The 56763-nt window shown below is 58.9% G+C and carries 55 protein-coding genes and 2 pseudogenes (2 of these 57 only partly in view); 35 read left to right on the top strand and 22 right to left on the bottom strand.

From position 1 onward, the window contains the following. The 5 genes in view from cobN to RBH71_RS26130 are tightly spaced (each overlapping or abutting the next) and all read left to right on the top strand, a layout consistent with a single transcriptional unit that may run on beyond the window. Positions 1-413, top strand: the 3' portion of a protein-coding gene (cobN, locus tag RBH71_RS26150) for a cobaltochelatase subunit CobN (RefSeq protein WP_003516420.1). 2938 nt of this gene lie to the left of the window's left edge; only the last 413 of its 3351 coding nucleotides appear in the window; the start codon falls outside the window, past its left edge; the stop codon is at positions 411-413. Next, positions 410-1768 (top strand): precorrin-3B synthase, encoded by a 1359-nt coding sequence (gene cobG, locus RBH71_RS26145; RefSeq protein ID WP_035252369.1) that lies wholly within the window; start codon positions 410-412, stop codon positions 1766-1768. Before cobN ends, cobG begins: the two co-directional genes overlap by 4 nt. Beyond that, on the top strand, positions 1765-2397 hold the full coding sequence (locus RBH71_RS26140) for a precorrin-8X methylmutase (RefSeq protein WP_003516424.1): 633 nt from the start codon (positions 1765-1767) through the stop codon (positions 2395-2397). Before cobG ends, RBH71_RS26140 begins: the two co-directional genes overlap by 4 nt. Continuing rightward, positions 2394-3161 carry a precorrin-2 C(20)-methyltransferase gene (locus tag RBH71_RS26135; protein ID WP_003516425.1) on the top strand — a complete coding sequence of 256 codons (768 nt, stop codon included), beginning with the start codon at positions 2394-2396 and terminating at the stop codon, positions 3159-3161. The genes RBH71_RS26140 and RBH71_RS26135 overlap by 4 nt, the downstream gene beginning before the upstream one ends. Further along, entirely contained in the window at positions 3158-3919 is a 762-nt protein-coding gene (locus RBH71_RS26130) for a precorrin-3B C(17)-methyltransferase (protein ID WP_003516427.1), read from the top strand. The genes RBH71_RS26135 and RBH71_RS26130 overlap by 4 nt, the downstream gene beginning before the upstream one ends. Here the strand turns inward: RBH71_RS26130 and RBH71_RS26125 are convergent. Further along, positions 3886-4668 carry a cobalt-precorrin-6A reductase gene (locus RBH71_RS26125; protein WP_003516428.1) on the bottom strand — a complete coding sequence of 261 codons (783 nt, stop codon included), beginning with the start codon at positions 4666-4668 and terminating at the stop codon, positions 3886-3888. The genes RBH71_RS26130 and RBH71_RS26125 overlap by 34 nt on opposite strands. Here RBH71_RS26125 and RBH71_RS26120 point away from each other — a divergent pair. From RBH71_RS26120 to cobM, 3 genes are read left to right on the top strand one after another with little or no spacing between them, the layout of a single operon-like run. Further along, positions 4667-5926, top strand: coding sequence for a bifunctional cobalt-precorrin-7 (C(5))-methyltransferase/cobalt-precorrin-6B (C(15))-methyltransferase (locus tag RBH71_RS26120; RefSeq protein WP_003516431.1), 1260 nt, complete (start codon positions 4667-4669; stop codon positions 5924-5926). The two genes, RBH71_RS26125 and RBH71_RS26120, sit on opposite strands and share 2 nt — an antisense overlap. Next, positions 5920-6333, top strand: a complete 414-nt coding sequence (locus RBH71_RS26115; RefSeq protein WP_003516432.1) for a cobalamin biosynthesis protein — start codon at positions 5920-5922, stop codon at positions 6331-6333. The genes RBH71_RS26120 and RBH71_RS26115 overlap by 7 nt, the downstream gene beginning before the upstream one ends. Then, positions 6330-7103: a precorrin-4 C(11)-methyltransferase gene (gene cobM, locus RBH71_RS26110; RefSeq protein ID WP_003516434.1), complete on the top strand. Its 774-nt coding sequence runs from the start codon at positions 6330-6332 to the stop codon at positions 7101-7103. Before RBH71_RS26115 ends, cobM begins: the two co-directional genes overlap by 4 nt. Here cobM and RBH71_RS26105 read toward each other — a convergent pair. Further along, positions 7058-8188, bottom strand: coding sequence for a cobalt-precorrin-5B (C(1))-methyltransferase (locus tag RBH71_RS26105; RefSeq protein WP_003516436.1), 1131 nt, complete (start codon positions 8186-8188; stop codon positions 7058-7060). The two genes, cobM and RBH71_RS26105, sit on opposite strands and share 46 nt — an antisense overlap. A gap of 59 nt (positions 8189-8247) precedes the next feature. Here RBH71_RS26105 and cobA point away from each other — a divergent pair, with 59 nt between their 5' ends. The 3 genes from cobA to RBH71_RS26090 all read left to right on the top strand — a co-directional run bounded on the left by cobA (position 8248) and on the right by RBH71_RS26090 (position 11723). Beyond that, entirely contained in the window at positions 8248-9036 is a 789-nt protein-coding gene (gene cobA / locus RBH71_RS26100; protein ID WP_003516437.1) for a uroporphyrinogen-III C-methyltransferase, read from the top strand. Next, on the top strand, positions 9033-10349 hold the full coding sequence (locus tag RBH71_RS26095; RefSeq protein WP_003516439.1) for a cobyrinate a,c-diamide synthase: 1317 nt from the start codon (positions 9033-9035) through the stop codon (positions 10347-10349). The genes cobA and RBH71_RS26095 overlap by 4 nt, the downstream gene beginning before the upstream one ends. Positions 10350-10472: 123 nt before the next feature. Beyond that, positions 10473-11723 carry a cytochrome-c peroxidase gene (locus RBH71_RS26090; RefSeq protein ID WP_003516441.1) on the top strand — a complete coding sequence of 417 codons (1251 nt, stop codon included), beginning with the start codon at positions 10473-10475 and terminating at the stop codon, positions 11721-11723. On the opposite strand, the gene leuB is transcribed toward RBH71_RS26090, so the two are convergent. From leuB to RBH71_RS26075, 3 genes are all read right to left on the bottom strand, one after another. Further along, entirely contained in the window at positions 11704-12816 is a 1113-nt protein-coding gene (leuB, locus tag RBH71_RS26085) for a 3-isopropylmalate dehydrogenase (protein WP_003516442.1), read from the bottom strand. The genes RBH71_RS26090 and leuB overlap by 20 nt on opposite strands. A 225-nt stretch (positions 12817-13041) precedes the next feature. Then, positions 13042-13647, bottom strand: coding sequence for a 3-isopropylmalate dehydratase small subunit (leuD, locus tag RBH71_RS26080; RefSeq protein ID WP_003516444.1), 606 nt, complete (start codon positions 13645-13647; stop codon positions 13042-13044). 165 nt (positions 13648-13812) lie between these two features. Next, a complete protein-coding gene (locus RBH71_RS26075) occupies positions 13813-14043 on the bottom strand; it encodes a hypothetical protein (protein ID WP_003516445.1) in 231 nt (76 codons plus the stop codon). Positions 14044-14152: 109 nt separating this feature from the next. Here RBH71_RS26075 and RBH71_RS26070 point away from each other — a divergent pair, with 109 nt between their 5' ends. After that, complete coding sequence (locus tag RBH71_RS26070; protein ID WP_003516447.1) at positions 14153-15064, top strand: HpcH/HpaI aldolase/citrate lyase family protein; 912 nt, start codon at positions 14153-14155, stop codon at positions 15062-15064. Then, the gene (locus tag RBH71_RS26065) at positions 15061-15267 is read left to right on the top strand and encodes a DUF1737 domain-containing protein (protein ID WP_003505258.1); all 207 of its coding nucleotides are present in this window, start codon (positions 15061-15063) and stop codon (positions 15265-15267) included. The genes RBH71_RS26070 and RBH71_RS26065 overlap by 4 nt, the downstream gene beginning before the upstream one ends. A 21-nt stretch (positions 15268-15288) precedes the next feature. Here the strand turns inward: RBH71_RS26065 and RBH71_RS26060 are convergent, their stop codons facing one another. Continuing rightward, the gene (locus tag RBH71_RS26060; protein WP_003516449.1) at positions 15289-15729 is read right to left on the bottom strand and encodes a metallopeptidase family protein; all 441 of its coding nucleotides are present in this window, start codon (positions 15727-15729) and stop codon (positions 15289-15291) included. A gap of 328 nt (positions 15730-16057) precedes the next feature. Between RBH71_RS26060 and rplU the strand changes: the two genes are divergently transcribed. The 14 genes and pseudogenes from rplU (at position 16058) to RBH71_RS25990 (ending at position 28237) form a co-directional block, all read left to right on the top strand. Beyond that, the gene (rplU, locus tag RBH71_RS26055) at positions 16058-16372 is read left to right on the top strand and encodes a 50S ribosomal protein L21 (RefSeq protein ID WP_003516451.1); all 315 of its coding nucleotides are present in this window, start codon (positions 16058-16060) and stop codon (positions 16370-16372) included. Between the two features lie 40 nt (positions 16373-16412). Continuing rightward, positions 16413-16682 carry a 50S ribosomal protein L27 gene (gene rpmA / locus RBH71_RS26050; protein WP_003492686.1) on the top strand — a complete coding sequence of 90 codons (270 nt, stop codon included), beginning with the start codon at positions 16413-16415 and terminating at the stop codon, positions 16680-16682. 131 nt (positions 16683-16813) lie between these two features. Next, positions 16814-17446, top strand: coding sequence for a GNAT family N-acetyltransferase (locus RBH71_RS26045; protein WP_003516453.1), 633 nt, complete (start codon positions 16814-16816; stop codon positions 17444-17446). Then, positions 17443-18034 (top strand): annotated as a pseudogene (locus RBH71_RS26040) (GNAT family N-acetyltransferase). The gene RBH71_RS26045 and the pseudogene RBH71_RS26040 overlap by 4 nt, the downstream one beginning before the upstream one ends. A 168-nt stretch (positions 18035-18202) precedes the next feature. Then, complete coding sequence (obgE, locus tag RBH71_RS26035; RefSeq protein ID WP_003516456.1) at positions 18203-19270, top strand: GTPase ObgE; 1068 nt, start codon at positions 18203-18205, stop codon at positions 19268-19270. Next, the gene (gene proB, locus RBH71_RS26030) at positions 19267-20436 is read left to right on the top strand and encodes a glutamate 5-kinase (protein ID WP_003516458.1); all 1170 of its coding nucleotides are present in this window, start codon (positions 19267-19269) and stop codon (positions 20434-20436) included. The genes obgE and proB overlap by 4 nt, the downstream gene beginning before the upstream one ends. Further along, entirely contained in the window at positions 20429-21715 is a 1287-nt protein-coding gene (locus RBH71_RS26025) for a glutamate-5-semialdehyde dehydrogenase (protein WP_003516460.1), read from the top strand. Before proB ends, RBH71_RS26025 begins: the two co-directional genes overlap by 8 nt. A 42-nt stretch (positions 21716-21757) precedes the next feature. After that, positions 21758-22342, top strand: coding sequence for a nicotinate-nucleotide adenylyltransferase (locus RBH71_RS26020; RefSeq protein ID WP_075807713.1), 585 nt, complete (start codon positions 21758-21760; stop codon positions 22340-22342). Between the two features lie 94 nt (positions 22343-22436). Further along, positions 22437-22881: pseudogene (gene rsfS / locus RBH71_RS26015) on the top strand (ribosome silencing factor). Between the two features lie 158 nt (positions 22882-23039). Continuing rightward, the gene (rlmH, locus tag RBH71_RS26010; RefSeq protein ID WP_003516464.1) at positions 23040-23522 is read left to right on the top strand and encodes a 23S rRNA (pseudouridine(1915)-N(3))-methyltransferase RlmH; all 483 of its coding nucleotides are present in this window, start codon (positions 23040-23042) and stop codon (positions 23520-23522) included. Between the two features lie 159 nt (positions 23523-23681). Next, the gene (locus RBH71_RS26005; RefSeq protein WP_323687549.1) at positions 23682-25088 is read left to right on the top strand and encodes a murein hydrolase activator EnvC; all 1407 of its coding nucleotides are present in this window, start codon (positions 23682-23684) and stop codon (positions 25086-25088) included. Further along, positions 25078-26403 carry a S41 family peptidase gene (locus tag RBH71_RS26000; RefSeq protein WP_003516467.1) on the top strand — a complete coding sequence of 442 codons (1326 nt, stop codon included), beginning with the start codon at positions 25078-25080 and terminating at the stop codon, positions 26401-26403. The genes RBH71_RS26005 and RBH71_RS26000 overlap by 11 nt, the downstream gene beginning before the upstream one ends. A gap of 63 nt (positions 26404-26466) precedes the next feature. Next, positions 26467-27666, top strand: coding sequence for a divergent polysaccharide deacetylase family protein (locus RBH71_RS25995; protein ID WP_003516469.1), 1200 nt, complete (start codon positions 26467-26469; stop codon positions 27664-27666). Positions 27667-27724: 58 nt separating this feature from the next. Beyond that, complete coding sequence (locus tag RBH71_RS25990) at positions 27725-28237, top strand: RNA pyrophosphohydrolase (protein WP_029658814.1); 513 nt, start codon at positions 27725-27727, stop codon at positions 28235-28237. 48 nt (positions 28238-28285) lie between these two features. On the opposite strand, the gene bfr is transcribed toward RBH71_RS25990, so the two are convergent. From bfr to RBH71_RS25970, 4 genes are all read right to left on the bottom strand, one after another. Further along, on the bottom strand, positions 28286-28771 hold the full coding sequence (gene bfr, locus RBH71_RS25985) for a bacterioferritin (protein ID WP_003516472.1): 486 nt from the start codon (positions 28769-28771) through the stop codon (positions 28286-28288). After that, positions 28737-29048, bottom strand: coding sequence for a (2Fe-2S)-binding protein (locus RBH71_RS25980; RefSeq protein ID WP_013636971.1), 312 nt, complete (start codon positions 29046-29048; stop codon positions 28737-28739). Before RBH71_RS25980 ends, bfr begins: the two co-directional genes overlap by 35 nt. Before the next feature lie 262 nt (positions 29049-29310). Continuing rightward, entirely contained in the window at positions 29311-30036 is a 726-nt protein-coding gene (phbB, locus tag RBH71_RS25975) for an acetoacetyl-CoA reductase (RefSeq protein WP_003516474.1), read from the bottom strand. A 127-nt stretch (positions 30037-30163) separates the two neighbouring features. Beyond that, positions 30164-31342, bottom strand: a complete 1179-nt coding sequence (locus RBH71_RS25970; RefSeq protein ID WP_003516475.1) for an acetyl-CoA C-acetyltransferase — start codon at positions 31340-31342, stop codon at positions 30164-30166. A 241-nt stretch (positions 31343-31583) separates the two neighbouring features. Here RBH71_RS25970 and phaR point away from each other — a divergent pair, with 241 nt between their 5' ends. Next, entirely contained in the window at positions 31584-32159 is a 576-nt protein-coding gene (gene phaR, locus RBH71_RS25965) for a polyhydroxyalkanoate synthesis repressor PhaR (RefSeq protein ID WP_003516476.1), read from the top strand. A 51-nt stretch (positions 32160-32210) separates the two neighbouring features. On the opposite strand, the gene RBH71_RS25960 is transcribed toward phaR, so the two are convergent. Together RBH71_RS25960 and RBH71_RS25955 are read right to left on the bottom strand one after the other, a co-directional pair. Further along, positions 32211-33587, bottom strand: a complete 1377-nt coding sequence (locus RBH71_RS25960; protein ID WP_035252374.1) for an MFS transporter — start codon at positions 33585-33587, stop codon at positions 32211-32213. Positions 33588-33696: 109 nt separating this feature from the next. After that, a complete protein-coding gene (locus RBH71_RS25955) occupies positions 33697-38457 on the bottom strand; it encodes an NAD-glutamate dehydrogenase (RefSeq protein ID WP_111800713.1) in 4761 nt (1586 codons plus the stop codon). Positions 38458-38998: 541 nt separating this feature from the next. Between RBH71_RS25955 and RBH71_RS25950 the strand changes: the two genes are divergently transcribed. Next, positions 38999-39568 (top strand): CarD family transcriptional regulator, encoded by a 570-nt coding sequence (locus RBH71_RS25950; RefSeq protein WP_003492641.1) that lies wholly within the window; start codon positions 38999-39001, stop codon positions 39566-39568. Positions 39569-39629: 61 nt separating this feature from the next. Here the strand turns inward: RBH71_RS25950 and RBH71_RS25945 are convergent, their stop codons facing one another. Next, positions 39630-40133, bottom strand: coding sequence for a L,D-transpeptidase family protein (locus RBH71_RS25945; RefSeq protein ID WP_003516484.1), 504 nt, complete (start codon positions 40131-40133; stop codon positions 39630-39632). Positions 40134-40419: 286 nt separating this feature from the next. Here RBH71_RS25945 and RBH71_RS25940 point away from each other — a divergent pair, with 286 nt between their 5' ends. Continuing rightward, on the top strand, positions 40420-41103 hold the full coding sequence (locus RBH71_RS25940) for a response regulator transcription factor (RefSeq protein WP_003492637.1): 684 nt from the start codon (positions 40420-40422) through the stop codon (positions 41101-41103). A gap of 117 nt (positions 41104-41220) precedes the next feature. Further along, positions 41221-41676, top strand: a complete 456-nt coding sequence (locus RBH71_RS25935) for a cyclic nucleotide-binding domain-containing protein (protein ID WP_003516486.1) — start codon at positions 41221-41223, stop codon at positions 41674-41676. Positions 41677-41693: 17 nt separating this feature from the next. Here the strand turns inward: RBH71_RS25935 and RBH71_RS25930 are convergent, their stop codons facing one another. The 6 genes from RBH71_RS25930 to tesB form a co-directional block, all read right to left on the bottom strand. Next, positions 41694-42497, bottom strand: a complete 804-nt coding sequence (locus tag RBH71_RS25930) for an exodeoxyribonuclease III (RefSeq protein WP_003516488.1) — start codon at positions 42495-42497, stop codon at positions 41694-41696. Between the two features lie 164 nt (positions 42498-42661). Then, a complete protein-coding gene (locus tag RBH71_RS25925) occupies positions 42662-43336 on the bottom strand; it encodes an outer membrane lipoprotein carrier protein LolA (protein ID WP_013636963.1) in 675 nt (224 codons plus the stop codon). Between the two features lie 155 nt (positions 43337-43491). Next, entirely contained in the window at positions 43492-46167 is a 2676-nt protein-coding gene (locus RBH71_RS25920) for a DNA translocase FtsK (RefSeq protein ID WP_003516492.1), read from the bottom strand. Positions 46168-46384: 217 nt separating this feature from the next. Beyond that, positions 46385-47734, bottom strand: a complete 1350-nt coding sequence (locus RBH71_RS25915; protein ID WP_003516494.1) for an ammonium transporter — start codon at positions 47732-47734, stop codon at positions 46385-46387. Positions 47735-47762: 28 nt separating this feature from the next. Beyond that, on the bottom strand, positions 47763-48113 hold the full coding sequence (locus RBH71_RS25910) for a P-II family nitrogen regulator (RefSeq protein WP_019565993.1): 351 nt from the start codon (positions 48111-48113) through the stop codon (positions 47763-47765). Positions 48114-48324: 211 nt separating this feature from the next. Then, complete coding sequence (tesB, locus tag RBH71_RS25905) at positions 48325-49209, bottom strand: acyl-CoA thioesterase II (protein WP_003516499.1); 885 nt, start codon at positions 49207-49209, stop codon at positions 48325-48327. Between tesB and RBH71_RS25900 the strand changes: the two genes are divergently transcribed. From RBH71_RS25900 to fdxA, 4 genes are all read left to right on the top strand, one after another. After that, positions 49158-50510: a ubiquinone biosynthesis hydroxylase gene (locus RBH71_RS25900; protein ID WP_371179238.1), complete on the top strand. Its 1353-nt coding sequence runs from the start codon at positions 49158-49160 to the stop codon at positions 50508-50510. The genes tesB and RBH71_RS25900 overlap by 52 nt on opposite strands. 461 nt (positions 50511-50971) lie before the next feature. Next, positions 50972-54058 carry a helicase-related protein gene (locus RBH71_RS25895; protein WP_003516503.1) on the top strand — a complete coding sequence of 1029 codons (3087 nt, stop codon included), beginning with the start codon at positions 50972-50974 and terminating at the stop codon, positions 54056-54058. A gap of 3 nt (positions 54059-54061) precedes the next feature. After that, a complete protein-coding gene (locus RBH71_RS25890; RefSeq protein ID WP_003516506.1) occupies positions 54062-54478 on the top strand; it encodes an RNA-binding S4 domain-containing protein in 417 nt (138 codons plus the stop codon). 158 nt (positions 54479-54636) lie between these two features. Next, positions 54637-54975 (top strand): ferredoxin FdxA, encoded by a 339-nt coding sequence (gene fdxA / locus RBH71_RS25885; protein ID WP_003516508.1) that lies wholly within the window; start codon positions 54637-54639, stop codon positions 54973-54975. Positions 54976-55061: 86 nt separating this feature from the next. Here fdxA and holA read toward each other — a convergent pair whose 3' ends face one another. The 3 genes in view from holA to leuS are tightly spaced (at most 46 nt apart) and all read right to left on the bottom strand, a layout consistent with a single transcriptional unit that may run on beyond the window. Beyond that, positions 55062-56099 carry a DNA polymerase III subunit delta gene (gene holA / locus RBH71_RS25880; protein WP_003516510.1) on the bottom strand — a complete coding sequence of 346 codons (1038 nt, stop codon included), beginning with the start codon at positions 56097-56099 and terminating at the stop codon, positions 55062-55064. A gap of 11 nt (positions 56100-56110) precedes the next feature. Next, positions 56111-56602, bottom strand: coding sequence for an LPS assembly lipoprotein LptE (lptE, locus tag RBH71_RS25875; protein WP_003516512.1), 492 nt, complete (start codon positions 56600-56602; stop codon positions 56111-56113). Between the two features lie 46 nt (positions 56603-56648). Next, positions 56649-56763, bottom strand: the final stretch of a protein-coding gene (leuS, locus tag RBH71_RS25870; RefSeq protein ID WP_003516514.1) for a leucine--tRNA ligase. The gene runs 2516 nt beyond the window's last position; 115 of the gene's 2631 nt are visible here — the last part of the coding sequence; its start codon lies beyond the right edge, outside the window; its stop codon occupies positions 56649-56651.

Genomic DNA, 56763 nt, shown 5'->3' with positions numbered 1-56763 from the left:
ATATTGTGGCGCTGGATACGACCGATCCCGCGCGTCCGCGCGCGCGATCCATTTCGCAGGCGCTGACGCGCGTTGTTCGGGCCCGCGCCGTCAATCCGCGCTTCATTGCCGGCCAGATGCGGCACGGCCCGCGCGGGGCGGCGGAATTTGCCGAGACGGTTGACCGGCTGATCGGTTTTGCGGAAACCACCCATGCGGTATCTTCCTCGCTGATCGAGGCGCTTTACGACGCCTATTTCGGCAATGAGGACGTGCGCGATTTCATCCTGCGGGAAAATCCGAAGGCGGCGGAGGTCATGGCGACGCGCTTTTTATCTGCCCGTCGTCGCGGGTTGTGGCACAGCCGCCGCAATGCGGTGGATGCGGAACTTGAAATGCTGATCCTGCCCCGTTCTGAAAGGGTCGGCGCATGAGGACGGCCCCTTCCGATCCGGTCCAGCCGTTTGGCCGCCGTGGGACGTGTCCGGCCTTATCGACCCCGATGCTGACCGGTGACGGATACCTGTCGCGCATCGCATTCGAGGCGGATATTGCGCCCCATGATATGATAGCACTTTGCGAACTTGCCGAGCAGCACGGCAACGGGCTGATAGACATCACGGCACGCGGCAGCCTGCAATTTCGCGGCCTGACGCGGGAAAGCGCCTGCGACCTGGAGAATGATGTTCTGGCGCTCGGTTTGCCGCTTCGCGACGGACTGGCAGTCGAGACCTCACCTCTTGCCGGTCGGGACGATCGGGAAATCGCCGATGGCAGTGCCATTGCGGATGAGATTCGCAGAGAGGCTGCTGCGCTGGCGCTGCATGAAAAGCTCGCCGCCAAAATGTCCGTCATCATCGATGGGGGCGGCCGTCTTTCCATGTGCGATTTGCTGGCCGATATCCGTCTGAAGGCGGTGCGGCTCGATCATCGAGTTTTCTGGCAATTGCTTGTCGGAGGTCCGGAGAGCAAGGCGTTGCGCGCGGGATTTGTTGAGGCCGACAAGGCAGCCGATGTGGTCCTGTTGCTGCTCGTCCATCTGGCCGGCAAAGGACCGCTTGCCCGTGGCCGCGATCTGGATTTGCGGACGATAAAGGCGATTTGCGGAGACCGCCTGGTAGATAGCGAGAGCCAAGGCGAGATGCCTGCGCCTTCTTCGCCCCTGGGGCTGATGGCGGCCGGTAACGGTACTTTTGCTGCCGGTATCACTCCTGCTTTCGCGCAAGTTCGTGCTTCCGATCTGTCGCGGCTCTGTGGACTGGCGCGCGCATTTGATATCGAAACATTGCGGCCGTCGCTCAATCATAGCCTGCTATTTTTCGGGTCGCGGGATGCTTGCGATGCGCTGATGCAAACTGCGGACAGTGCCGGTTTCATCACAAGGGCAGGTGATGCGCGATCTTCCATCGCTGTCTGTCCCGGCACGCCGGGATGCGCTTCGGCTTTCTTTCCCACACATGATCTAGCGGCCTTTGCATCGCGGGAACTAGCTTCCATGCTCGATGGCTCCTTCACACTGCATCTCTCCGGCTGCGGAAAGGGTTGCGCGCATCCCGCCCCCTCGTTTTTGACCTTTTCCGGCACCGCCGATGGTCTGGCCTTTTCGTTTTCGAGCCGCGCTTGCGACCCGCAGGACGGTATTTTACCTTTCGAGCAACAGAGGACGGCGCTTTCGCGACTTGCCCGTCTTTGCGAAAAAGAACATAAGCCCGGGGAAAACGCTGCCGACCTGCTTGCCCGTCTGGGTAAGGAGGCAATCGTTGCCGCGCTTCGACAGGATAACCGATGACCGACCATGACTATATTCGCGACGGCAATGCGATTTACGAGCGCTCCTTCGCCATCATTCGCGAGGAAGCGGATTTGTCCGCTTTTACCGAAGATCAGGCGGATATCGCCATTCGCATGATCCATGCCTGCGGGCTGGTGGAAGCGGCCAGCCATTTCCGTTTTTCTCCGGATTTCGTTGTCGCTGCACGTGGTGCTTTGCTGGCGGGCAAGCCCGTTCTGTGCGATGCGGAAATGGTCGCCCACGGCGTGACCCGCGCCCGCCTTCCGGCCAATAATGACGTGATCTGCACCCTTCGCGATCCGCGCACCCCTGAGCTTGCGAAAACGATTGGCAATACCCGTTCCGCCGCCGCACTCGATCTCTGGGCGGAAAAGCTGGACGGTGCTCTCGTTGCTATCGGCAACGCGCCGACAGCGCTGTTCTATCTTCTGGAGATGCTTGAAAAGGGCGCTCCACGTCCAGCTGCCATTATCGGCATGCCGGTCGGTTTTGTCGGTGCGGCGGAATCGAAGGATGCGCTGGAGGCTAGTTTGCTAGGCATTCCCTATGCCATCGTCAAGGGACGTATGGGTGGATCGGCCATGACGGCCGCTGCCGTCAACGCCGTTGCGAGGGCAGGTCTGTGAGCGCGGCTCTTTTCGAAAATTCCAAGGGTAAACTCGTGGGCGTCGGCACCGGCCCCGGCGATCCAGAGCTTCTGACGCTGAAAGCCGTGCGCGCCATCGAAAATGCCGATGTTCTCGCCTTCTTCTGCAAGAAAGGCAGCAGCGGCAATGGTCGCGGTATCGTTGAGGCCTTCATTCGTCCGGGCACACTGGAAATGCCGCTGGTCTATCCGGTAACCGTCGAGAGCGACAAAAACGGCGAGGATTATCGCGGTGCGATCGCCGCATTTTTCGATCAGTCGGCAATGGATATTGCTGCCCATCTCGATGCCGGGCGGAATGTCGCCGTGCTGTCGGAAGGCGATCCGCTGTTTTACGGTTCCTATATGCATCTTCATCTGCGGCTTGCGCCTTCCTATGAGGCGGAGGTCGTTGCCGGCATTACCGCCATGTCCGGCTGCTGGTCGATGGCCGGTCTACCGCTGGTGCAGGGTGACGATATCTTGAGCGTGCTTCCCGGCACTCTTGCCGAAGATGTTCTGATAGAGCGTCTGTCCGGCACGGATGGCGCCGTGATCATGAAGGTCGGGCGCAACCTGCCGAAGATCCGCCGGGCGCTGGAAAAGGCCGGCAAGCTTAATGAAGCGCTGTATGTCGAGCGCGGCACCATGGTGAACAGCCATACGGTGCCGCTGATCGAGCGGGACGCATCGCCCGCCCCCTATTTTTCGCTGGTTCTGGTACCTGGCTGGAAAACCAGACCCGCTGGCGGTGAAGCGCCATGACCGGCAGGCTGGTCGTTGTCGGCCTCGGCCCTGGCAGTTCTGCGCAGGTGACACCGGAGGCGCTCGCCGCCGTTGAGGCGTCGGAGGATTTCTTCGGTTACATTCCGTATCTCGATCGGTTGTCGCTTAGACCCGACCAACGTCGCCATGCCTCTGACAATCGCGAGGAAATCTCCCGTGCCGAACAGGCTCTGCGGCTTGCAGCCGGGGGCGGCAAGGTCTGCGTGGTTTCGGGCGGCGATCCCGGCGTTTTTGCCATGGCGGCGGCTGTTTGCGAGGCGATTGAACATGGCCCGCGCGAGTGGCGCGAAATAGACTTCTCGGTCGTGCCGGGCGTGACGGCCATGCTTGCGGTTGCTGCACGAGCCGGCGCGCCGCTCGGGCATGATTTCTGCGCTATCTCGCTGTCGGACAATTTGAAGCCCTGGGGCATTATTGAAAAGCGGCTGATCGCGGCTGCGGAAGCCGGATTCGTGATGGCTTTCTATAATCCCGTCAGCAAGGCGCGCCCGCACCAGCTTGGCACCGCCTTCGATCTTTTGCGCGCACATTTGCCCGGCTCGGTGCCGGTGATCTTTGGCCGTGCGGCAGGCCGTGCGGATGAGCGCATCCGGGTCGTGCCTTTGTCGGAAGCATCGAGCGACATGGCGGATATGGCCACCTGCATCATCGTCGGTTCGGTGGAAACCCGTCTTATCGAGCGTTCGGACAAAGATCCGCTGGTTTACTCGCCGCGTTTTTCGAGAAGAGAAAGCTGATGGCGGATGGCGGTGAGCGCAGTCGCTATATCCGGCACGTTCGCGCCATCGAGGATTGCGGCGTTCAGCTTTGGCGGCCGCTCGATCATGATAACCGGCAGGCCAAGCCGCCTCGCCGCTTCGATCTTGCCGTAACTGGCGTTGCCGCCGGAGTTCTTGGAAACCACAGTGCCGATACGGTTTTCCTCCAGCATGCGGATCTCTCCATCCAGCGCAAAGGGGCCGCGCGCTGTGATATAGCGAGCATCCGGCACCTTCAGCGGCGGCTCTACCGGATCAACGCTGCGAATGAGATAGCTGTGTTGGGGTGCGGCCTCGAAAGGGAGAAGTTCCTGCCGGCCGAGCGCCAGAAACACCCGCTTGCCATCATCGCCGAGCGCGATAACAGCCTGTTCGACGGTATCGACCCTCTGCCATTTGTCATTCGGTTGGCGCTCCCAGGCGGGGCGCGAAAGCATGATCAGCGGAACTTTGGCAAGTCGTGCCGCCTCCACGGCATTTGCGGAAATCCTCGCCGCATAGGGATGGGTGGCGTCGACCAGAATATCGAAATTCCCGGTGCGTATGAAATCCGCCAAACCCGCAGCACCGCCGAACCCGCCACTGCGCATCGGCACCGGCTGTTCCACTGGCGAAAGCGTACGACCGGCCATGGAAAGCAGGATTCGGTAGCCGGAGTCCACCGCCAGCTTGCCGGCCAGAATGCGAGCATCCGCCGTGCCGCCAAGGATGAGTATGGAGCGTGTCATGACGTCTGAATATTCCGGAACGGGCAACGCTTCCACTGAAAAGAAAGGCAAGCCATGGCTTTTCATCGTCGGCATAGGCGAAGATGGGCTGGATGGGCTCGGTCGGAATGCCGTGACGGCAATAGAGGCGGCCGAGGTTGTTTTCGGTGGCAAACGCCATCTGGAACTGGCGGCTGCAGTCATTCGTGGTGAGGCGCGCCCTTGGCCGGTGCCGTTCGATGCGGAGATGAGCGATGTCGTGGCGTTGCGCGGTAGACGGGTCTGCGTGCTCGCCTCCGGCGATCCGTTCTTTTATGGCGCCGGCGTCACACTTCTGCGGCGGATACCGTCGGAGGAGACAGTCTGCTATCCCTCACCTTCAGCCTTCTCCCAGGCCGCGGCGCGGCTTGGCTGGGCCTTGCAGTCGACCGAATGCGTGTCGTTGCACGGGCGTTCCATCGATCTTTTGCGACCGCATCTGCATCCCGGAGCGAGGATCATCGCGCTTACTTCTGATGAGCGCGCGCCCGCTCTCATTGCGGAATTGCTGTCTCAATCCGGTTTCGGCCAGTCGGAATTTGTCCTGCTCGAAGCTTTGGGCGGAAAGCGGGAGAGGCGGCGGCAAATCAGGGCGGTCGATTTTACCTTTGACGACATCGATCCTTTGAACGTCGTGGCTATCGATGTCCTTGCTGCTGAGGGCGCACGCGTCCTGCCTTTTGTGCAGGGGCTGGATGACAACCTGTTCGAACATGACGGGCAGATCACCAAGCGTGAAATCCGTGCCGTGACTCTTTCATCGCTGGCTCCGCGACGGGGCGAGCTGCTGTGGGATATCGGTGCCGGTTCGGGTTCGATTGGTATTGAATGGATGCTGTCGCACCCCTCGCTCCGTGCCATCGCCATAGAGCAGCATCCCGATAGGGCGGAGCGTATCGCCCGCAATGCCGAGGCATTTGGCGTTCCGGGGCTTGAAGTCATGATCGGTGCAGCACCTGCGGCTTTTGAAGGCCTGCCTCAACCGGATGCGATCTTCATTGGTGGTGGCGGCAGCGAAACGGGCGTGTTTGAGGCTGCTCTGGAGGCCTTGAAGCCAGGCGGGCGGCTGGTTGCCAATGCGGTGACGCTTGAAATGGAAGCGGTGCTGCTTGCGGCCCATGCCAGGTTCGGCGGTTCGATGATCCGTCTCGATGTGTCGCGCGTTGTTGCTGTCGGCTCCATGTCGGGCTGGCGTCCGGCCATGCCGGTGACGCAATGGAGCTGGATTAAGCCATGGTGACCGTGGCCGGTATCGGTTGCCGCAAGGGCACGGGTTCAGATGCAATTATTGCAGCCGTGCACGCTGCCGAGCTTGCTTTTGGCATGACCGTTGAATGCTTGGCGACTGCGCCGCTCAAGGCAAAAGAAGCTGGTCTTGCGGAAGCGGCGAAACGTCTGGCGCTGCCGCTTGAAATCGTATCGAAGGAACAGCTCGAGGCGGCTGCTTCAAAAACAATGACATTTTCACAGGCAAGCCTTGATTATGCCGGGACGCCCAGCGTCAGTGAAGCGGCGGCACTTGCTGCCGCCGGAGAAAATGCGCGGCTGGTCGCGGCGCGTCTCGTGGTTGGCGATGTGACGGTAGCCATCGCCACGACGAACGACGCGCGAAATGACCGCGCCATCGAACATGGAGAACAAAAATGACGGTTCATTTTATCGGTGCCGGTCCGGGCGCTGCCGATCTCATAACGGTGCGCGGGCGCGATCTTATCGCTGCCTGCCCGGTCTGCCTTTATGCCGGCTCGCTGGTGCCGAAGGCGCTGATCGAGTATTGCCCGACGGATGCACGCATTGTCGATACGGCAGCACTGTCGCTCGATGAGATCGAGGCGGAGTTCGTTGCGGCGGCAAAGGCCGGCAAGGATGTGGCACGGCTGCATTCCGGTGATCTATCCGTCTGGAGCGCTATGGGTGAACAGATCCGTCGGCTGGAACGGCTGGGTCTCGATTATACCGTGACTCCAGGTGTGCCCTCTTTCGCTGCTGCCGCTGCCACCCTGCAGCGGGAATTGACGGTGCCGGAAGTGGCGCAAAGCCTTGTTCTGACCCGTATTTCGGGCCGCGCTTCGAAAATGCCCGAGGGCGAGACGCTGAAAGCCTTTGGTGCGACGGGGGCGACACTTGCCATCCATCTCGCCATCCATGCCATCGGCCAGGTGGTGGAAGAACTGACGCCGCTTTATGGTTCCGATTGCCCAGTCGCCATCGTTGTCCGCGCCTCCTGGCCGGATGAGCGGGTCATTCGCGGCATGTTGTTCGACATCGAGGGAAAACTGGCAGCCGAACCGGTGGAGCGGACGGCGCTGATCTTCGTCGGGCATGGGCTTGCCTCGACGGATTTTCGCGAGAGCGCACTTTATAGTACCGATTATGTCCGGCGGTTCCGCTCCCCGAAAGAAGATGCGAAGGGCTGATGCGACGGCGTGGAGGCGGTGCGTCCCTTGAGCGTGCCCTGACGGTCGAACACCAGAATATCAAGCTCGATGCCGGGCACCTTCAAAGCGGCAGCCGCTGTTACCCAGGCTTTTTCCGCAACGATCGCGCCGAGGTCTATCCCCGCGCGTTCGGCCAGCTCAAAGGCGTGCGCAACCATGTTGGCCTGACGAATGGCGAGGGCAAGATTTTCATCTCCGCCAGCCTCGGTTGCGAGTACCGCCAGCGCATCAAGATCGGCCAGGCCTTTCTTGGAATGCACGTCCAGCATGCCCTGGGCGAGCTTCGTCATCTTGGCGACGCCGCCGGCAATTGTTACCCGTTCGACGGGGTGGCTGCGCAGATATTTCAGCATGCCACCGATAAAATCGCCCATATCGATCAGTGCGGTCTCTGGCAGGCCGTAAACTGCCTGCCCCGCCTTTTCGGAGGTGTTGCCGGTCGCGCCGAGCAGATGGGTGCAGCCGGTGGCGCGCGCCACATCGATGCCGCGCCAGATGGAATGGATCCATGCCGAGCAGGAAAACGGGATGACGATGCCGGTGGTGCCAAGGATGGAAATGCCGCCGACAATACCGAGCCTGCCATTCAGGGTCTTTTCCGCGATTTTCTCGCCGTCCCGAACGGAAATCTCGACTTCGAAATCGGCATCGTTACCGGCTACTTCGCGAATGGCGGTTTCGATCATCTTGCGCGGTACGGGATTGATCGCGGGTTCGCCCGGCGGCAGGGGCAATCCAGGCCGGGTGATGGTGCCGACGCCTTTTCCTGCCTTGAAGGTTATGCCGCTGCCGGGCTTTCCCCGTCGCACGGTGCTTTCGATCAGCGCACCATGGGTCACGTCGGGATCGTCGCCAGCATCCTTGACGACGCCGGCTCTTGCGAAGTTTTCACCTTTTTCCTCAGTGGCGAGAGAAAATGCCGGCCTCACGCCGCTTGGAAGTTCGACTTCGACAGGGTAAGGAAACTCGCCGGTCAGAAGGGCAGCGCAGGCCGCCTTCGTGGCGGCTGCCGCGCAAGTGCCCGTGGTCCAGCCGCGGCGAAGGGTCTTTCCATCCGTTTCCATATGAATTCCTATAGCCGGGACGGCTATTTCCGTCATCGTTAAAAAAGCAGCCGAGAAGAATGTCGATAGCGCAGGTTTTGAACAGCATCGCCGCAAAAGGTCCGGTCTTTGAGGCCGGGCATGTCTGGCTCGCAGGCGCGGGTCCGGGCGATGTGCGTTATCTGACGCTCGAAGTGGCGCTCGCGCTTTCGCAGGCCGATGTGATCGTGCGCGACGCGCTGGTGAGCGACGATGTCGTTTCCCTCGGGCCGCAGGCTGAAATCGTGTTTGCCGGCAAGCGCGGCGGCAAGCCGTCGGCAACGCAGGACGACATCACTTCCTCGCTGATTGATCTCGCCCGACAGGGTAAGAAGGTGTTGCGGCTTAAGGGTGGCGATCCGTTTATTTTCGGGCGTGGCGGCGAAGAGGCGGAGGCGCTTGTCCGCGCCGGCATCCCATTTCGTATCTTGCCGGGCATGACCTCGTCGCTTGCAGCCCTTGCTTCAGCGCGCATTCCCGCCACCATGCGCGGTATCAGCCGCGCTGTCACGCTTGCCACCGGCCATGCCGCCGGGACCGAAGAGGATCTGGATTGGCTGGCACTGGCGAAAACGCTGGAGCCCATCGTCGTGTATATGGGGCTTAAGAACATAGGCTCGATCGCCGGTCTTCTGATGCAGGGCGGTCGTTCGGGCAAGACGCCGGTCGCAGTCATCATGTCGGCAACGACCGCGCAAGAACGTATTTTCATCGGCACCCTGGAAAGCATAGCTGACGATGCAAAACGGGAAAAATTCGAGGCGCCGGCGCTGATCGTTATTGGCGAGATCGTTTCGATGCGCGACCGACTTGGGGTGCCGACCTTATGACCACACGGGCGATCATCATCGGCGCACCGCGCTCTGGTTCCGGCAAGACCAGCGTAACAATCGGCTTGCTCAGGGCCTTTGCCCGGCGCGGCATCAAGGTGCGCGGCATCAAGACGGGGCCGGATTATATCGACCCCGGCTTCCATGCCTTCGCCACTGGCACATCCGGCCTCAATCTCGACAGCTGGGCCATGCAGCCGGAATTGCTTCGACACCTGTTGTTGCAACAGGCTGATGGTGCTGACCTCGTTTTGATCGAAAGCGCCATGGGCCTGTTCGACGGTATCCCCGTGGCGGAAAACCGCACCGGTTCTGCGGCGGATCTGGCCCGGCTGTTCGGCATTCCCGTGCTGCTGGTGCTGGATGTGTCGGGTCAATCGCAGACAGCCGCTGCTGTTGCCTATGGTTTTGCCCACTATGATCCTGTTGTCACCATGGCGGCGGTGGTGCTGAACCGCGCCGGCAGCGAAAGACACCGGACGCTGTGCACGGAGGCCATCGAAAAAATCGGTCTGCCTGTCGCAGGATGCGTCCTGCGTGATCCGTCACTCATCCTGCCGGAACGGCATCTGGGCCTGGTGCAGGCCAGCGAACATCCGGAAATCGACGCGCATATAGAACGGCTGGCGGATGCGATGGAAAGGTCCATTGATCTCGATGCCTTGCTTTCGCTCGCTGCGCCTGTGGATTTGCCCTCCGGCTCGGTGGAGGCAGCGATTGCGCCGCCCGGCCAGCGCATCGCGCTTGCAGACGACGCGGCTTTCACCTTTCTTTATCCGCATCTCAAGAACCACTGGCATGCAGCGGGGGCAGAGGTCGTGCCCTTCTCACCGCTGGCCGACGAGGCACCCGATGAGACCTGCGACATTTGCTGGCTGCCAGGTGGTTATCCCGAACTTTACGCTGGAAGGCTTACCGATGCTGCCGGGTTTAAAGCGGGGATTGTCCGTTTTGCCGAGACGAAGCCGGTGCATGGCGAGTGCGGCGGCTATATGGTTTTGGGAGCGGCGCTGGAAGATGCCGATGGTGTCACCCATGCCATGACCGGGCTTCTGTCACATGCCACCAGTTTCGCCACGCGCAAGATGAACCTCGGTTACCGGCAGGCTGCAATCGTGGCAGATGGGCCGCTGGGCAAAGCGGGTGAAGTTCTGCGCGGCCACGAGTTTCACTATGCGCGTGTTATCGATCCGGGTCACGATGAGCCTTTCGCTCAGATTGCTGACGGGCAGGGTCGTCCGCTCGGCCCCTCCGGTGGCAGGCGGGATCTTGTTTCAGGCACTTTCTTCCACGCGATAGCCAAAGCCGGGTAAGCAATTTGGCGTCCGGATGCGGGGTTGCGTCAAAGTGGAGCGGGCTGAGAAAGTTTGTAGTCTGGTGCGATAGGTAAGTGCTATATAGCCACTGTCGTCCCGAGTTTCCGAAACGCTATTTCAATGAAAAGACTGCGCCTATTCATTTCTGCCGCCCTTGCCGTGGCCATGATACCAGTTCCGCTCGAGATCGGTGCTGGTCAAATGCAGGCTCACGGCGGCGAAGATTATGCAACGCTTGAAAAACTCGGCGCGGCGCTGTTCGATGATGCCAATCTCTCCATGAACCGCACGATGGCGTGTTCCACCTGCCATATGCAGGCGGCCGGTTTTTCAGATGCGCGCGAAAGCGACAAGGTCGGCCGGGACGTCTCTCTCGGCGATGACGGGATTTCGCTGGGCGACCGCAATGCGCCGACTGCAGCCTACGCCCGGTTCACGCCGCCTTTCGGCAGGAACGCTGCGGGAGAGTATGTCGGCGGGCAATTCTGGGATGGTCGTGCCTCCCTGCTGGAAGACCAGGCGGGTGGACCACCGCTCAACCCAATCGAAATGGGCATGCCGGATAAAGCCTCTGTGGTCAAACGGCTCAAGGAAAACCCTGATTATGTTGCGGCGTTCGGCACACAGTTTGGCAAAGATGTTTTCCAGAGTGACGAAGGCGCCTTTGCTGCGATGACCAAGGCGCTAGCGAGCTTCGAGCGTTCCGATGAATTCTCCACCTTCGATTCCAGGTATGACCGTTTCCTGCGCGGCGAAGAAAAGCTGACCGATCAGGAGGAGCTGGGCCGGGTTCTTATCTCCTCGACGCAGTTCACCAATTGCAATACCTGCCATGAAATCCGTGGCGCCAAGGGTTTGGAAGATGGCCTCTTCACCAACCACAAATATTTCAACATCGGTGTTCCGGCCAACACGTCGGTCAGGGCAGCCAACGGCTCCAAGCCGGATGCGGTCGATCTCGGATTGGCGCAAAATCCCGCCGTGGCCGGCGATCCGGCTCAGCGCGGCAAGTTCAAGGTGCCTACCCTTCGCAACGTCGCTGTCACTGGTCCCTACATGCACAATGGCGTGTTTAAGGATCTGCGCACGGTGGTGCTGTTTTACGTGAAATACAAAAGCAAGAAACCCAGCCGGCAGATCAACCCTGAAACGGGTAAAACCTGGGATGCGCCGGAAGTGCCTGATAATATCGCCATGACAGAGCTGACTTCCGCACCGGCGCTGGACGACAAGCGTGTGGACGCCATCGTCGCCTTTTTGAAGACGCTGACTGACAAAAGATATGAACATCTTTTGCCAAAGGAAGATGGGCAAGCGACCGTGCCGCCTGCCCAACCGGTTTCGGTGAGTGTTACGCCGAAAGCGCCTTGAATTCTGCGAGAACCGCGTCACCCATTTCGGAGGTGCTGACCTGACGGGAACCGTCGGACATGATGTCGGCGGTGCGGATGCCCTTGTCGAGCACGTTCGCAATTGCAGTTTCGAGCTTCGTTGCCTCATCTACCATGTTGAACGAATAGCGCAGGCACATGGCGAAGGACGCGATCATGGCAATGGGGTTGGCGATGCCCTTGCCGGCAATGTCAGGTGCCGAACCGTGCACCGGCTCGTACATGGCCTTGCGCTTGCCGGTCTTGGCATCCGGTGCACCAAGCGATGCCGACGGCAGCATGCCGAGCGAGCCCGTCAGCATGGCAGCGACGTCGGAAAGCATGTCGCCGAAGAGGTTGTCGGTCACGATCACGTCGAACTGCTTGGGCTTGCGCACCAGCTGCATGCCGCCGGCATCGGCCAGCATATGCTCCAGCTGAACGTCCTTGTATTTCGCAGCGTGGGTTTCGGTGACGACCTGGTTCCACAAAACGCCAGATTTCATGACGTTGCGCTTCTCCATGGAGCAGACGCGGTTATCGCGCGTGCGTGCCAGTTCGAAAGCGACGCTGGCGATGCGCTCGATCTCGAAGGTGTCGTAGATCTGCGTGTCGATACCGCGCTTCTGGCCGTTGCCGAGGTCGATGATCTGCTTGGGCTCGCCGAAATAGACACCGCCCGTCAATTCGCGGACGATGAGGATATCGAGACCCTCTACCAGCTCCGGCTTCAGTGAGGAGGCTTCGGCAAGTGCCGGGTAGCAGATGGCGGGGCGCAGGTTGGCGAAAAGTTCGAGATCCTTGCGCAGGCGAAGCAGGCCGGCTTCCGGGCGGTGTTCGTAGGGAACGCCATCCCACTTCGGGCCGCCCACGGCGCCAAACAGGATCGCATCGGCGGCAAGGGCCTTTTCCATATCTGCGTCGGAAATCGCGACGCCATGGGCATCATAAGCGGAGCCGCCGACCAGACCTTCCTGCGTGGTGAAGCCGGCATTTTTCGCGCTGTTCATATAGTCGATCAGCTTGCGGACTTCGGCCATGGCCTCGGGGCCGATACCGTCACCGGGCAGAAGGAAAAGCGTGCGGACTGTCATGAGAACCCTCCTTGGGCGGCGCGCCGGAAACCATCATGAAGGGTTTTCGATTGCGGCGAGCGCGGCGTCAAACTCGTTTCCGTCCTGCCGCCTCACAAGTCACATCGCCAGCCGAACGGGATCGGGGGCTTCTTATCCCCGCCTCAACGGCTTTTCAAGCAAAGCAAAAGCCGATCCGGTACGGTTTTGTACGGGATCGGCTTTTAAAAGAGGATAGAAGTGCGGTCAGGCCCAGGGGCGGACCGAGGCATTTGCCTTTTCGAACTTGTCGATGGCGCCGGAATGCTCCAGTGTCAGGCCGATGTCGTCGAGGCCGTTCAGCATGCAATGGCGCTTGAATTCATCGATCTCGAAGGTGATCGTGCCGCCATCAGGGCCGCTGATTTCCTGACGTTCCAGATCGATGGACAAAACGGCGTTCGAGCCGCGCGAGGCGTCGTCCAGCAGCTTTTCGAGATTCTCGGGGCTGACGACGACAGGCAGGATGCCGTTCTTGAAACAGTTGTTATAAAAGATATCGGCGAAGCTGGTGGAGATCACGCAGCGGATGCCGAAATCGAGAAGCGCCCATGGTGCATGTTCGCGCGAGGAGCCGCAGCCAAAATTGTCACCCGCGACGAGGATCTGGGCGTTCTGGTAAGCGGGCTTGTTCAGCACAAAATCGGGATTGGGCGAGCCATCTTCTAGATAACGCGACTCGGCAAAAAGGCCGGTGCCAAGACCCGTGCGCTTGATGGTCTTCAGATAGTCTTTGGGAATGATCATATCGGTGTCAATGTTGACGACCGGCATGGGCGCAGCAACGCCCGTCAGCTTGGTGAATTTTTCCATCTGTCGCTTCCCGTGTTTCCCTGGTCACAAAATCCGGCGTGGACTGACGCCCGCCGGATATTTTCTGTCGGGAAATACTGCAAAACGGATCGCTTTAGAAGCGCAAACCCGCATTCTTCGGTACGCCGCGTGCAGCGTTCTCGCATTTTGACAGGATTAACGATCTCAGAGATCGATGATCGTGCCTTTGCCGTCGTTCCAGACGCGCATGTCGCGCTGGTTGCGGGGCTTGACCGGAATGGGTGCCGGCTTCATACGCGCCGAAAGCAGACGGGCAGCGCTGAGAACGGCGAGCACGCCGATAAAAGCGACCGTAAGCGAGGCGGTAAAAAGAGCCACCAAAGCCAGAAGTGCGATGCCGGATGCGGCAATGAAAAATGAACGGATGCCTTGCATGATTCAACCTTTCTTTCCAGACGAATGTGGGCCTTCTTCTTCCGGCTTGCAAGAGGATTCAGTGGATTGTCGTGTTGCAGATGTCACAAAAGCTTGACACAAGTGCGGCATGACTAATTTTTTCGAAAATATTCCTGTGAGACCGCGCCGTTCGCTGCTGTCGGTTCCGGCCATCAATGTCAGGGCGCTCGAAAAAATCCGCGATCTCGATTGCGATGGGGTTATTCTCGATCTGGAGGATTCCGTTGCACCCGATGTTAAGGGCGAGGCGCGAGAGAACCTGGGCAGGCTGTTTTCGGATGCGCCCTTTGCGGGACGCGAGATCATTATCCGTATCAATCCGCTGTCAACGCCGGATGGTATGGAGGATTTAAAGCTCGTGCTTTCCTGCCGGCCGGATGCGGTATTATTACCGAAGGTAGAGCAGCCCGCCGATATTCACGATGTGGCCGACCTTCTGGCGGAGGCAGATGCGCCCCATGGCTTGAAAATCTGGGCGATGATCGAGACGCCGCTCGGTGTGTTGAACGCAGCGTCCATTGCTGACGCTGCCCATACGCCGGATGGACGGCTTGCCGCTTTCGTCCTCGGACTGAACGATCTGCGCAAGGAGACACGGGTTCCTTCCGTGCCCGGGCGAACCTACCTCGTGCCATGGATGATGCAGGTGGTGCTTGCCGCCCGCGCCTATGGGCTTGATGTCATCGATAGCGTGTCGAATGATTTTCGCGATATCGCGGCTTTTGGCACCGAGTGCGAGCAGGGCCACGCCATGGGCTTCGATGGCAAGATGCTGATCCACCCGGCCCAGATCGAGCCCGCCAATCGCCACTTCGGCCCCGATGAGGCCGCTGTCGCTGAAGCCAGGGCGATTATTGACGCTTTCGCAAAACCCGAATCTGTGGAATTGAACGTCATCAACATGAACGGGCGGATGATCGAACGGCTGCATGTGAGCCAAGCCGAAAGGCTGGTCGCCATGGCCGATATCATCGCACAACGAAAGGCGCAAAAGACGTGAAGGTCTATCGTTTCATTACAGGTCCCGATGACGCGAAGTTCTGTCACCGGGTCACCGAAGCTCTGAACAAGGGGTGGGAACTTGCCGGTTCGCCCAGCTACGCCTTCAACGCCGCAAGCGGCGTCATGCATTGCGGCCAGGCCGTGACCAAGGTGGTCGAGGGCAAGGAATACCACCCGGATATGAAGCTCGGCGAGCAATAAGAGGCGTGGCTGTCGGCGGGCTCAGCGCTCCGCCGCGGCCTCGTCGGCGCTTTCCTCGATCCGCTCCATGTCGTCATCCGACAGGCCGAAGTGATGGCCGATCTCGTGGATGAGGACATGGGTGATGATGTCGCCCAGCGTTTCCTCATTCTCGGCCCAGTAGTCGAGAATGGGGCGGCGATAAAGCGTGATGCGGTTCACCATCTCGCCGGTTTCCATGGTGAAACGTTCGGAGATACCGCGCCCCTCGAACAATCCCAGCAGGTCGAACGGTGTTTCGAGCGCCATGTCCTCGAACACTTCGTCTGTCGGGAAATCAGAGATCTCGATGACGAGATCCTTGGTCAATGCACGGAATTCTTCTGGCAGGTGGCCATATGCCTCGATCGCAAGCGACTCGAAGGCGGAAAGTGTCGGCGCATGGCGATCCCGCCAATCGTCGGTCTGGTCTATGCGGGCCATTTCTGCTCCTTGTTGAAGGCCCATATAAACACTTGCTGCGCAAATTTCGAGACCTGACTGCTTCGCTTGCCAAAAAAGCATGAAATTCTTGGCGTTAGAGTTACTTTTCAAACATCCGTCATCTTGACATAAACTGATGTCTCGCGTAATTCGCACCCAAATTGATGGCGTATTGCGCCTTCTGTTTATTCCGCCCCTAAAAGGCGGCTTCACCGGCAGACTTTCAAAAGGGCATTCAGTCCTGACGGATTTCCGCTACTCCGACTGATAAAAAGACGGCCAGCTTGCTTTGGCGGGCAGAGCCGGAACGAACATGAAAGGATAACAAATGTTCGCAGTCATCAAGACCGGCGGTAAGCAGTACCGCGTAGCGGCCGATGCCGTGCTGACCATCGAAAAGCTGGAAGCAGAGGCAGGCGCAACCGTAGAATTCACCGAAGTTCTCGTGATCGGCGAAGGCGCCGACGCTCAGTTCGGTGCTCCCTTTGTCAAGGGTGCCATCGTCAAGGCTGAAGTTGTCGAGCACAATCGCGGCAAGAAGGTCATCGCCTTCAAGAAGCGTCGTCGTCAGAACTCCAAGCGTTCGCGCGGCCATCGTCAGCATCACACTGTCGTCCGCATCACGGACATCGTTGCTGCCTGATAGGCGCGACACGGGAAACAAGGTTTAAAGGAGAACTCCAATGGCACACAAAAAAGCTGGCGGTTCATCGCGTAACGGTCGCGATTCCGAATCCAAGCGCCTTGGCGTAAAGAAGTTCGGCGGCGAAGCTGTCATTCCAGGCAACATTATTCTGCGTCAGCGCGGAACCCAGTGGCATCCGGGCGCCAACGTTGGCATCGGCAAGGACCACACGATTTTCGCACTGACCGCAGGTAACGTGAACTTCCGTACGAAGGCCAACGGCCGCGTATTCGTATCCGTGGCCCCGAAAGCGGAAGCCGCAGAATAAGCCGGTAAGCGTCATATGCAGCCGGTGTCCCATCGACCCGGCTGAGACGTATCAGGTTCAGTCAAGAAAACAGGGGAGATGGGGTACCACCCAACTCCCCTTTTTCTTTAACCCCCAGGAGGGACTGAACCATGCAAGCTGAATTGTTGAGGGTTGACCAATCACGGTCACCCGAAGAGCGGCCGAGGCCCGATCGGTCGAGGAGCGATTGCCCCGTTTTACTGTCGCAGAGGCTGGTTTTACGCAAGCCTCACGAAGAAGACATCGACGCCCTTGCCCATCTTGCCAACAATGCCAATATCGCGACCATGGTGTCGCGTATGCCGCACCCGTACACGGCCAAAGACGCCGCGGACTTCGTGCGACGCACCAATGCTGGCGAGATCGGCAAGTGCGTCTATGCGATTACCCGCATGGACAATGGCGAGTTTCTGGGTTGCTGCGCGCTTGAACCGCAGGAAGACGAAAAGACGCTGGAAATCGGTTACTGGCTGGGGGAACCCTACTGGAACCGGGGCTACATGACCGAAGCCACGCATGCGCTGATCGACATGGCCTTCCGCACGCGTGAAATCGACCAGATCGATGCCCGCTGCCGGGTCACCAACATCCCCTCGCGCCGGGTCATCCAGAAGTGCGGTTTCCAGTTCCAGGGCTCCGGCATGGTCGGTTCGCTGGCACTGGGCGGCATGGTACCGGTAGAATGGTACAGGCTGGACCGCAAGACCTGGGTTTCGCTGAAGAGCTGGGGGGACATGGGATGAGCACGATCGAGCTTACCCGTCACCGGGCAACTGCGACGGTCGCGCCGCCCGGCCCCTGCCCGGTCATCGAGACGTCGCGTCTGGTGCTGCGTCCGCAGCGGCTTTCCGATGCCGGCAGCATTGCGGAATCGCTTGGCGATTTTGCCGTGACCAGGATGCTGGCCCGTGTTCCCGCGCCGTATCATCGACAGGATGCGCTGGAATGGCTGGTCCTGCGTACTTCAGGCACCCTGCCCGATTGGGATTTCGCCATCACAAGCGGTGACGATACACTCATCGGCGTCGTCTCGGTCGAATTGCGGCATGGCGAGTGGCATCTCGGCTACTGGCTGAACCGGTTCTACTGGGGCAAGGGTTACATGACCGAGGCGGTGGCCGCCGTGGTCGAGCGGTTCTTCCGCCGCATGCCCGGTGTGGTTCTCCATTCCGGTGTGTTTGCGGATAATCCGGCTTCGCTGCGCGTGCAGGAAAAAGCTGGGCTTCCGGGTGACTGGCTGCCACCAGATTTACGCCACGGCGCGTGCTGCGATGGTGGCGCATATCGATACGGCGATCACGGCTGAGGATTTCGTTCCGCAGCACGGCTGACAATCAAAACAAGGCCGGTTGCCGCAAACCGGCCTTGTCTCACGCAGGCGCTTCCCGCACGATAGTCTTTGACCTTGTGGAGAAGCGCTTGTATTCGAAACGACGATATTTTTGTTTGGCACAACGCCTTGAGCTGATGTGCCCGCAAACCGACAGAACGGCAGTCCGATGAAATTTCTCGATGAAGCAAAAATCTATATCAAGTCCGGTGATGGCGGCGCGGGCGCCGTTTCCTTCCGGCGCGAAAAATTCATCGAGTTCGGCGGCCCTGATGGCGGCGATGGCGGACGCGGCGGCGATGTCTGGATCGAGGTGGTCAACGGTCTCAACACGCTGATCGACTTCCGCTTCCAGCAGCATTTCAAGGCCTCGATCGGACAGCACGGCATGGGTAAGACCCGCACCGGCGCCAAGGGTTCCGACGTGGTTCTGAAAGTGCCTGTGGGCACGCAGATTTTCGAGGAAGACAACGAGACGCTGATCGTCGACCTCACAAAGGAAGGCCAGCGTTTTCGTCTTGCCGCTGGCGGTAACGGCGGTTTCGGCAACGCCTATTTCAAGTCTTCGACCAATCAGGCGCCGACCCATGCCAATCCGGGCCTTGCGGGCGAAGAAAAGACGCTCTGGCTTCGCCTGAAGCTGATCGCTGACGCCGGTCTCGTTGGTCTGCCAAATGCAGGTAAGTCGACATTCCTCGCGACCGTGACGCGCGCGCGGCCGAAGATCGCCAATTACCCCTTCACCACGCTGCATCCGAACCTCGGCGTCGCGACCATCGACGGCCGTGAATTCGTGCTGGCCGATATTCCCGGCCTGATCGAAGGTGCGCATGAGGGTGTGGGCATCGGCGACCGTTTCCTCGGCCACGTTGAGCGCACCCGTGTGCTTCTGCATCTCGTCTCCGCGCAGGAAGAAAAGGTCGGGCAGGCCTATAAGACTGTTAAAGCCGAGCTGGATGCCTATGGCGGCGGCTTGACCGACAAGCCGGAAATCGTGGCGCTTTCGCAGATCGACGTGCTGGACGAAAAAGAACTGAAAAAGAAGGCAAAGGAACTGGAGAAGGCCTGCGGCCGTCCTCCGCTCCTTCTGTCTGCCGCTGCCCACATCGGTATGACGGAGGCGCTGCGCGCCCTTCGCGATATCATCGTGTCGGCAAGCAATGGCGGCGAGACCGCCCTTCCCGACCGCTCAATGCCTGTGGATAGCGAGGCCGAGGAAGAGGACGATCGCCTATGAGCCTCACCCGCAAACCGCTGGGTAGCCACCACCGGATCGTTATCAAGATCGGTTCGGCACTTCTGGTGGACCGGAAAAGCGGGCTGAAGAAAGATTGGCTCGACGCCATTTGCGAGGACATCGCTGCGCTGAAGAAAAACGGCGCAGATGTTCAGGTGGTGTCTTCTGGTGCCATCGCGCTTGGCCGCACGGTGCTCGGTCTGCCCTCCGGCGCATTAAAGCTGGAGGAAAGCCAGGCAGCGGCGGCCGTTGGCCAGATCGCTCTGGCGCGGGCATGGTCGGAAAGTCTGTCGCGGCATGAGATCGTCGCTGGCCAGATTCTGCTGACGCTGTCCGACACCGAGGAGCGCCGCCGTTACCTCAATGCGCGCGCCACCATCAACCAGCTGCTGAAGATCGGTGCTATTCCGATCATCAATGAAAACGACACGGTGGCAACCACCGAAATCCGCTACGGCGACAATGACCGTCTGGCCGCCCGCGTGGCCACCATGACCGGTGCCGATCTTCTGGTATTGCTGTCTGATATTGACGGGCTTTACACGGCTCCGCCGCATCTTGATCCGGATGCGAAGTTCCTTGAGACGATTGCAGATATTACGCCCGAGATTGAGGCCATGGCAGGCGGTGCGGCTTCCGAGCTTTCACGCGGCGGCATGCGTACCAAGATCGATGCCGGCAAGATCGCGACCGCTGCCGGCTGCGGCATGATCATCGCTTCCGGCAAGACGCTCAATCCGTTGAAGGCCATCGAAAACGGCGCCCGCTCCTCGTGGTTTGCGCCATCAGGCACACCGGTGACGGCGCGAAAGACCTGGATTGCCGGTCAGTTGCAGCCGGCAGGTGAGATTCATGTGGATGCGGGTGCGGAAAAAGCGCTCTATGCCGGTAAAAGCCTGCTTCCCGCGGGCGTGCGGGTGGTGAAGGGCAATTTTGGACGCGGCGATGCGATTGCCATTATCGGCGTTGAAGGCCGAGAGGTCGCGCGCGGCCTTGCAGGCTACGATGCGGAAGAGGCGCGTCTTATCATCGGTCACAAGTCCAACGAGATCGAGGCGATACTTGGCTATGTCGGGCGTGCGGCGATGATCCATCGCGACGATCTGGTGATGACGGGTGCCGCCGTGAAAGTTAAAAATACTGAAAAGGATGAGGTCCATGCCTGAACAGGCCGTGAAGCAGAGCCATGATATTGATGCACTGATGATGACCATCGGTGCACAGGCAAAAGCTGCTTCGCGACCGTTGTCCATCGCAGGTACGGATCAGAAAAATCGTGCGCTTCTCGCCATGGCGTCCGCCATCGAGGCGTCGAGGGAAACGATCCTTGCCGCCAACAGGAAAGATCTGGCGGCGGCGGATAATAGCGGCCTTGCCGCTTCCTTCATCGACAGGCTTACGCTTGACGATGCGCGGATCGCCGGTATCGCCGAAGGCATCCGCTCGGTTGCCGCGCTGTCTGATCCGGTTGGCGAAGTTATTGCCGCCTGGGATCGCCCGAACGGTCTGAAGATCGAGCGCGTGCGCACGCCGCTTGGCGTCATCGGTGTGATTTACGAAAGCCGCCCGAATGTGACGGCAGATGCCGGCGCGCTCTGCCTCAAGGCGGGCAATGCGGTCATCCTGCGCGGCGGCTCGGATTCGCAACATTCATCGCGTGCTATCCATGCCTGTCTTGTGGAGGGCCTGAAGATCGCCGGTCTTCCCGAGCATGCCATTCAACTGGTGCCGGTCACCGACCGCGCTGCCGTGGGCGCGCTTCTTGGTGGATTGAATGGCACGGTTGATGTGATTGTGCCGCGCGGCGGCAAAAGCCTGGTTGCGCGGGTGCAGTCTGAGGCGCGGGTTCCGGTCTTTGCGCATCTGGAAGGTATTTGCCATATCTATGTCGACGGATCGGCCGATCTCGAGATGGCGAAACGCATCGTCGTGAATGCCAAGATGCGCCGCACCGGCATTTGCGGCGCGGCGGAAACGCTGCTGGTGGATGCCGCTGTTGTTGCCACGCATCTTGAACCGCTCGTCAAGGGCCTGATCGAGGCCGGTTGTGAAGTGCGCGGTTCGCAGGCCGTGCGTAATGTTGTCGAGGGCTTGAAAGCCGCAACGGAAGATGACTGGCGCACCGAATATCTCGATGCGATCATTTCGGTTGCTGTCGTGGACGGTATTTCCGGCGCGATCGACCACATCAGCACCTATTCGTCCAACCACACGGAGGCGGTGATCGCCGAGGACCCAGCGGTGGTCGAGCGTTTCTTCAACGAACTCGATTCGGCCATTCTGCTGCATAACGCTTCCACGCAATTTGCCGATGGCGGTGAATTCGGAATGGGTGCGGAAATCGGCATCGCTACGGGCAAGATGCATGCACGCGGCCCTGTTGGTGTCGAGCAGCTCACGTCGTTCAAATACCGCGTGCATGGCACCGGTCAGACGCGGACCTGATAGTTGCTGGTCGAAACACGCCTCGACAGACGTTATCTCACCATGCCGCATGCGGAGCGCGGCATGGTCGTCGGGCTGTTCGGCGGCTCCTTCAATCCGCCGCATGCCGGCCATGCCCTTGTTGCCGAAATAGCGCTTCGCAGGCTGGGTCTAGACCAGCTCTGGTGGATGGTGACGCCAGGCAATCCGCTGAAAAGCCGCTCGGAGCTGGCATCTCTGGAGGATCGTATCGCTGCCTGCGAAAGGCTGGTCAGCGATCCCCGCATCAAGGTGACGGCTTTTGAAAAATCGCTGGGGATCAGCTACACGGCCAATACACTTGCCAAGGTGAAAGCAAAAAATCCGCATGTCCGCTTCATCTGGATCATGGGAGCCGACAATCTGAAAAGCTTCCATCGCTGGCAACAATGGCGAAGGATCGCCGAGACCTTTCCGATTGCGGTGATCGACCGGCCGGGTTCCACCCTCTCCTACCTCTCCTCAACCATGGCGCAGGCCTATAGCCAGGCGCGGATCGATGAGGATGATGCGGGTGTTTTGTGGAAAAAAAAGGCGCCTGCCTGGGTCTTTATCCATGGTCCGCGTTCGACGCTCAGTTCGACGGCGCTCCGCAATAATCACAAATGATGTATGCGACAGCCGTTGAAGGCTCCATATCTTGAAAAGTTAATGCTTTGGTGCCACCTTAATCTGGTGACGCACAGATTCGCGTCGCCAGTGCCTGTTTTGTCATTCTTGGAAAGGGAAAACCTCTGACAACAGTACACGCCAAGGGAAGAGCATTTGTTGCTATCCCGAAGGGTCAGGACAGTGGCGCCGATGCCGCCGACCACGCCCTCGAAACCGTCCTCGCGAGCCTCGAGGACTCCAAGGCTGAAGATATCGTATCTCTCGACATTGCCGGAAAATCGGCGCTTGCGGACTACATGGTGGTAGTCTCCGGGCGATCGAACAGGCATGTCTCGGCGATCTGCGAGCATCTTCTCAAGGATATGAAGGATGAAGGGTTTGGAAGCGCCCGCGTCGAAGGTCTCGAGACCGGAGATTGGGTGCTGATCGATACCGGCGATATCATCGTTCATGTGTTCCGTCCGGAAATCCGTGTCTTCTACAACATTGAAAAAATGTGGGCGACGCCGGAAATGCCGGAAGACACGCTGCATTGATGCGGTGAGCCTTTGACGTCGCACATCGGGCCTCCCGAATATCCTGTGTGATTTCGGGTCGATGTGTCTGGTCGGAAAGCAAGCCGGCCGCATAGGAATCCGTAGGCTATGCTGTTAAGAGCGTGACCCTGTTGGGTCACGATGGATGCAGGTTTGCGATGCGGATTTCGATTTTTGCGGTGGGACGGCTGAAATCCGGCCCGGAAAAGGATCTTGCGACCCGTTATATCGAACGCCTTGCCAAAACCGGCCCGGCGATCGGGTTGGAGTTTTCGCGCGTGATCGAGGTCGCGGAAAGCCGGGCATCGAACGCGGAGACGCGCAAGCGCGAAGAAGCGGCGATGCTGGAAAAACATCTGGCTGATGGTACCGTTCTCGTGCTGCTGGACGAGCGCGGCAAGGCGCTGGATAGCCCGGCCTTTGCCTCATTTTTTGGCGATCTGCGTGATAGCGGCAAGCGCGACCTCGTGATCGCGATTGGTGGCGCCGACGGCCTAGATCCTGCACTTTACGACAGAGCGGCGGCCGTTCTTAATCTCGGCAAGCTCACATGGCCGCACCAGATCGTTCGTATTCTGATCGCCGAACAGCTTTACCGCGCCGTCACCATCCTCTCCGGTCATCCCTATCATCGCGTTTGAGCGTGATCTTCATGTGGAAAATTGTCTCAATTTCAACATGAAGCTTCGCGAGACGGAAAGGCGTGAAGGCTTTGAAGCCAGCCTGTTTCTGGCCTCTTGGAAGATTGGGGCAAAATCCCTAGTATCGGCGCTCCTGCTTCGGCATCAAAGAAAGTTCAAATGGACAAGAGGTCTCAACGAAAACGCCACGCTGCCCTTGCGGGCGCGGTTTTCGCTGTCCTTGTCCTGGGGATTTCCCCCGTTGAACGCGCCTTTTCGCGCGATGATGCGGGTGCTGCGCCTGCTGGTGAGGGTGATTCGTCGCCGGAAGCGCTTCAGACGCTGGAAAAGCGCCGTGATCAGAACCGCCAGGATTTGGAAGAGCTGGTCGACAGCATCGGACTTTCGGAAGACAAGACCCGAAATCTCGAGGAAAGCATTGCTTCCCTTAATCAGGATAGCGCCCGTATCCGCGACGAGCTGATAGCGTCGGCTGCGCGCCGCAAGGCACTGGAAACCAAGATCAGCGATGGCGAGGATCGTCTGGCCAAGCTTTCGGTCCGCGAAGATGGCGTCAAGGCATCACTGCGCGAGAGGCGTGGCGTGCTGGCGGAGGTTCTGGCGGCGCTGCAGCGTATGGGCAGAAACCCTCCCCCCGCCCTTCTCGTTTCGCCTGATGATGCGCTGGCTTCGGTGCGCAGCGCCATTCTTCTCGGCGCAGTCGTGCCCGGCATTCGCGGTGAGACCGACAAGCTGGTTTCTGCTCTCAAAGAATTGACCGACGTCAGGCAGGCAATCGCTCGCGAAAAGGACGATCTTACGGGTATGATGAAGGCAAGTCTGGAAGAGGAAAAACGCCTCGACCTGCTGCTTGCTGAAAACGACCGCAGAAATTCGCAGACCGCCGCGGCGCTGGAGGTGGAACGCAAGCGATCCGAGGAGCTTGCAAGCAAGGCGACCAGCCTCGAGGGTCTGGTCGGTTCGCTTGAAAGTGAGATCAGTTCGGTGCGGGAAGCTATGGAAAGGGCGCGTGCGGAAGAGCAGCGCGTGGCCCGTCTTTCCGAAGCGGAACGTGAGAAGGAGCGTGCCGCAGCCGAGGCGGGAATGCCCGATAAAAACCGTATTGCGCCCGCATATCCCTTCGCGAGTTTGAAGGCAAAGCTGGACCTGCCGGTGGCTGGAGATGTGTTGCGCCGGTTCGGCGATGCGGATGGTACGGGCCACTTTTCCAAGGGAATTGTCGTCGCGACCGGACCTGAGGCCATCGTGACGGCACCCGCAGACGGCTTTGTTGTATTTGCCGGAGATTTTCGCAGTTACGGCCGAATGATCATCCTCAATACGGGTGACGGATACCATGTGGTCATGACGGGAATGGACAATGTGAGGACACGGCAGGGAATGTTTGTGTTCTCCGGAGAGCCAATCGCCTCCATGGGTGCAAAAAGAGTAGCGAGTGCAGCAGCATTGGCGCTGGAAACCGACCGGCCAACGCTCTACATTGAGTTCAGGAAAGATGGTGTGCCGGTTGATTCCCAACCTTGGTGGACCGCAAAAAATACCGGAAGGGCGCACAATGATTCGTAAGGTTTCGCTTCTCCTTATCGGTGGGCTTATGGGCGCCACGGCGATGAGTGTGATTTATTCGGCGAGCATGCCGGCACAGGCGGCCGGGCCTTCGACCTATAAGGAACTGTCAATCTTTGGCGACGTGTTCGAACGTGTGCGTGCGCAATATGTGACGCCGCCGGATGACGAGAAGCTGGTCGAAAATGCCATCAACGGCATGCTCAGCTCGCTTGATCCGCATTCGAGCTTCATGAATGCCAAGGACGCCAACGACATGCGCACCCAGACCAAGGGTGAGTTCGGCGGTCTCGGCATCGAAGTGACCATGGAAAATGAACTGGTCAAAGTCATCTCGCCGATGGACGACACGCCGGCTTCGCGCGCAGGCATTCTTGCCGGCGACTATATTTCGGAAATCGACGGTACGCCGGTTCGCGGTCTGAAGCTGGAGCAGGCGGTCGAGAAGATGCGCGGCGCGGTCAAGACGCCGATCAAGCTGACGATCATCCGCCAGGGCGCCGATAAACCGCTCGAATTCACCGTCATGCGTGATGTCATTGCCGTACGCGCGGTCAAGTCCCGTGTCGAGGGCGATGTCGGTTATCTCCGCGTCATCTCATTTACCGAGAAGACCTATGACGATCTCGAAAAGGCGATCAAGAAGATCAAGACGGATGTGCCGGCTGACAAGCTGAAGGGCTACGTGCTCGATCTGCGTCTCAACCCCGGTGGTCTGCTCGATCAGGCGATCAATGTTTCCGACGCCTTCCTCCAGCGTGGCGAAGTCGTTTCGACCCGTGGCCGTAACCCGGACGAGACCCGTCGCTTCAATGCAACGGCTGGCGATCTGACCGATGGCAAGCCGGTTATCGTGCTCATCAACGGTGGCTCTGCTTCGGCGTCTGAAATCGTCGCCGGTGCGCTGCAGGACCTGCGTCGCGCGACTGTGGTCGGCACGCGCTCCTTCGGCAAGGGTTCGGTCCAGACGATCATCCCGCTCGGCGAGGCCGGCGCGCTGCGTCTGACCACGGCGCTTTATTACACGCCGTCTGGCAAATCGATCCAGGGCACGGGCATTACGCCTGATATCAAGGTCGAACAGCCGCTGCCGCCGGAATTGCAGGGCCGTGTCACGACCGAAGGTGAATCCAGCCTGACCGGCCATATCAAGGGCCAGAGCGAAACGGACGAAGGTTCGGGTTCTTCCGCTTACGTTCCGCCGGAAGCCAAGGACGATATCCAGCTGAATTATGCGCTGGATCTGTTGCGCGGTGCCAAGACCGATCCGTCGTTCCCGCCGAACCCGGACAAGGCTGTGGTCAACAAGCAGTAAGATGGATGCGCCGGCCAGCCGGCGCATTTTCTCGATTGCCTAACCGTTTGGACGGATCGTTCATTGCCTTCTGACCTGCGAAAACCGCTTCTGGGTCGACAGAAAAAAAGCGCCGGTATCAACCGGCGCTTTTCCGTCATTATGGTTCTGTCCGCGCTTGCAGTTCTGACGATCGGCGGGCTTTCCGTCTATACGGCCCTGTCGCCCGGCAATCTGCAGAAGACGGCTTCCGGGCCGGACACCCAGCCCCAGCTCCGCGAAGATGCTCCGAAAACGGCAGCAGCCGATGTGGCGGATCCCAACGATACGGCTGGTCTGAAGCCGGAAAGCGGCCGCTCCGGCGCCAATATAAATCGGGCGACGATGCCGGATGGCAATGTGGTATCGGTCTATTCTCCTCGCCCCCGTGACAGCGACGGACCGGTGCTGATGAGCGGCCAGACCTACGGTCAGGATCCGCGCATGGCCACGCGGCCCAATGATGCATTGCTGGAAGAAACCGCATTCGGCAGATTGCCGGTCGTCGGTGCCGATGGTTTGCGGCCGATGGAGCAATATGCCCGGCCATGGTCCGGCGCACGCGGCACCCGGGTGGCGATCGTGGTCGGTGGTCTCGGCCTCAGCCAGACGGGTTCGCAAAAGGCGATCCGGGAACTGCCGCCGGAGGTGACGCTCGGTTTTGCTGCAAGCGGTAACAGCCTGCAGCGCTGGATGCAGGAAGCACGCCGTGAGGGGCATGAAATCCTTCTCCAGATACCGCTGGAGCCCTTCGGGTATCCCGGCACCAATCCCGGCCCGGACACGCTACTGGCGGGCGATCCCGCGAAGGTCAATATCGACCGGCTGCATCGCTCCATGGCGAAAATTACCAATTATACTGGCATCATGAATTATCTCGGCGGGCGTTTCCTTTCCGAGCAGGCGGCGCTGGAGCCGGTCATGCGCGATATCGGCAAGCGCGGGCTGCTTTTTCTGGACGATGCCTCTTCGGCGCAGTCGCTGAGCGGCGGGATTGCCAAAGCCATTTCCGCGCCGCAGGGCTTTGCCGATGTTCTGCTTGACGGTGAGGTCACCGAAGCCACTATCCTGCGCAAGCTGGACGAATTGGAGCGGATCGCGCGACGTAACGGTCAGGCGATCGGCGTTGCCTCGGCTTTTGACGAAAGCATCGCTGCAATCTCGAAGTGGTCGCGGGAGGCGGGCGGTCGCGGTATTGAGATCGTTGGTGTTTCTGCGCTTGTTTCGCAGCAGGCGGGGCAGTAAACCTTCTGCGCGGCCATTCCTTAGCGCCTTTTCGGCGCGCAGACAGTGCGGGTTTCCAATGACAATCAAAGCAGAAGATTTGCCTTACCGTCCCTGTGCGGGGATTATGGTTCTGAACGCCGAAGGCCTTGTCTGGGCCGGCCGGCGCATCAGTGAAGGCAATTCGGAATATGACGGTTCACCGCAATTGTGGCAGATGCCGCAGGGCGGCATCGATGACGGTGAACGGCCTTTGACGGCCGCCATTCGCGAACTTTACGAAGAGACGGGGATGAAAACGGTGACGTTGCTGGCGGAAGCGAGCGACTGGATCCATTATGATCTGCCGCCCGAACTTATCGGCATCGGCCTGAGAGGCAAGTATCGCGGGCAGGCGCAACGCTGGTTTGCCTTCCGTTTTGATGGCGACGAAAGCGAAATCCAGATCGACCCACCTCCAACAGGGCATACGGCTGAATTCGACGCCTGGGACTGGAAGCCGATGGAAAGCCTGCCGGAGCTCATCGTGCCCTTCAAGCGCGCGGTCTACGAGAAAGTGGTTGCGGAATTCCGGCACCTTGCCGGCAAGTAATAAAAAAGGCGGCCACTGGCCGCCTTTTCTTTGGTCGATTGCGAGAGCTTATTCTGCTTCGTTGGCGGAATCGGCGTTGAGTTGGCCGTATTTTTCCGCACCGATCTTGCCGAGCAGTTCGAGCTGGGTCTCAAGGAAGTCGATGTGACCTTCCTCGTCGATCAGCAGTGCTTCGAACAGCTTCATCGAGACATAGTCTCCGGCCTCGGAACAGATGTCGCGCGATTTCTTGTAGGACGTCCGTGCGTCATATTCGCCCGCCAGATCGGCTTCGAGCACTTCCTTGACGTTCTGACCGATGCGCAGGGGAGCCAGGGTCTGGAGGTTGGGATGACCTTCCAGGAAAATGATACGATCGATGATCTTGTCGGCGTGCTGCATCTCTTCGATGGATTCCGCACGCTCCTTCTTTGCAAGCTTGGTGTAGCCCCAGTCATTCAGAAGTCGGTAGTGAAGCCAATACTGGTTTACCGCACCGAGTTCTAGAAAAAGGGCTTCGTTAAGCCGCTCGATGACTCTTGTGTCGCCTTTCAATGTCCGCTCTCCTGTTCTCTTCATGGAATCGCTTCAAGCGGGACATAAAATCAAAAACATCTGCTTCCGTCGAGTGGCGACGGGCGTGATATTCTTCGGTTGTCTGTATGATCAGGTCGACGACAGTCGGAAAACAGCCGCAGCAGCGGCCACGTTTTTCCATGGCATGATACACTTTTGCCGGAACGATAAGCTGCCAACAGTCCTCATCGAGGAGCTCGTTAATGACGTCCCGGATATCGTGGTCGGTGATGTAATTGCAGCTGCAAACCAGCATGATCGACTGCCTGTATGACGCAACACGTTGTTTTCGTTCTTAAACCAAAACAGGACACCCACTGTCAAGAAAAACCTCCGAGGATATCCGAAAGCGAACTCTGGATTCATTCTAAACTATACGAAAACTGTCGTATTTTCATTAGTTTAGCAGTTCCTATATTGCGGTATTTTTCGATCAAGTTTTTGTGCGTGGCGATATTATCACGGCAGATATCACGAAAAGTTTACCTGCTTCCTTCCCGTTAGAAGGGGTGCCGATCTCAGGCGAAATATTGCCCGCCATTTGCGGTCATCGTGGAGCCGGTTATGAAACCAGCCTCGTCCGACACGAGAAACAGGACGCAGCGCGCGATCTCTTCCGGTTCGCCCAGGCGCCCGACCGGGATTTGCGGCACGATCCGCTCGGCCAGCACTTTCTCCGGTATAGCCCTCACCATCTCCGTGCCGATGTAACCGGGGCAGATGGCGTTGACGGTAATGTTGCGGCTTGCGCCTTCCTGGGCGAGCGCCTTGGTGAAGCCGATATCGCCAGCCTTTGAGGCGGAATAGTTGACCTGGCCTGCCTGGCCCTTCTGGCCATTGATGGAGGAAATATTGACGATGCGACCGAAGCCGCGGTCGCGCATACCCGACCAGACGGGATGCGTCATGTTGAAGACGCCGGTGAGGTTGGTGTCGATCACCTCGCGCCATTGCTGCGGTGTCATCTTGTGAAACATCGCATCGCGGGTGATGCCGGCATTGTTGACGAGAACCTCGACGGGGCCGAAGGCCTCTTCAACCTGGGCTATGCCTTTTACGCAGGCATCATAGTCTCGCACGTCCCATTGAAACGCGGGGATGCCGGTTTCTTTCTGGAAGGCCTCTGCCCTATCGGTCGTGAAGGCGTAATTGACGGCCACCTGGTAGCCGGCTGCCTGCAAGGCACGGGCTATTGCTGCGCCTATGCCGCTTGTCCCGCCCGAAATCAACGCAACCCGGCTCATATGGCCTCCATTTCCTGAACTGTTTTAGCCGTGCTCAACGGCCACAGAAATGCGGCCAATGGGAGACCGCTTCTACCCTATTGGCCGCTGAACCGGAATTGCTTTTTGGAAGGCCGCACGGCGGTTTTCAGAGCGCCTCGATGCACATGGCAACACCCATGCCGCCGCCGATGCAGAGCGTTGCGAGCCCCTTCGATACGTTGCGGCGGCGCATCTCGAAAATCAGCGTGTTCAGCACACGGGCGCCGGATGCGCCAATCGGATGGCCGATGGCAATCGCACCGCCATTGACGTTGACGATATCAGGATCAAGACCAAGCTCACGCACGACAGCGCAGGACTGGGCGGCAAAGGCTTCGTTGGCCTCAACGAGGCCGATATCGCCGATCGACCAGCCTGCCTTGGCCAGCGCCTTGCGTGAGGCGGGGATGGGGCCGGTTCCCATGATCTGCGGATCGACACCCGCCGTCGCCCAGGAGGCGATGCGCGCCAGCGGTTTGATACCGCGCTTTGCCGCTTCCTGCTCCGACATCAGAAGTGTGGCAGCCGCGCCATCATTGAGGCCGGAGGCGTTGCCGGCCGTTACCGTGCCCTCCTTGTCGAAGGCGGGGCGCAGCTTTGCCATGGTTTCCAGCGAAACACCGGTACGGATATGTTCGTCAGTATCGATGATAATATCTGCCTTGCGGCCCTTGACCGTGAAAGCCACGATCTCATCCGCAAAACGGCCGGCGCTCTGCGCAGCTTCGGCCTTGTTTTGCGATGCGACAGCGAACTGGTCCTGTTCATCACGGGAAAGCTGCCATTGCCGGGCGATGTTCTCGGCGGTTATGCCCATGTGGTAGCCGTAGAAGGCATCCGTCAGGCCGTCTTTCAGCATGGTGTCGATCATCTTGAAATCGCCCATCTTCACGCCACCGCGCAAATGGGCGCAATGGGGCGCCATGGACATGGATTCCTGCCCGCCGGCAATGATGATGGCCGCGTCGCCGGTAACGATCTGCTGCATGCCGAGTGCGACGGCGCGCAGGCCGGAACCGCATAGCTGATTGATGCCGAAGGCGGTTGCCTCCTGCGGAATGCCGGCTTTCATTGCCGCCTGCCGCGCCGGGTTCTGCCCTTCGCCTGCCGTCAACACCTGACCGAGGATGACCTCATCGATCTCATGGGCTGCGACACCGGCGCGCTCCAGGACGGCGTTGATGACGGTTGCCCCAAGCTCGTGGGCGGGCGTATTGGCAAAGCCACCATTGAAAGAACCGACGGCAGTGCGCGCAGCGCTGGCAATCACGATTGAAGGCGTCATCTGTTTCTCCTCACTTGCGGGCGGAGACTGGCAAAGCTTTGAATACAAGTCAAATGCCGAAAGTTGCTTTAAAAGATGTTGCTAAATCAAGCCGGAATCTTGCGGAAAATTGCTGCGCAAAAAACAAACTGTTGCGATGCACAAAACATTTGTCACGGGGCTTGTTTTGCGCATACACTTCGCGCGGGAAGAGCAATAACACCAAAAAACAAGAAAATACCATCATCGCGAGGAGGCGGGCATGGCAAAACACGACGGCGAAACAATCATTAAAAAATATGCCAACCGGCGGCTCTACAACACCGGAACCAGCACCTATGTGACGCTGGATGATCTGGCGCAGATGGTTAAACGCGGCGAGGACTTCAAGGTTCAGGACGCCAAATCATCCGAAGACATCACTCATGCGGTTCTAACGCAGATCATTGTTGAACAGGAAGCCAAAACCGGCAATACGCTTTTGCCAACGGCGTTTCTGCGGCAGTTGATCTCCTATTACGGTGACCAGATGCAGATGGTCGTTCCGACATTTCTCGAACATTCGATGAAAACCTTCTCCGATCAGCAGAGCCAGATGCAGGAGCATATGGCCAAGGCGTTCGGTGACGGGTCGCTTGCCCGGAATTTCCAGGCTCCATTGCAAATGATGGAAGAGCAGATCCGCCGCAATACGGAACTGTTCCGGCAGGCAATGCAGGGGTTCACGCCTTTTGCAATGCCGCAGGCGCCCAAGGAAACGCGCAAGCCGAATGCATCCGAAATCGATGAGCTGAAGTCGCAGCTGCGCGCATTGCAGCAAAAACTCGATCAGCTCTGACGGAGGCTGGAGCATTTCGGGTTAGACCCCTCAAATGCTCTCTCCGGTTCTTTAGCTTGCCGCCCGTTCCGGGACGCGCAGCAACAGAACAAACCCCAACCCCAGAAACACGATGAGGGTGGCCATGCCAATATGTGCGGAGCCACTGAGGTAGGTTGCTATTGAAAAGGACAGCGTCGCCATGAAGCTGGTGGCGCGGCCCGATAGCGCATAGATGCCGAAATAGCGTCCCGCCTCGGCAATGGTGATGTTGCGCGCCAGATAGGAACGCGACGAGGCCTGAACGGGACCGAAGGCGAGGCCAATCAATATGCCATAGAGCAGATAGGCCTTTTCCGCGCCGGTTGCGAAGATGCCGCCATTATCCGCTGTCGGCAATTGGATCCAGCCAAACAGTGTCGAGGCCTTTTCTGTCGAGACGATGCCGACCGTCGCGATGAGCAGAAGAACCAGGCTGATGAGGATGGTGATCCGCGAGCCAAGTTTCTGATCGACGCGCCCGGCCGCAAAGCAACCCACGATGGCGACGACGTTGAGCAGGATGCCGAAGAGGCCGATTTCCATCGTCGCCCAGCCGAACATTCCCGCCGCAAATACCCCACCCAGAATGAGCACGCCGTTGACGCCGTCCTGATAAAGCATACGTGCAATCAGGAACCGCAACAGGACGGGTCTGTCTCGAAGTTCGCGCAGGGTTGTCTTGAGCTCCGCAAGGCCAGAGCGGATCGCCGCTCCGAAGGGTAGGCCCCTGTCCGCATCCGGGGTCAGCAGAAACATCGGCAGAATGAAGAGCAAATACCAGATTGCGGCTATCGGGCCGGTTATTCTGGCGTCCTCGCCGGTTGCGGGATCGAGACCGAAAAGCGGCTTGATACCGGCGATAGTCAGTCCTGTCTGTGGATTTGCGGCCAGAAGCGTCACCACGGCAATCAGCACAACCATGCCGCCGAGATAACCGAGCCCCCAGGCGAGATTGGAAATGCGTCCGACATTCTGCGGATTGGTCAGTCGCGGCATCATGGAATCGTTGAAGACGATAGAAAACTCCGCCGCGATGGATGCGAATATCATGCAGATGATAGGCAGAATGATCGGCGAACCCGGTGCTGCAAACCAGAGGAATAAAAGACTGACGATCTTGATGGCGGCAAAAAAGGCGATCCACGGCTTTCTTGCGCCGGATTGGTCAGCGATGGAGCCGAGAATGGGGGAGAAGAGGGCGATGATGATCGAGGAGACCGTCGCCATGTTGCTCCATGTCGCCTGCGCCGAAATAGGATCATCGGTGAGGCGGGCGACAAAGTAGGGTCCGAAAACGAAGGTCGTAACGACCGTGAAAAAGGGCTGTGCCGCCCAATCGAACATGACCCAGCCCCAGATGCCGCGTTTGGCAACCACTGTTTCCGCATTTGGGGAGGGGACAGTCATTCATCGTCCTATCGGATATGGGGGGGGACAAAATGCGTGATGCCGGCGCAACCGCTTCATTTATGGCCATCCGGGCCAGTCACCCGGATGGCGTTTGTCGAATGGTCGATCAGCGCGTCTGAACGATATCACCAAGCAGCCCCGCCGCCACTGTCAGGCGGGCGAGGTTGGTATCGCCGCTTTCGCTCAGTGCACCGAGTTCCGAGACGATGCGATTGACGCGCACGCGGTCGGCCGCATACCAGGCCTGAACCGGGTCCTTTTCCTTCGCATACTCGGTGAGGGCCGAGATGACGATCCGGCGTCTCGACAAGGCGATCTGGTCCTGGCTGCGCAGAAGAGCCAGGCTCTCGTAGTGATCGGCCGGCGTGATGCGCTGGCTGGCATCCAGCAGCCGCGCGACACGGAAGGTCGAGGAGACCGTGGCGTAGCTTTCGGCGGCGCGGGCAAGCGTCGTGCCCGCATTTTCGGCGATACGCATGATTTCAGGCACATAGACCAGCAGGGAAAGCGTATCCAGCTCTTCCAGAAGGCCAGAGGGAACACCGTCGATTTCTGTGACGCCAAGCTCGCGGCGATATTTCGCCGCTGCCGGCGATAGCGTCTTGATGGCAGTTTTCAGGCGCTCGATTTCGGTTGCCATGTCGCTCGTTCCAGCGCCCACGCTCCCGGTTTGCAAATAGAGCCTGCTCGCATCGGAGTAGATGCGGGTGATCGTGGCATAAAGTCCGTTCTGGACTTCTCCGCCGATCTTTCCGTCAAGCGCGTCGACCTCGCTCCAAAGACGTTTGAGGCCGAAACCGTCCTCCACGATCACCGCTGCCTTGACGACATCCGCCGACAGGAGGCCGCTCGCATCGGCGAGTTTCTGCACGAAGCCAGGGCCGCCGCGGTTTACCACGGCATTGGCGAGCGCTGTCGCAACGATTTCGCGGTGCAGGCGATGCGCCTTGATATCGTCTGCATAGTTCTTCTGCATCTTGGCCGGGAAATAGTCTGCGAGCAGATGCTGGAGATAGGGCTCGTCGGGCAGCGGGCTTGCCACCAGAGCGTCGAACAGTGTCAGCTTGGCATAGGACAGCAGCACGCCGATTTCCGGCCGGGTCAGCGGCTTGCCGGTGGCATATCTTTCGCTGAGCTCGGCATTGCTCGGCAAGGTTTCGACCTTGCGGTTCAGTTGGCCGGTTGCCTCCAGCGCGCTCATCAGGCGACCGAGTTCTTCCCGGTTTGCAAGCCCAAGCCGCTCCGTCAGCGAGATTGCCAGCGATTGCAGGTAGTTGTTGCGCAGCACCAGCTGCGCCACTTCCGGCGTCATGGAGGCAAGAAGCTGGTTGCGCTTCGGCATCGTCAGGCGACCGCTATTGACCGCGGAGGCGAGGGCGATCTTGATATTGACCTCGACGTCGGAGGAATTCACGCCGGCCGAGTTGTCGATGGCGTCGGAATTGCAACGCCCACCCGCCAGCGCATAGGCGATACGGCCCTTCTGGGTAATGCCGAGATTGGCGCCTTCGCCGATGACCTTGGCGCGCAGCTCGGTGGCGTTGACGCGGATGGGGTCGTTCGCCCTGTCACCCACCTCGGCGTTGGTTTCCACCGCCGCTTTGATATAGGTGCCGATGCCGCCGAACCACAGAAGATCGGTTGGCGCCTTCAGAATGGCAGTCATGATCTCGAAGGGTGTGGCAACGGATTTGTCGATGCCGATGGCAGCGACGGCTTCCGGTGTCAGCGTCACCGATTTTTCGGAACGCGAGATGATCATTGCGCCTTTTGAGAGCGTTGAACGGTCGTAATCCTGCCAGCTTGAGCGTGGCAATTCGAAAAGCCGCTTGCGCTCAGCGAAGGATTTGTCGGTATCGGGGTCCGGATCGATGAAGATATCGCGGTGATCGAAGGCTGCGATCAGCCTGATCTTTTCCGACAGCAACATGCCGTTGCCGAAAACGTCGCCGGACATGTCGCCGACACCTGCCACTGTGAAGGGCGTGGTCTGGATGTCGGTGTCCATTTCGCGGAAATGACGCTTTACCGTTTCCCAGGCACCGCGTGCGGTGATTCCCATCTTCTTGTGGTCGTAACCGGCGGAACCACCCGATGCGAAGGCATCGTCCAGCCAGAAGCCGGCGTCGTGGGCGAGGCCGTTTGCCGTATCGGAGAATGTCGCTGTCCCCTTATCGGCGGCGACGACGAAATAGGGATCGTCACCATCAAGCCGCAACGTATCGGCCGGCGGTACGACGGCGTCGTCGACGATATTGTCGGTGATGGACAGAAGAGTGCGGATATAGGTCTTGTAGGCTTCACGGCCTGCATTGAAGACCTCGTCGCGGGAGCCGCCAACAGGCAGGTTCTTCGGGAAAAAGCCGCCCTTGGCGCCAACGGGAACGATCACCGCATTCTTGACCTGCTGCGCCTTGACGAGACCGAGCACTTCCGTGCGGTAATCCTGGCCGCGATCCGACCAGCGCAGACCGCCGCGCGCCACTTTGCCAAAGCGCAGATGCACGCCTTCTACTTCGGTTCCGTAGACGAAGATTTCGCGGAAGGGACGCGGATCGGGCAGGCCGTCCAGATGTTTGGGATCGAACTTGAACGCCAACAGGTCGCGCGGCGTGCCATCGGTGTTTTTCTGGAAGTAGTTGGTACGAAGCGTGGCGTCGATGGCGTTGACATAACGCCGCAAGGTGCGGTCTTCATCGAGATTGGGAACACCGCTCAATGCCGCTTCGATCGTCTTGTGCATCTCTGCCAGTTTCTTCAGCCGCTTCTTCTCGTCGATGGACGGATCAAAGCCAGCCTTGAACAGCGCGAAAATATTCCGTGAAATGGCGGGATATTTAAAGAGCGTTTCGGAAATATGCTCCTGGGAATAAACGATTCCGGTCTGGCGCAGATAACGGGCATAGGCGCGCAGGACGGACACTTCGCGCACGGTAAGGCCGCAGGCAAGGATCAGCCGGTTGAAGTTGTCATTATCGACCTTGCCCGAGAAGGCAGCAAGGAATGCTTCTTCGAGTTTCTGTCCGTATTGCGGCAGATCGAGCGTCACGCCCTTGGCGACGGCGAGTTCCATATCATGCAGCACGATGTCGCGCTTTTCGCCATCCGAGATGACACCGATGTCGAAGGTGCGCTCACTGATGACGTTGAAACCGAGGTTTTCCAGCAGCGGCACACGGCGCGACAGTGGCAGATGGCCATCCCGATGGAAGATCTTCAGCGACAGCGTCTCAGCTGACTGGCCTTCCTGCTGGTAAAATTCGATGCGGACCGGCTCACCCTTCACGGTGGCCAGAATATCCGCCATGTCGCCAATCGCCTCTTCCGGCGTGAAGGCTTCCTGGTAGGCCTGATCCACCTCCAGCACCGGTGCACCCGGTTCGGAAAGGGCAACGAAATGGTCTATCCAACGTGCTGCGATATCGCTGACGGCTTCCTCCAGCTTGTCCTGCGCGATACGCGGCGTCTTGCCCTCCGTGCGGCCGACGATGAAATGGACGCGGGCGACAGCGCCTTCGGGGAAGGCCGGGTAATAGGCGGAAATATGCCCGTCATAGACCTTGCTCAGATAGTCGCCGATCTTCTCGCGCACATAGGAATTGTATTCCTCGCGCGGCACGAAGATGATGGCCGAGACGAAGCGGTCGAAACGGTCGATACGTGCGAGGACGCGCACGCGTGGGCGGTCGCTCAGTTCCATGATTTGCTCGATGAAGCGGATCAGAAGATCCGTTTCGATCTGGAAGAGATCGTCGCGCGGATATGCTTCCAGGGTGTTCTGCAGAATGCGGCCGGAGTGGCTGTTCGGATCAAAACCGAAATGCCGCTCGACATCCGCAATTTTGGCACGTAGCAGCGGGATGTGCTTTACCGAACGCGTATAGGCGGTGGCGGTGAAAAGGCCGACGATGCGCAATTCACCGATGACATTGCCGTCCTCGTCGAAGCGCTTGATGCCGATATAATCCATATAAGCGCGGCGATGCACGATGGACTTCACATTTGCCTTGGTGACGATGAGGAAATCCGGACCGTCGAGGAAGGCGAGGATTTCAGGCGTCGTCGTCACGGCGTCCTTGCCAAGGCGCAGCACGCGCACATCCGGATCGCTCAAACTGCCGAGGCCGACGCCGTCACCGCGTTCGATTTTCGCGTTCTTTCCCGTTCCGGAATAGGTGTAATCGCGCATGCCGAGGAAGGTGAAATTGTCGTTGCGAAGCCAGTTGAGAAACTCGACGGCTTCCGCGCGCTCGGTCTTGCGCCGCGAGGAGCCGCGTTTTGACAATTCGTCTAGGGCTTCGTCGAGTTTCGACAGCATGGGCCGCCAGTCTCTGTAGGCGGACTGAACCTGCGCCAGCACGAAACGCAATCTTTCTTCCAGCGCCGTTGCGGCCTGCTGGGTCAGTGGGGCGATGTGCAGCTGGATGAGGCTGATATTCCCGGCGGGATCGTCATCAGGCTCCGCAAGGCGATAACCCGCCTGCGCCGTTGCATCCGGCACCAGAATGGGGTGGACCGCGAGATAGAGGCCGCGATAGCTGCTTGTGACCTCACCCATGACGGAATCGTAGAGGAAGGGCATATTGCGGCCGATAATCGTCAGAACCGTTACCGGAATATCTCGCGGGGTGACGCCCTCCACCTGGGCGATGCTGATATGGGGCGCGTCTCCAGTCCAGCGCGAAAGAGCCTCGAAACTGTGCGCCGCGCTTGCGGCCAGCATTTCGGCGGAATAATATTCTATGTCGTCGGCGCTTGCTCTTCCATAGAGTATACCCGGATCAAGAAATGGCGCGTTTTCGGCAATTGCCTGCTGTCGTGCTTTTTCGATCTGTTTTTCGCGTTTTGGATTATTTCTGTAGCCCATTTGATGTGGATTCCTCCAAAAATCACACTTTAACGTAAAAAAGCACCGTCAATTTGCGGATTTTGCCTTTTCATTCGAATCGGATATTGGCGTGTAATTACGAAGAGTTTAAGAGGCTTTCGTGTTTCTTCAGTTGGGAAGTGAAATTTTTTTGCTTCTTATACGGTAGGGACCGGTTACGAAGCATTTGACAGTATTCCGGTAGCCCATTTATAGGTGGTTCTTTGGCCGCCATGTGATGTTGCGGCCACGGTCGAAGCAAATTATTGATTTGTGCCTATTTTTGTGGTACACCAACGATACTGATCCACAGCGTGGCATTTGTGTGCCCAAAAACACCACGAAAGCAACACCTCTTTTGCACGCGGTTTCCGTGACATATCGAGCGTTTACGTTATCGAAGCCCGCAATGCGGGAAGGTGTGTTTTTGCGTGCACGGCTGGACCAGTGCGGAGTCACCTGACGGTTCCCCCGTCTCATCAGGGCCTGACCGACCCAACCCCGGCGTTGCCGGGTATGTAACAGGGAGTTTTTAGAACGAATGACGACCCAGCAGAAGAAATCTCCAGCACATCACGGTTTCAAAACCGGTGAAGCGATTGTGTATCCCGCTCATGGTGTCGGTACCATTTCTGCCATCGAGGAACAAGAAGTTGCCGGCATGAAGCTTGAGCTTTTTGTCATCGATTTCGAAAAAGACAAGATGCGTCTTAAAGTTCCCGTCGCTAAAGCCGTGAGCATCGGCATGCGCAAGCTTTCCGAAGGCGATTTTGTCGAGCGGGCGCTGAAAGTGGTGCAGGGCAAGGCGCGTGTGAAGCGTACAATGTGGTCGCGCCGCGCCCAGGAATATGATGCGAAAATCAATTCCGGCGATCTTATCGCGATTGCTGAAGTTGTGCGCGATCTTTACCGTGCGGAAAACCAGCCGGAGCAGTCCTATTCCGAGCGTCAGCTTTACGAAGCTGCTCTTGATCGCATGGCGCGCGAAATTGCTGCTGTCAACAAGATGTCTGAAACCGAGGCTGTTCGCCTGGTGGAAGTCAACCTTGCCAAGGGTCCGAAGCGCGGCAAGGCCGTCGAAGAGGACGATTCTCAGGAAGAAGCCGCGTAATCACCGGCTTTCTCCTTTTTAAAAAAACCCGCCAAGAATGGCGGGTTTTTTTGTGCCTGATCTACAGGATGCGAATTTTCGTACCCTTGCGCATATGAGGCAGAATGCGCCTCATGTCGCGGGGATGGAGAGCGACGCAGCCGGCGGTCGGCTCATATCCCGGGCGGATCATATGCATGAAGATTGCCGAACCGCGGTTCCGACTTCTCGACGTGATGTTCCAATCGAGCACGAGGCAAACGTCATAAAGGCCGTCCTTTCGCATCATCTCCTCGTGGCTCAGTGCGAAAGGGGACTTGACCAACCTGTTGTAACTGGCGCTGCGTGGCTCGTCGCACCAAAGCATGGATTGCTGCGTCCGTTGCATCGGCAATGTCGTGGCGATGGCGTGGTTACGGTCGCCGCGATAAAATCCGTGCAGCAGGCGCGTGACGGAAATCGGTGACTTTCCATCTCCCTCGCGTTTGAGCACGGTACGGCCGTTGCGCCCGATCGCTGCGGGAAAGGTGAGATGCCCGAGCTGAACGATGGCCCGGCTTATTTTCAAAGGCGCCGGCCGAACCATGAGCGTTGATGCGCGTTTATGTTGCTTTACGGGATGTCTGCTCATGTTTTTCACGAGATTTTGCTTTGCAGGTTATCTAACGTGAAGTCATAGCACTTCGTAATATCATGGCAATGGGTTGACCTTTTGTCGGCAAACCGCTGAATTGGCTGACAATTAGAGCGCCGTGCCTTATTTCGGAGGCACAATGGATGCTCTAACTCTTTTAAACTACGCATTGCGCCTTCCGAAAATCAACGGCGATTTTTGGGCCGATGCGCTAAAGTAAGAAAGGCTGAGAATCCGAATGACGGCTCGCACTATCCTTTTGGTGGACGACGACGACGATCTTCGGGAGACGCTGACTGAGCAACTATCTCCCTATGAGGAATTCTCGCTTCTGAGCGGCGCAAACGCTGCGCAGGCGATGCAGACCGCAAAGACTGCCCAGGTCGATCTTCTGATCATGGATGTCGGCCTCCCTGACATGGATGGCCGCGAGGCGGTGAAGCTGCTGCGCAAGGGTGGCTTCAAGGCACCGATCATCATGCTGACCGGGCACGATACCGATTCCGACACTATTCTCGGTCTCGAAGCGGGCGCCAATGATTATGTGACGAAGCCATTCCGCTTCGCCGTCCTTCTGGCCCGCATCCGGGCGCAGCTGCGTCAATACGAGCAGAGCGAGGACGCGGTTTTCACCGTTGGCCCCTATCAGTTCAAACCCAGCCAGAAGCTGCTGACGACTGAAGACGGCAAAAAAATCCGGCTGACGGAAAAGGAAGCGGCGATCATCCGTTATCTGTACCGCGCCGGGAGCGCCGTCGTTACCCGCGATGTCTTGCTGGAAGAGGTCTGGGGTTATAATTCCGGAGTGACGACGCATACGCTCGAAACGCATGTGTATCGTCTGCGCCAGAAGATCGAGCGAGATCCCTCCAATGCCGAAATTCTGGTGACCGAGAACGGTGGATACAAGATCGTTCCCTGAACGAACGCCCTTTCTGCGTCCGAGAGGACGCAGAATATTCTAACATCTTGTATTTTGAAGGCCGATATCCGAAAACCGCTATAGTGGTGCAGGCGGTTTTCTGGAGTAGCAATCGACATGGCCTTGACGGATGACATCATGCTTCTGGGGCAAGTGCCGTTGTTTGCGGGCTTCAGCGACGATCAGTTGCGGCTGATCGCCTTCGGCGCGGAACGCCGCCGCGTGGCGGCGGGTCAGACTTTGTTCCGGGAACATTCCCCGGCCGAGTGCGCCTTTGCGGTGACGTCAGGCCATTTCGAGCTATTTACGGCCGGGCGGGATGGAAAACCCGCGTTGCAGGCGACACCGGGCAAGGGGGCGCTGCTTTCGGAGCTGGCGCTTTTCACGCTCTGTGAGAGAAAATTTACCGCCATTGCCGCGGAGGATTCCGAGGTCATCCGGATAACGCGCATTCTCTTTCACCGGCTGGTGGAGGAGTTTCCCGAGGTTGCCGATATCGTGTCGGCACGCATTCGCGATAATATCGCCGCACTCGCGGCGGGCGCGGCCCGTTTGCAGAACCGCTTCTCCTGATTTAAAGAGCCAGCGCTTCAGAAACGGAAATGGGCCGTAACCGGAACGTGGTCGGATGGCCGGTTCCAGCCGCGTGCTTCGCGCAAGATATCGATCTTTTCAAGCGAAGGGCCGAGATCCTGCGACGACCAGATATGGTCGAGACGGCGGCCACGGTCTGCGGCTTCCCAATCCTTGGCGCGGTAGCTCCACCAGGTATAAATCTTTTCACTATCAGGCACGTTCAACCGCATCAGGTCGAGCCAGTTGCCCTTCTTCATGATATCGATCATGCCGTCGGTTTCCACCGGTGTATGGCTAACGATCTTCAGCAGTTGCTTGTGCGACCAGACGTCATTTTCAAGCGGTGCGATGTTGAGATCGCCCACGAGAATGGACGAGGTGCCGGGCACGCCGTCGGCGCGAAGCGCCTTCATTTCTTCGATAAAATCCAGCTTGTGGCCGAATTTCGGGTTTATCGACCGGTCGGGTTCGTCACCGCCAGCCGGAACATAGAAATTATGCAGCCGTATGCGGCGCGATCCAACCTGAAAAATCGCGGAAATGTGTCGTGCATCGCCTATACCGCAATAGTCCTGACGGTGATCTTCTGTCAGCGGAATTTTCGAAGCGATTGCCACACCGTGATAGCCCTTCTGGCCATGGATGATGACGTGCTCGTAACCGAGCGCCTTCAGCGGCTTCATCGGAAACTCACCATTGGGGCATTTCGTTTCCTGCAGGCAGAGAATGTCGGGTTTGTAACGCACCAGAAACTGCTCCACGATCGGCATTCTGAGCCTGACCGAGTTGATGTTCCACGTGGTTATCGAAAACGACATGCATGTGCTCCGCTTCTATAGCCTCGAAGCCAATTGTTCCGAGACATGTTTCCGGGGCGCAGGCTTATAACATCGCGATGAAAACGGGAATGCATTTTAGCGGCAAAATAAAAAAGGCGACCGCAGGGCCGCCTTTTGAACTGTCGCCGTGGACCGCCCGGCCTTTAGCCGCGTTTGCGGACTTCTTCGTAGTTGATGTTGAAAACGCGTTCGTCGAGGTTAACGCCCGTCTGCACGTTGAAGATCATGACAGTCGTGTCCTTGTTCTGGGCATCGGTCGTTGTCCATTGCCTCAGATCGAAGGTTTTCGGGTCAAACATCAGGGTAATGGTGGAATCGCCGAACACGCTCTTGTCACCCAGTACGATGGTGGTCAGGTCCGACTCTTCCTTCACGTTCCGGACCTTCTGGTTACTCAGATCGATCTTGTCGGACAAAAGCAGGCTGAGCGGGGTCTTTGACAGTGGATACAAATCCCATGTCTTCAGTTTCATGTTGCCGATGACGACATTCTTGCCGTCGGAGATGACCCGCATGGGCGAGGGGTCTTCATAATTGAATCGAAGCTTGCCGGGCCGTTCGATGTAAAATTTGCCGCCGGTCTGTTCACCGCGCGGGCCAAACTGGACAAACTCTCCCATCATGGTTTTGACCGACGAGAAGTGATTGGCAATTTTCTGCGCGGTCGCGCTGTTACCGGCAGCCTGAGCAAATGCGTTGAGCGGCGACAGGCCGGCCATGACCGCAGCCATGGAAAACGCCGTCAGCACGCCACGTCGCGTCACGCCGTTCTCTGGTGTGTTTGCGGTGGCAATCTCGCCGGTGGTGAGGTCGTTCATTCTGTTCTCCTTCATCGCAGCGATTTTCCGCATAAAGGCGGCGGCTTCATGACGTTGAAAGCGTGTATTAACGCTTCTTCGCCCCGCTTGGTTGCCGTCTTCGCCTCACGCATGTCGTTATCCCGAAACCACGACAGCCTTTTGGGCGACGGGCATTACCGCTCGATGATGTCTGCTTCCGTTGGTACGAGTATTTCGCGTTTTCCGGCATGATTGGCGGGGCCGATGATGCCTTCCTGCTCCATGCGTTCGATCAGCGAGGCGGCGCGGTTGTAGCCGATGCCGAGACGCCGCTGGACGTAGGAAGTGGAGGCCTTGCCGTCCCTCAGCACGACAGCCACGGCCTGATCATAGGGGTCTTCCGAATCGGAGAAATTGCCGGCGCCGGCCGGGCCGCCGCCATTGCCTTCCTCATCGTCTTCCTCGGTGATCGCTTCCAGATATTCCGGCGTGCCTTGCGTCTTGAGATAGGCGACGATCTCTTCCACTTCATTGTCGGAGACGAAGGGACCGTGCACGCGCTGGATGCGGCCGCCACCGGCCATATAGAGCATGTCACCCATGCCGAGCAGCTGTTCTGCGCCCTGTTCGCCCAGAATGGTGCGGCTGTCGATCTTCGACGTTACCTGGAAGGAGATGCGGGTCGGGAAGTTCGCCTTGATGGTGCCGGTGATGACGTCGACGGACGGACGCTGGGTTGCCATGATGACATGGATGCCGGCGGCACGCGCCATCTGAGCGAGGCGCTGTACGGCACCTTCGATATCCTTGCCTGCCACCATCATAAGATCCGCCATTTCGTCGATAATGACGACGATATAGGGCAGGGGCTTCAGGTCGAATTCTTCCGTCTCGTACATTGCCTCGCCGGTCTGGCGGTCGAAGCCGGTCTGCACCGTGCGGGTGAGGATTTCGCCCTTGTCGATGGCCTGCTGCACACGGCTGTTGAAGCCATCGATGTTGCGCACACCGATCTTCGACATCTTCTTGTAGCGCTCCTCCATCTCGCGCACCGTCCACTTCAGCGCCACGACGGCTTTTTTCGGATCGGTAACGACGGGGGAGAGCAGATGCGGAATACCGTCATAGATCGATAGTTCGAGCATTTTCGGGTCGATCATGATCAGGCGGCATTGCTCCGGCGACATGCGGTAAAGCAGCGACAGGATCATGGTGTTGATGGCGACCGACTTGCCCGAACCCGTGGTACCGGCAACGAGAAGATGCGGCATCTTGGCAAGATCGGCGATGACGGGTTCGCCGCCGATGGTCTTGCCGAGCGCCATGGCGAGCTTGGCCTTGCTGTTTTCAAAGTCGCGGCTGCCGACCAGTTCACGCAGGAACACGGTTTCACGCGTCTGGTTCGGAAGCTCGATGCCAATGGCGTTGCGGCCAGACACGACGGCAACGCGCGCGGCGATCGCGCTCATGGAGCGGGCGATGTCATCGGCAAGGCCGATGACGCGTGAGGATTTGATGCCGGGTGCTGGTTCCAGTTCGTAGAGCGTGACGACCGGGCCGGGGCGGACGTGAATGATTTCACCCTTGACGCCGAAATCCTCGAGAACCCCTTCCAGAAGGCGGGCATTCTGCTCCAGCACTTCCTCGTTCAGCGTATGGTCGCGAACGACGTTCTTGGGTTCCGCCAGAAGATGCACGGTGGGCAGCTGGAAACCGTCTGCGGCAATAAAGGAGGCCTGCGCTTCCCTTGCCACGCGCTCGCTGGGCTTCGGGCGTGCGGAAGGGGCGGTTATTCTGGGTTGGCCGCGCCCAGGTGCCTGTCTTGCCACGAACTTCGGGTCGTTCTCGTCCAGGCTGTGGTCGTCCGAGAGAATGCCGTTGGGCAATCGCCGACCGTCTGCGTCCAACGACGGTTCGTCGTCCCCGTCCGCATCATGATCGGGCGCGATGGAGGGAGGCGACATCTGGCGACGGGATGCGGCGCGTTCTTCGAAAGACGGTTCCGCGCGCTGGTCGAGGCGGTTGATCGCCGTCTTGAGGCGGGAGGGTTCGTTCAGCGTGCCGAATTCATATTCGTTGAAATCGTAAGGGTGTTCGAATTCACCGTGCAGGGACTTCGACTTCAGGCCGAACAGGCGGCGAAGGCGGGCCTGCGAGATGTACCAGTAATGTGCGATTGCGCCGAAGGCGAGAATATTGGCGAAGAAGCCTTCGCCCTCGTCATCGTCTTCTTCCTCGACCTGACGGGTGGCACGGGCCTTGTTTGCGACCGGCGCGCGTTCTTCCTGTTCCAGGTCATCTTCCGGGCGTCCCACGAGACCGGCGGCAAACAGCATCATCAAGGCGGCGGGAGCAGCGAATATAGCGCCCAGCACCGTCGCAATCGTGCCGGTGGGGTAAGCGCCGATGAAGAGAGCTGGGAAGCGCAGGATCATATCGCCGATGACGCCACCGATGCCGTTCGGCAGCGGCCATGTCACGGGCGCGGGAAAACAGCCGAGCGAGGCGGCGCAGACGATGGCGCCGGCGATCCAGGCGACGAGGCGGGCGGGTATCCGGTTGAACTTGCGACCGGCGATCAGGGCGATCGCCCAGGCAATCACCGGCAAAAGCGCGATGATTGCGGAAAGGCCGAGGAACTGCATCACGATATCGGCGAAGATTGCGCCGCCGTAACCGAGAAGATTGGTGGGTTGGTTGCCTGTTGCATAGGACAGGCTCGGGTCCGCCACGTTCCATGTGGCAAGAGCGGTAATCCCCAGCGCAATCGTGGCAAGCAAGGCAAAACCGGCAAGAGCCATGACCTGCCGCACGAAAAACGCCGTCAGCACGAAACGCGTGTGACGACCGTCGAATGTCGGAGAATTCATTCTGCCCATGTCCCTGAACCCGTAGTTTTTGTGGTTTCGGCAAGATCCGGCAGTTGACCAGATCCCGGATTGACAGGGAAAACTAACAGCTTCCTGGTTAATGTCGTGTTAACCATGCGGTTTTTTAAAAGCCGCTTCCGGATTTGCGGCAAAGAAAAGGCCCGCCGAAGCGGGCCTTCTTTTGGGAGAGGGGATGGAGAACCCCTTTTCCCGGATATCAGGAGTGGTAGGCGGCTTCGCCGTGGGTCGCAAGGTCGAGACCTTCGCGTTCCGCTTCGACCGGAACCCGCAGACCAACGATCACGTCGACGATCTTGTAGAGGATTGCCGAGACGACTGCGCACCATACGATGGTGATGGCGACGGCAACGAACTGCGTCCAGAGCTGCGAGGAGATAGAGAAGTCCGCCTTACCCGTGCCGCCAAGCAGCGGAGACGTGAAGATGCCGGTGCCGAGGGCGCCGATGATGCCGCCGATGCCGTGGACACCGAAGACATCAGCTGTGTCGTCGTAGCCGAACTTGTTCTTCACAACCGAGACGAAGAAGTAGCAGATCGGCGAGACGATGAGGCCGAGAACGATAGCGCCCATGGGTCCGACGGAACCGGCCGCAGGCGTTACGGCGACGAGGCCGGCGATCATGCCCGAAGCTGCGCCCAGCATGGAAGCCTTGCCGCGGGTGAAGCTTTCAACCAGCGACCAGGAAACGATGGCTGCTGCAGTGGCGAGGAAGGTGTTCATGGTTGCAAGAACCGCACCGCCAGATGCTTCGAGGTTGGAGCCGGCGTTGAAGCCGAACCAGCCGAACCACAGCATGGCTGCGCCAACCAGCGTCAGCGTCATGGAGTGCGGGGCCATCATGTCCTTGCCGAAGCCGGTACGCTTGCCAACCATGATCGCGCCGATCAAGCCAGCGATACCGGCATTGATGTGGACGACGGTGCCGCCGGCGAAGTCGAGAGCGCCCATGCCGAAGATCAGGCCGTTCGCGTCCCAGACCATGTGAGCGATCGGGAAGTAGACGAAGGTGGCCCACAGGATGGTGAACAGGATGACTGCCGAGAACTTCACGCGTTCCGCGAATGCACCGATGATCAGCGCGGGCGTGATGGCCGCAAAGGTCATCTGGAAGGCGATGAAGGTGTATTCGTAGATCACGACGCCCTGGGAGAAGGTTGCCGAGGTGCTGTCAAGCGAAACGCCGGACAGGAACAGCTTGCCGAAACCGCCGAAATACGGGCCGGTGCCGCCGCCGAAGGCGAATGAGTAACCGTAGATTACCCATACGAGCATCATGACCGCGCCGATGACCGTGCACTGCATGAGAACGGAGAGCATGTTCTTGGTGCGCACGAGGCCGCCATAAAACAGGGCCAGACCCGGAATGATCATGAAAAGCACGAGGATCGTCGCGACATACATGAATGCGGTATCGGCTTTTTCCGGAACGGGGGCCGCCGCTGCTACTGCCGGCGCGGCATCCTGCGCAAAGGCGATTGCCGGGGCCATCAGGGCTGCCACACCGGCACCCAGTTTGCCGAGCGTTGAAAACTTGTTGAGTTGCATAGCTAGAAAACTCCCTGTCAGCCGTGCTTCAAAGCGCTTCTGTGTTGGTTTCGCCGGTACGGATGCGCACGGCCTGTTCGATAGAGTAGACGAAGATCTTGCCGTCACCGATCTGCCCGGTTTTTGCAGCCGACGCGATTGCCTCGACAGCCTTGTCGACGACGTCTGATGCAACCGCGATCTCGATCTTCAGTTTGGGAAGAAAGCTCACCGCATATTCCGTGCCGCGATAAATCTCGGTATGTCCCTTCTGGCGTCCGTAACCCTTTACCTCGGTCACGGTCAGGCCTTGGATGCCGACGCCGGTGAGCGCTTCGCGCACTTCATCCAGCTTGAACGGCTTGATAATGGCCATCACAATTTTCATCTGGTTTCCCATCCTTTGTTTGTCCTCGGCACGGAGCCGACTCTCCTCGCGCTGGCAGATCAGTAACAGCGACTACGGACATACATTCAAGGGGCGTGCCAGTTTTGATGCGGCCTCTAAGTTATTGAAATATAGAAATTATATGACGGGCGTCTGAAAAACGGGCATTGGGTGGCGCAATTTTCGTCTATTAAATGTGCGATTTTTTAAAAAAGCGCATTATTTAAGCATTTGCCCTTTTGCGGATCAAACCTTCCTGTGCGACGGAGGCGATCAGTTCACCCTGTCTGGTGAAAATATTGCCACGGGTCAAACCGCGTGCTCCCGAGGCGCTGGGGCTGTCCTGCGTGTAGAGCAGCCAGTCGTCCAGCCGGCAGGGACGGTGGAACCACATGGCGTGATCGAGGCTCGCCACCTGAATGGCCGGATCAAAGATCGTCGTTCCGTGGGCATAGAGCGACGTGTCGAGCAATGTCATATCCGAGAGATAAGCGAGAATGGCTGACTGGAAACGTGGATCGTCCGGCACATCGCCGACAGCGCGAACCCAGATATCCTGCTGCGGTTCCAGCTTTTCCTTCGAAATATAGTGGGTCAGCGAAACCGGCCGGATCTCTATCGGGCGCTTGTTGCTCCAGTATTTGCGGATCGAAGCGGGTGCGTTGGCGAGGAAGGCCGCCTGCATCTCATCTTCACTCATCAGCCTTTCGGGCGGCGTCACATCCGGCATTCTTATCTGATGATCGAAGCCGTCCTCGACGATCTGGAATGACGCCGACATGGAAAAGATCGCCTTGCCATGCTGGATGGCGACCACGCGCCGGGTGCAGAAGCTTGCACCGTCGCGAATGCGTTCCACCTGGTAGAGGATGGGCACCAGCGGGTCGCCGGGGCGCATGAAATAGGAATGCAGTGAATGAACGAAACGGTCGTCATCCACGGTTCGTTGAGCTGCGATCAATGCCTGCGCGATGACCTGGCCGCCGAAAACGCGCTGCCAGCCGATTTGCGGGCTTTCACCCCGAAACAGGTTTTCTTCCAGCTTCTCGAGATCGAGTGTGGAGATCAGATTGGCCATCGGATCTGACGTTTGCGAGGGATGCGACATTTTTTCGGCCTGCTCCGGCTGTAGGAAGACGTCACATGGTCTATAGTGCGCCGATGATGCGTGCACAAGATTTGAGGAGAAGCGCGATGCTGGACGTGGTGGTGGCAGGCGGCGGTTATGTCGGCCTTTCCGTTGCTGTCGCAATTAAGCAGGCAGCCGGACATCTTAATGTGCAGGTGGTTGAAGCCGCTCCCGAGGATGTCTGGAAGAAGGACGTCCGCGCCTCCGCCATTATCGCGGCGGCCACGCGCATGCTCGACGTTTTCGGCATATGGAACGAGATCGAGCCGGAGGCCCAGCCGATCCACAAGATGATCGTCACCGATTCGAAGACCGCCGATCCGGTTCGCCCGGTGTTTTTGACATTCGACGGCGCGGTGGAGGAGGGCAGGCCCTTCGCTCATATGGTCCCGAATGTCGCGATGGTGGGTGCGCTGCGAGGCCTGTGTGAGCGCCTCGGCGTCGAAATCCGCCATGGTCTCAGTGTTTCCGGCTTTTCCGCCGGTCCGCAATCGACGGCTATTTCACTTTCCGACGGCTCGTCGCTTGAGGCGCGACTGCTCATAGCCTGCGATGGGGTCCGCTCGGCTTTGCGGGATATGGCAGGAATAAAAACCGTGCACTGGAATTACGATCAGTCCGGGATCGTCACCACCGTTGAACACGAGCGGCCGCATGAGGGCTGCGCGGAGGAACATTTTCTGCCGTCGGGGCCTTTCGCCGTGCTTCCCTTGAAAGGGAACCGCTCCTCGCTTGTCTGGACCGAACGTACGGCCGATGCCGACAGGCTGGTTGCTGCCGACGATCTGGTGTTCGAGGAGGAACTTGAACGCCGGTTCGGCCACAAGCTCGGTCCGGTCCGTCCCGTCGGTCCCCGTCGCGCCTTTCCGCTGGGCTTGACGCTGGCGCGTTCCTTCGTCGCGCCACGTTTTGCACTTGCCGGCGATGCGGCGCATGGAATTCACCCGATTTCCGGTCAGGGCCTCAATCTCGGCTTCAAGGATGTTGCGGCACTGGCCGAAACCGTGGTCGAGGCCGACCGTCTCGGCCTTGATATCGGCTCTCTCAACGTTCTCGACCGTTACCAGTCCTGGCGGCGTTTCGACACGTTGCGGATGGGTGTGACGACGGATGTGCTGAACCGGCTTTTCTCCAATGATGTCGGTCCCATTCGCGTCATGCGTGATTTCGGTCTGGGTGTGGTCGATCGTTTGCCGGGTCTGAAATCCTATTTCATCGGTCAGGCTGCCGGCACGACAGATGCCGGCGCGCCGCGCCTGCTCGCCGGCGAGGCGCTGTGATACTGCCGTTCGTGCCTGTGCCGAAGCGGCTTTCCAGCGATTGCCGCTTGACAGTCGATTCCGGTGTTTTCCGCCGGAAGCCGGTGCCGCAAAGCTGAATCCGGACAAGGACTTACCCGGATTCACAATCTGGTATAGGGCAGGCATCTGCCAACCAGATGTTGCGGAGAACAAAAGCTGAATCCATTGGAGTCAGCGATTCGTATTCGATTCGTTCGCAGACTGTTCCGTATCCGAATCAATTCCGGTTTCGCCGGATTCTTTTTAATATTTCAAGTATCTGAATCAAAAAGGAAAATTCTGCCGGGGGAGGACCTCTTACCACTTTGCGGACAAGGCCTATTGCCTTTGTCGGCGGGCGTTGCCATGTGTGTTGCGTGTGCGGCCCGTATCAGTGAATGGCGGGCGGTACAGCAAGCAGATGAAGTCGATTCACGGATAGTACGTTGAATTTTCGCCCCATGATCCTGAGCGGCCGCGGTGTCACGGCCGTTCTCGGCCCCACCAATACCGGCAAGACCCATTACGCCATCGAGCGCATGGTGGCACATGGCAACGGTGTCATCGGCCTTCCGCTGCGCCTTCTGGCGCGTGAGGTCTATACCCGTCTTGTCGAAAAGGTGGGCGCGCCGAATGTGGCGCTGATAACCGGCGAAGAAAAGATCGCCCCTCCTAAAGCCAAATATTCCGTCTGCACGGTGGAAGCCATGCCGCGCGAGACAACGGCCGCATTCGTCGCCATCGATGAAGTGCAGCTGGCGGGTGATCTGGAGCGCGGGCATATCTTTACCGACCGCGTGCTGCATCTGCGCGGGCGGGAGGAAACGCTGCTTCTGGGTGCGGGCACGATGCGCCCGATCCTCGAAAAGCTGCTGCCGGGAATTACCGTGGTCGAACGTCCGCGCCTGTCGCAGCTTTTTTATGCGGGCCAGAAGAAGATAACCCGCCTGCCGCAACGCACGGCAATCGTCGCCTTTTCGGCGGAAGAGGTCTATGCCATTGCCGAGCTGGTGCGCCGCCAGCGTGGTGGCGCAGCCGTTGTGATGGGCGCGCTTTCGCCGCGTACGCGCAACGCCCAGGTGGGGCTCTACCAGTCCGGCGACGTCGAATATCTCGTTGCGACGGATGCCATCGGCATGGGCCTCAACCTCGATGTCGATCATGTCGCCTTTGCGCAGGACCGCAAGTTCGACGGCTATCAGTTCCGCAATCTCAATCCGGGCGAGATCGGCCAGATCGCCGGCCGCGCCGGCCGCCATCTTCGCGATGGCACCTTTGGCGTGACGGGGCGCGTCGATCCATTTGACGACGAGTTGGTGGAGCGTATCGAAACCCATCAGTTCGACTCGGTGAAGGTGCTGCAATGGCGGACGAAAAATTTCGATTTTTCCTCCATCAGCAATCTGCGTCTGAGCCTCGAAGCCGCCCCGGCGATCCAGGGACTGTCACGGGCCTTGCCGGCGATCGACCAGCAGGCGCTCGAATATCTGTCGCGCTACCCTGAAATCATCGACGTGGCGACGACGGAGGCGCGGGTGGAAAAACTCTGGGAGGCCTGCGCGCTTCCGGATTATCGCCGCATTGCGCCCGCTCAACATGCTGATCTGATCTCAACGCTCTATTTCGATCTGGTAAAACGTGGCACGGTGAACGAAGATTTCATGGGCGAACAGGTGCGCCGCGCCGATCGTACCGATGGAGAGATCGATACCTTGTCTGCAAGGATTGCGCAGATCAGAACATGGACTTATGTATCGAACCGCCCAGGATGGCTTGCCGATCCGACACACTGGCAAGAAAAGACGCGGGAAATCGAAGATCGATTGTCCGATGCTCTACATGAAAGGTTGACGAAACGCTTTGTTGATCGCAGGACATCTGTGCTCATGAGGCGCCTGAGAGAGAATGCGATGCTTGAAGCTGAAATCAGTGTAAATGGTGATGTCTTCGTAGAAGGACATCACGTCGGCCAGTTGGCCGGGTTCCGGTTCACGCCGGTGCCGGGAATGGAAGGGCCGGATCAGAAGGCCGTGCAGGCTGCTGCGCAGAAGGCGCTCGCGCTCGAATACGAGGCGCGTGCCGCGCGTCTGCACGCCAGCGGAAACGGTGATCTCGCTTTGAGCTCCGATGGTCTGGTTCGCTGGTTGGGCGAACCGGTGGCCCGCCTTTCGGCAGGCGACAATATCATGAAGCCGCGCGTGATCCTCTTTGCCGACGAGCAGTTGAGCGGCAATGCCCGCGATCATGCGCTGGCGCGCGTCGAACGTTTCGTTAATCATCAGATTGCGACCGTGCTGAAGCCGCTGGACGATATTTCGCGCGCCGAAGACCTTCAGGGTCTGGCGAAGGGGCTGGCGTTCCAGCTGGTCGAAAATCTCGGTGTCCTGTTCCGCCGTGACGTCACCGAAGACGTGAAGTCGCTGGATCAGGACGCACGCGCCTCCATGCGCCGCTACGGCGTGCGTTTCGGCGCCTATCACGTCTTCCTGCCCGCGCTTCTCAAGCCAGCTCCGGCGGAGCTTGTGACGCTGCTCTGGGCGCTGAAGAACGATGGTCTCGGCAAGCCGGGTTATGGCGATCTCATTCCGGTGCTGGCCGCCGGTCGCACCTCTGTCGTGACGGACCCGACCTTCGAGCGGATGTTCTACAAGCTCGCCGGTTTCCGTTTCCTCGGAAAGCGCGCCGTGCGTATCGACATTCTCGAGCGTCTGGCCGATCTCATCCGTCCGCTGTTGCAGTGGAAGCCCGGTCAGCAGCCGCGTCCGGAAGGCGCTTATGACGGCCGCCGTTTCACGACGACGACCGCGATGCTTTCCATTCTCGGCGCAACGCTCGACGACATGGAAGAAATCCTCAAGGGTCTCGGTTATCGTGCCGATCAGGTAACGGCGGAAGAGGCGCAGGCCTTCCTCGCCAACCAGACCGGTGCTGCCGCTCCGGCCGCTTCTGAAGCGGTGACGGAAGACGAGAGTGCAGAGACCGAACACGAGGAACCGGCTTCGGAAGAGCAGGTTTCCGAGACGACGACTGTCGAAGCTGCTGAAGAAGCGCCGGTTGCGGAAGCTGTGGGCCAAGAGGCTGCTGTTAGCGAGGCTGCGCCGACGGAAAGCGCCGAGGCTGCCGAGCCGAAGCCTGTTCTTCTTTGGCGTCCGGGTGGTCGCAACGAAAACCAGCGTGGTGAAAACCGTCGTCCCGGCAACCGCGGTCAAGGCCGTGGCGAGGGTCGCGATCAGGCGCCACGCGAACCGGGTGAACGTCGTGGCGAAGGCCGTCGCGATAATCGTGACGGAGCAAATCGCGAGGCTGCCAATCGTGGCGGTGACGGCGAGCGCAAGCGTGATGGCGGACGTCCCGACCGTGGCAACAACCGCAATAATGATCGTCAGGACCGCGGGGAGCGCAAGGACAGGCCGGACCGCAACGACCGTGGCGGGAAACCGCAGGGTCAGCAGCGTTTCGAAGCCAAGCCGCCGCGTAAGGAAAAGCCGATCGATCCGGACTCGCCCTTCGCCAAGCTTGCTGCTCTCAAGGAGCAGCTGAAGAAGTAAGCCATGGGGAGCAACGAACAGCCACTCGAAAGCACGCGTCAGCGTCTGGACAAGTGGCTGTTCTTTGCCCGCATGGCCAAATCCCGTTCACTTGCCCAGAGTTACATTCAGTCTGGCAAGGTCAAGGTCAACGGTGTCTCCATTCGCCAGCCCAGCCATCTGGTAAAGGCGGGTGACAGGCTCGATATCGGTTTCGAGCGCATGGACAAGGTGCTTGTCGTCAAATCCGGGGGCGAGCGGCGCGGACCCTATGAAGAAGCCAAACTTCTCTACGACGATCTGACGCCGCCGCGCGAGCCTTCCGACAGGCTGAGCCCCCTGGAGCAGGCGATACGTCAGCCGGGAAGCGGTCGCCCCACCAAAAAAGAGCGCAGGGCGCTCGACAGGTTCCTGTCGGACAGCGACGGAAACAAAGAATAGAATAAACCTTCAAGTCTTAGCGGTTTTTCAGAATTGTTTATCCTTGCTATCTGAAGGCAAAGGCATTACCTCACTTGCAAAATTGCCCTGTCTGAATTCCGGGCGACGGCTTGTGTTCCGAAGCCCACAGACCCGGCCTGCATATTCTGGAGTTCATCATGACATATGTCGTGACCGACAATTGCATCCGCTGCAAATACACCGATTGCGTTGAAGTCTGCCCTGTCGACTGCTTTTACGAGGGTGAAAATTTCCTCGCTATCAATCCTGACGAATGCATCGATTGTGGTGTGTGCGAACCGGAATGTCCTGCCGAAGCGATCAAGCCTGACACTGAGCCAGGTCTCGACAAGTGGCTGAAGCTGAATACGGAATATGCGGCGATCTGGCCGAATATCACCATCAAGCGCGACCCCTTGCCGGAAGCCAAGGAAATGGATGGCGTGACAGGCAAGCTCGAGCTTTATTTCTCTGCCGAGCCGGGTAAGGGCGACTGAGTTCTCAACGACTGGTGTCCTTGGTATCATGATTTTAAAAGCCCTCGCAGCGTCAGCGTGAGGGCTTTTTGCCGACCTTCAGCGAGTTATCCGCCGCGGCCGGATTGCAATGTGGTCGATAGCAGGGTCAAAAGCGCCACGCTGTCTTCCAGGCTTTGGCGCTGGCGGCTTTGCAATATGGCCGCTTGCAGGCGGTTCATCTCACGGGCGATCGCCGCTGGCTGCCAGGTTCGCAACGCTCTCTCGATCACCGGTTTCCTGCGAAAATGGATGTGGCGTCCAAGCGTTTGCATGACCTGCCCGGCCTGCTGCTTTTTCTCATCCATTTCGGCACGCATCTGATCCAGCAACTGAAATTGCTTGAGGCATCCCTGAAGCACGAGAAAGATCGGCGTCTTCGACGAGACGATCTTCTGGGTCGCGTGGAAAAAGGCGTTTCTGTCGCCCTTCAGGATGGCATCGACGGCGTCGTCAGCCGAAACCGTGCTGGCATCGCCGATGATTGCCAGCACATCATCTTCCTCGATCACCTCTGCGCCGCGGCAATAGAGCGCAAGCTTGCGGATCTCGTTGCGCGAGGCAATCCGGTCGCCGCCCAACTGCTCGATCAGCCTCTGCCGTGCGGCCGGGGCAATGCGCAGATTGTCGGCAGACAGTTCCTGATCGATCAACGCATTCAACGAACGGGCGTCATCCGCATAACACGGGATTGCTGCGATAGAGCGAGCGGGTTCTGCGATCTTGCGCAGGCCCGTGCCTTTTTTGATGTCGCCGGCCTCGATGATGAGGAAGCTGGCTTCGGGCGGCGTCTCAGCCAGAATCTGGAGAGCATCCACCAGCGCCTTTTCAGCCGAGGCACTTTTGATCCAGACGAGTTTTTCGCCACCGAAAAGGCCGATGGCGTTCACCTCGTCGAGAAGGCGGCCGGGATCGCCCTGCAGGTCGGATGCGCTCAGCTTCAACGATGCAAAGGCGTCATCCGGGTCAATGCCGGTCTTTTTGGCGATGAGGTTGGCCCGCTCCGACACGAGGCCGCGATCCGGGCCGTAGAGCACGAAAACGCGAAAGCGCTCCGCCGGATTTTCGGCGAAGCGCTCAAATTCATGCGATTTTATCTCTGCCACGGCCGCCGCTCTCAGCGGCCAAGGGTGGCAGCGATATCGGTACGGATGATTTCAGCCAGTTCCCGGGCCGCACGGTTTTCTGCGTCGCGGATCGCCCTGATCTTGGCGAATTCCTGCTGTGGCAGATCCACCTGCGCCGTTACGCTACGCCGCGCGGAGCGCAGGATCTGGCCGTCGGAAATACGCGTCAGGACGTAATTACCGTTCATCACAACACGGCCTGGGTAAGGGCCGTTATAATTGCTGTTGGTACGGGTCGTCAGATCGTAGTTCTCGACTTCCGTGGACGTGGCGCTCGAGCTTACGGATAACTTGACGTTGTACTGAGCCGTAGCCGGTTCACCCGCACCGCCGGACACCAGGAAGATCAGCTGATTGCGCACTTCCTGCGTTATGCGGTCGCCGGCATTCGAGATGCTGACAGCCGCCAGTCTCTCCTTGGTTCCGGAAGCCTCGCCGTAAAGCGGGCGGACCTGGCAGCCTGCCAGAAGACCGGCCATCATCACGACGGAAACTGCTGCCGCAACGCGGCTCCATCTCGAAAATACGTCAGACAACAATGTTCACAATCCTCTGCGGAACCACGATGACTTTTTTGGGCTCGCCACCGGCAAGAATGGATTTGACGGCATCCAGCGCAAGGGCAGCCGCTCGGACCGCATCT

Source organism: Rhizobium sp. AN68 (genome assembly GCF_030758035.1).
Classification (GTDB): domain Bacteria; phylum Pseudomonadota; class Alphaproteobacteria; order Rhizobiales; family Rhizobiaceae; genus Agrobacterium; species Agrobacterium tumefaciens.
Note: the sequence above shows the minus strand (reverse complement) of the source record. Positions and strands in the feature narration are given on the sequence as shown.

Coding starts and splice junctions, on each gene's coding strand:
- cobG (WP_035252369.1), top strand. CDS start 410: ATGAGGACGGCCCCTTCCGATCCGGTCCAGCCGTTTGGCCGCCGTGGG.
- RBH71_RS26140 (WP_003516424.1), top strand. CDS start 1,765: ATGACCGACCATGACTATATTCGCGACGGCAATGCGATTTACGAGCGC.
- RBH71_RS26130 (WP_003516427.1), top strand. CDS start 3,158: ATGACCGGCAGGCTGGTCGTTGTCGGCCTCGGCCCTGGCAGTTCTGCG.
- RBH71_RS26120 (WP_003516431.1), top strand. CDS start 4,667: ATGACGTCTGAATATTCCGGAACGGGCAACGCTTCCACTGAAAAGAAA.
- RBH71_RS26125 (WP_003516428.1), bottom strand. CDS start 4,668: ATGACACGCTCCATACTCATCCTTGGCGGCACGGCGGATGCTCGCATT.
- RBH71_RS26115 (WP_003516432.1), top strand. CDS start 5,920: ATGGTGACCGTGGCCGGTATCGGTTGCCGCAAGGGCACGGGTTCAGAT.
- cobM (WP_003516434.1), top strand. CDS start 6,330: ATGACGGTTCATTTTATCGGTGCCGGTCCGGGCGCTGCCGATCTCATA.
- RBH71_RS26105 (WP_003516436.1), bottom strand. CDS start 8,188: ATGGAAACGGATGGAAAGACCCTTCGCCGCGGCTGGACCACGGGCACT.
- cobA (WP_003516437.1), top strand. CDS start 8,248: ATGTCGATAGCGCAGGTTTTGAACAGCATCGCCGCAAAAGGTCCGGTC.
- RBH71_RS26095 (WP_003516439.1), top strand. CDS start 9,033: ATGACCACACGGGCGATCATCATCGGCGCACCGCGCTCTGGTTCCGGC.
- RBH71_RS26090 (WP_003516441.1), top strand. CDS start 10,473: ATGAAAAGACTGCGCCTATTCATTTCTGCCGCCCTTGCCGTGGCCATG.
- leuB (WP_003516442.1), bottom strand. CDS start 12,816: ATGACAGTCCGCACGCTTTTCCTTCTGCCCGGTGACGGTATCGGCCCC.
- leuD (WP_003516444.1), bottom strand. CDS start 13,647: ATGGAAAAATTCACCAAGCTGACGGGCGTTGCTGCGCCCATGCCGGTC.
- RBH71_RS26075 (WP_003516445.1), bottom strand. CDS start 14,043: ATGCAAGGCATCCGTTCATTTTTCATTGCCGCATCCGGCATCGCACTT.
- RBH71_RS26070 (WP_003516447.1), top strand. CDS start 14,153: ATGACTAATTTTTTCGAAAATATTCCTGTGAGACCGCGCCGTTCGCTG.
- RBH71_RS26060 (WP_003516449.1), bottom strand. CDS start 15,729: ATGGCCCGCATAGACCAGACCGACGATTGGCGGGATCGCCATGCGCCG.
- rplU (WP_003516451.1), top strand. CDS start 16,058: ATGTTCGCAGTCATCAAGACCGGCGGTAAGCAGTACCGCGTAGCGGCC.
- rpmA (WP_003492686.1), top strand. CDS start 16,413: ATGGCACACAAAAAAGCTGGCGGTTCATCGCGTAACGGTCGCGATTCC.
- RBH71_RS26045 (WP_003516453.1), top strand. CDS start 16,814: ATGCAAGCTGAATTGTTGAGGGTTGACCAATCACGGTCACCCGAAGAG.
- obgE (WP_003516456.1), top strand. CDS start 18,203: ATGAAATTTCTCGATGAAGCAAAAATCTATATCAAGTCCGGTGATGGC.
- proB (WP_003516458.1), top strand. CDS start 19,267: ATGAGCCTCACCCGCAAACCGCTGGGTAGCCACCACCGGATCGTTATC.
- RBH71_RS26025 (WP_003516460.1), top strand. CDS start 20,429: ATGCCTGAACAGGCCGTGAAGCAGAGCCATGATATTGATGCACTGATG.
- RBH71_RS26020 (WP_075807713.1), top strand. CDS start 21,758: ATGCCGCATGCGGAGCGCGGCATGGTCGTCGGGCTGTTCGGCGGCTCC.
- rlmH (WP_003516464.1), top strand. CDS start 23,040: ATGCGGATTTCGATTTTTGCGGTGGGACGGCTGAAATCCGGCCCGGAA.
- RBH71_RS26005 (WP_323687549.1), top strand. CDS start 23,682: ATGGACAAGAGGTCTCAACGAAAACGCCACGCTGCCCTTGCGGGCGCG.
- RBH71_RS26000 (WP_003516467.1), top strand. CDS start 25,078: ATGATTCGTAAGGTTTCGCTTCTCCTTATCGGTGGGCTTATGGGCGCC.
- RBH71_RS25990 (WP_029658814.1), top strand. CDS start 27,725: ATGACAATCAAAGCAGAAGATTTGCCTTACCGTCCCTGTGCGGGGATT.
- RBH71_RS25980 (WP_013636971.1), bottom strand. CDS start 29,048: ATGCTGGTTTGCAGCTGCAATTACATCACCGACCACGATATCCGGGAC.
- phbB (WP_003516474.1), bottom strand. CDS start 30,036: ATGAGCCGGGTTGCGTTGATTTCGGGCGGGACAAGCGGCATAGGCGCA.
- RBH71_RS25970 (WP_003516475.1), bottom strand. CDS start 31,342: ATGACGCCTTCAATCGTGATTGCCAGCGCTGCGCGCACTGCCGTCGGT.
- phaR (WP_003516476.1), top strand. CDS start 31,584: ATGGCAAAACACGACGGCGAAACAATCATTAAAAAATATGCCAACCGG.
- RBH71_RS25960 (WP_035252374.1), bottom strand. CDS start 33,587: ATGACTGTCCCCTCCCCAAATGCGGAAACAGTGGTTGCCAAACGCGGC.
- RBH71_RS25955 (WP_111800713.1), bottom strand. CDS start 38,457: ATGGGCTACAGAAATAATCCAAAACGCGAAAAACAGATCGAAAAAGCA.
- RBH71_RS25950 (WP_003492641.1), top strand. CDS start 38,999: ATGACGACCCAGCAGAAGAAATCTCCAGCACATCACGGTTTCAAAACC.
- RBH71_RS25945 (WP_003516484.1), bottom strand. CDS start 40,133: ATGGTTCGGCCGGCGCCTTTGAAAATAAGCCGGGCCATCGTTCAGCTC.
- RBH71_RS25940 (WP_003492637.1), top strand. CDS start 40,420: ATGACGGCTCGCACTATCCTTTTGGTGGACGACGACGACGATCTTCGG.
- RBH71_RS25935 (WP_003516486.1), top strand. CDS start 41,221: ATGGCCTTGACGGATGACATCATGCTTCTGGGGCAAGTGCCGTTGTTT.
- RBH71_RS25930 (WP_003516488.1), bottom strand. CDS start 42,497: ATGTCGTTTTCGATAACCACGTGGAACATCAACTCGGTCAGGCTCAGA.
- RBH71_RS25925 (WP_013636963.1), bottom strand. CDS start 43,336: ATGAACGACCTCACCACCGGCGAGATTGCCACCGCAAACACACCAGAG.
- RBH71_RS25920 (WP_003516492.1), bottom strand. CDS start 46,167: ATGAATTCTCCGACATTCGACGGTCGTCACACGCGTTTCGTGCTGACG.
- RBH71_RS25915 (WP_003516494.1), bottom strand. CDS start 47,734: ATGCAACTCAACAAGTTTTCAACGCTCGGCAAACTGGGTGCCGGTGTG.
- RBH71_RS25910 (WP_019565993.1), bottom strand. CDS start 48,113: ATGGGAAACCAGATGAAAATTGTGATGGCCATTATCAAGCCGTTCAAG.
- tesB (WP_003516499.1), bottom strand. CDS start 49,209: ATGTCGCATCCCTCGCAAACGTCAGATCCGATGGCCAATCTGATCTCC.
- RBH71_RS25895 (WP_003516503.1), top strand. CDS start 50,972: ATGATCCTGAGCGGCCGCGGTGTCACGGCCGTTCTCGGCCCCACCAAT.
- RBH71_RS25890 (WP_003516506.1), top strand. CDS start 54,062: ATGGGGAGCAACGAACAGCCACTCGAAAGCACGCGTCAGCGTCTGGAC.
- fdxA (WP_003516508.1), top strand. CDS start 54,637: ATGACATATGTCGTGACCGACAATTGCATCCGCTGCAAATACACCGAT.
- lptE (WP_003516512.1), bottom strand. CDS start 56,602: ATGATGGCCGGTCTTCTGGCAGGCTGCCAGGTCCGCCCGCTTTACGGC.